Annotated in this window: 48 protein-coding genes and 1 tRNA gene (2 of these 49 running past the window's edge); 17 read left to right on the forward strand and 32 right to left on the reverse strand. The window is 63.7% G+C overall.

Annotated elements, in window-relative coordinates; all coding sequences use genetic code 11:
* Nucleotides 1–547 carry the 3' portion of a bifunctional UDP-4-keto-pentose/UDP-xylose synthase gene (locus GYH29_RS21150; protein WP_052051892.1) on the forward strand. Its footprint begins 497 nt before the window's first position, so 547 of the gene's 1,044 nt are visible here — the last part of the coding sequence; the start codon falls outside the window, past its left edge; the stop codon is at nucleotides 545–547.
* Between the two features lie 163 nt (nucleotides 548–710).
* Nucleotides 711–1,610: a 4-deoxy-4-formamido-L-arabinose-phosphoundecaprenol deformylase gene (locus GYH29_RS21155; protein WP_019103780.1), complete on the forward strand. Its 900-nt coding sequence runs from the start codon at nucleotides 711–713 to the stop codon at nucleotides 1,608–1,610.
* A gap of 232 nt (nucleotides 1,611–1,842) precedes the next feature.
* Here the strand turns inward: GYH29_RS21155 and GYH29_RS21160 are convergent, their stop codons facing one another.
* From GYH29_RS21160 to GYH29_RS21180, 5 genes are all read right to left on the reverse strand, one after another.
* Nucleotides 1,843–4,221: an ATP-binding protein gene (locus GYH29_RS21160; protein WP_161524351.1), complete on the reverse strand. Its 2,379-nt coding sequence runs from the start codon at nucleotides 4,219–4,221 to the stop codon at nucleotides 1,843–1,845.
* Nucleotides 4,222–4,223: 2 nt separating this feature from the next.
* On the reverse strand, nucleotides 4,224–4,880 hold the full coding sequence (locus tag GYH29_RS21165; protein ID WP_081950253.1) for a response regulator transcription factor: 657 nt from the start codon (nucleotides 4,878–4,880) through the stop codon (nucleotides 4,224–4,226).
* A 94-nt stretch (nucleotides 4,881–4,974) separates the two neighbouring features.
* Nucleotides 4,975–6,228 carry an EAL domain-containing response regulator gene (locus GYH29_RS21170; protein WP_107731466.1) on the reverse strand — a complete coding sequence of 418 codons (1,254 nt, stop codon included), beginning with the start codon at nucleotides 6,226–6,228 and terminating at the stop codon, nucleotides 4,975–4,977.
* A gap of 857 nt (nucleotides 6,229–7,085) precedes the next feature.
* Nucleotides 7,086–8,096 carry a nucleoid-associated protein gene (locus tag GYH29_RS21175; RefSeq protein WP_232060432.1) on the reverse strand — a complete coding sequence of 337 codons (1,011 nt, stop codon included), beginning with the start codon at nucleotides 8,094–8,096 and terminating at the stop codon, nucleotides 7,086–7,088.
* Between the two features lie 76 nt (nucleotides 8,097–8,172).
* Entirely contained in the window at nucleotides 8,173–9,066 is an 894-nt protein-coding gene (locus GYH29_RS21180; protein WP_019103150.1) for a LysR substrate-binding domain-containing protein, read from the reverse strand.
* A gap of 130 nt (nucleotides 9,067–9,196) precedes the next feature.
* Here GYH29_RS21180 and GYH29_RS21185 point away from each other — a divergent pair, with 130 nt between their 5' ends.
* Both GYH29_RS21185 and fghA read left to right on the forward strand, forming a co-directional pair.
* Nucleotides 9,197–10,321: an S-(hydroxymethyl)glutathione dehydrogenase/class III alcohol dehydrogenase gene (locus GYH29_RS21185; RefSeq protein ID WP_043589709.1), complete on the forward strand. Its 1,125-nt coding sequence runs from the start codon at nucleotides 9,197–9,199 to the stop codon at nucleotides 10,319–10,321.
* A gap of 19 nt (nucleotides 10,322–10,340) precedes the next feature.
* Complete coding sequence (gene fghA, locus GYH29_RS21190; RefSeq protein ID WP_174243673.1) at nucleotides 10,341–11,174, forward strand: S-formylglutathione hydrolase; 834 nt, start codon at nucleotides 10,341–10,343, stop codon at nucleotides 11,172–11,174.
* Between the two features lie 50 nt (nucleotides 11,175–11,224).
* Here the strand turns inward: fghA and GYH29_RS21195 are convergent.
* Nucleotides 11,225–11,309 (reverse strand) — tRNA-Tyr (locus tag GYH29_RS21195).
* A 196-nt stretch (nucleotides 11,310–11,505) separates the two neighbouring features.
* On the opposite strand from GYH29_RS21195, the gene GYH29_RS21200 reads away from it, so the two are divergent.
* Together GYH29_RS21200 and GYH29_RS21205 are read left to right on the forward strand one after the other, a co-directional pair.
* Nucleotides 11,506–13,755: a M9 family metallopeptidase gene (locus GYH29_RS21200; RefSeq protein ID WP_161524353.1), complete on the forward strand. Its 2,250-nt coding sequence runs from the start codon at nucleotides 11,506–11,508 to the stop codon at nucleotides 13,753–13,755.
* A gap of 210 nt (nucleotides 13,756–13,965) precedes the next feature.
* Nucleotides 13,966–14,778, forward strand: coding sequence for an AraC family transcriptional regulator (locus tag GYH29_RS21205; RefSeq protein ID WP_232060433.1), 813 nt, complete (start codon nucleotides 13,966–13,968; stop codon nucleotides 14,776–14,778).
* Here the strand turns inward: GYH29_RS21205 and GYH29_RS21210 are convergent.
* The 3 genes from GYH29_RS21210 to GYH29_RS21220 form a co-directional block, all read right to left on the reverse strand.
* Nucleotides 14,672–15,547: a nitrilase-related carbon-nitrogen hydrolase gene (locus GYH29_RS21210; protein WP_161524354.1), complete on the reverse strand. Its 876-nt coding sequence runs from the start codon at nucleotides 15,545–15,547 to the stop codon at nucleotides 14,672–14,674. The genes GYH29_RS21205 and GYH29_RS21210 overlap by 107 nt on opposite strands.
* A 1-nt stretch (nucleotide 15,548) precedes the next feature.
* On the reverse strand, nucleotides 15,549–16,946 hold the full coding sequence (locus tag GYH29_RS21215; protein WP_161524355.1) for a purine-cytosine permease family protein: 1,398 nt from the start codon (nucleotides 16,944–16,946) through the stop codon (nucleotides 15,549–15,551).
* 88 nt (nucleotides 16,947–17,034) lie between these two features.
* Nucleotides 17,035–17,673 (reverse strand): TetR family transcriptional regulator, encoded by a 639-nt coding sequence (locus tag GYH29_RS21220; RefSeq protein ID WP_052051889.1) that lies wholly within the window; start codon nucleotides 17,671–17,673, stop codon nucleotides 17,035–17,037.
* 151 nt (nucleotides 17,674–17,824) lie between these two features.
* On the opposite strand from GYH29_RS21220, the gene GYH29_RS21225 reads away from it, so the two are divergent.
* On the forward strand, nucleotides 17,825–19,201 hold the full coding sequence (locus tag GYH29_RS21225; RefSeq protein ID WP_161524356.1) for an MATE family efflux transporter: 1,377 nt from the start codon (nucleotides 17,825–17,827) through the stop codon (nucleotides 19,199–19,201).
* Between the two features lie 263 nt (nucleotides 19,202–19,464).
* Entirely contained in the window at nucleotides 19,465–20,544 is a 1,080-nt protein-coding gene (locus GYH29_RS21230; RefSeq protein ID WP_019103142.1) for a calcium:proton antiporter, read from the forward strand.
* 223 nt (nucleotides 20,545–20,767) lie between these two features.
* On the opposite strand, the gene GYH29_RS21235 is transcribed toward GYH29_RS21230, so the two are convergent.
* The 3 genes from GYH29_RS21235 to GYH29_RS21245 form a co-directional block, all read right to left on the reverse strand.
* Nucleotides 20,768–21,220, reverse strand: coding sequence for a nuclear transport factor 2 family protein (locus GYH29_RS21235; protein WP_232060434.1), 453 nt, complete (start codon nucleotides 21,218–21,220; stop codon nucleotides 20,768–20,770).
* A 9-nt stretch (nucleotides 21,221–21,229) separates the two neighbouring features.
* A complete protein-coding gene (locus tag GYH29_RS21240) occupies nucleotides 21,230–21,934 on the reverse strand; it encodes a DsbA family protein (RefSeq protein WP_039755028.1) in 705 nt (234 codons plus the stop codon).
* Between the two features lie 182 nt (nucleotides 21,935–22,116).
* Nucleotides 22,117–22,998, reverse strand: coding sequence for an MBL fold metallo-hydrolase (locus tag GYH29_RS21245; RefSeq protein ID WP_043589989.1), 882 nt, complete (start codon nucleotides 22,996–22,998; stop codon nucleotides 22,117–22,119).
* Nucleotides 22,999–23,126: 128 nt separating this feature from the next.
* Between GYH29_RS21245 and GYH29_RS21250 the strand changes: the two genes are divergently transcribed.
* The 4 genes from GYH29_RS21250 (at nucleotide 23,127) to GYH29_RS21265 (ending at nucleotide 25,872) form a co-directional block, all read left to right on the forward strand.
* Entirely contained in the window at nucleotides 23,127–24,041 is a 915-nt protein-coding gene (locus GYH29_RS21250; protein ID WP_043589705.1) for a LysR family transcriptional regulator, read from the forward strand.
* A 284-nt stretch (nucleotides 24,042–24,325) separates the two neighbouring features.
* Complete coding sequence (locus tag GYH29_RS21255) at nucleotides 24,326–24,610, forward strand: CopG family ribbon-helix-helix protein (RefSeq protein WP_019102024.1); 285 nt, start codon at nucleotides 24,326–24,328, stop codon at nucleotides 24,608–24,610.
* A complete protein-coding gene (locus GYH29_RS21260) occupies nucleotides 24,607–24,879 on the forward strand; it encodes a type II toxin-antitoxin system RelE/ParE family toxin (protein WP_081575169.1) in 273 nt (90 codons plus the stop codon). The genes GYH29_RS21255 and GYH29_RS21260 overlap by 4 nt, the downstream gene beginning before the upstream one ends.
* Before the next feature lie 543 nt (nucleotides 24,880–25,422).
* Nucleotides 25,423–25,872, forward strand: a complete 450-nt coding sequence (locus GYH29_RS21265) for a hypothetical protein (protein WP_118268387.1) — start codon at nucleotides 25,423–25,425, stop codon at nucleotides 25,870–25,872.
* 118 nt (nucleotides 25,873–25,990) lie between these two features.
* Here the strand turns inward: GYH29_RS21265 and GYH29_RS21270 are convergent, their stop codons facing one another.
* Nucleotides 25,991–26,896 (reverse strand): LysR family transcriptional regulator, encoded by a 906-nt coding sequence (locus GYH29_RS21270; protein WP_019102520.1) that lies wholly within the window; start codon nucleotides 26,894–26,896, stop codon nucleotides 25,991–25,993.
* 103 nt (nucleotides 26,897–26,999) lie between these two features.
* Here GYH29_RS21270 and GYH29_RS21275 point away from each other — a divergent pair, with 103 nt between their 5' ends.
* The 3 genes from GYH29_RS21275 (at nucleotide 27,000) to GYH29_RS21285 (ending at nucleotide 31,647) form a co-directional block, all read left to right on the forward strand.
* Entirely contained in the window at nucleotides 27,000–28,013 is a 1,014-nt protein-coding gene (locus GYH29_RS21275; RefSeq protein WP_161524357.1) for a zinc-binding alcohol dehydrogenase family protein, read from the forward strand.
* Nucleotides 28,014–28,586: 573 nt separating this feature from the next.
* Nucleotides 28,587–29,279 (forward strand): response regulator transcription factor, encoded by a 693-nt coding sequence (locus tag GYH29_RS21280; RefSeq protein ID WP_019102518.1) that lies wholly within the window; start codon nucleotides 28,587–28,589, stop codon nucleotides 29,277–29,279.
* A gap of 4 nt (nucleotides 29,280–29,283) precedes the next feature.
* Complete coding sequence (locus tag GYH29_RS21285; RefSeq protein ID WP_161524358.1) at nucleotides 29,284–31,647, forward strand: ATP-binding protein; 2,364 nt, start codon at nucleotides 29,284–29,286, stop codon at nucleotides 31,645–31,647.
* Here the strand turns inward: GYH29_RS21285 and GYH29_RS21290 are convergent.
* The 19 genes from GYH29_RS21290 to invF form a co-directional block, all read right to left on the reverse strand.
* Nucleotides 31,599–31,895: an acyl carrier protein gene (locus GYH29_RS21290; protein ID WP_141113173.1), complete on the reverse strand. Its 297-nt coding sequence runs from the start codon at nucleotides 31,893–31,895 to the stop codon at nucleotides 31,599–31,601. The genes GYH29_RS21285 and GYH29_RS21290 overlap by 49 nt on opposite strands.
* Complete coding sequence (locus GYH29_RS21295; RefSeq protein ID WP_161524359.1) at nucleotides 31,892–34,582, reverse strand: hypothetical protein; 2,691 nt, start codon at nucleotides 34,580–34,582, stop codon at nucleotides 31,892–31,894. Before GYH29_RS21295 ends, GYH29_RS21290 begins: the two co-directional genes overlap by 4 nt.
* A gap of 233 nt (nucleotides 34,583–34,815) precedes the next feature.
* Nucleotides 34,816–36,000: a type III secretion system needle tip protein SctA gene (gene sctA / locus GYH29_RS21300; protein WP_019101326.1), complete on the reverse strand. Its 1,185-nt coding sequence runs from the start codon at nucleotides 35,998–36,000 to the stop codon at nucleotides 34,816–34,818.
* A 140-nt stretch (nucleotides 36,001–36,140) separates the two neighbouring features.
* Nucleotides 36,141–37,400 carry an IpaC/SipC family type III secretion system effector gene (locus tag GYH29_RS21305; protein ID WP_161524360.1) on the reverse strand — a complete coding sequence of 420 codons (1,260 nt, stop codon included), beginning with the start codon at nucleotides 37,398–37,400 and terminating at the stop codon, nucleotides 36,141–36,143.
* Between the two features lie 16 nt (nucleotides 37,401–37,416).
* The gene (gene sctE / locus GYH29_RS21310) at nucleotides 37,417–39,171 is read right to left on the reverse strand and encodes a type III secretion system translocon subunit SctE (protein ID WP_019103388.1); all 1,755 of its coding nucleotides are present in this window, start codon (nucleotides 39,169–39,171) and stop codon (nucleotides 37,417–37,419) included.
* A complete protein-coding gene (sicA, locus tag GYH29_RS21315) occupies nucleotides 39,168–39,671 on the reverse strand; it encodes a type III secretion system translocator chaperone SicA (protein WP_019103389.1) in 504 nt (167 codons plus the stop codon). Before sicA ends, sctE begins: the two co-directional genes overlap by 4 nt.
* Before the next feature lie 269 nt (nucleotides 39,672–39,940).
* Nucleotides 39,941–41,104 (reverse strand): EscU/YscU/HrcU family type III secretion system export apparatus switch protein, encoded by a 1,164-nt coding sequence (locus tag GYH29_RS21320; RefSeq protein WP_107731455.1) that lies wholly within the window; start codon nucleotides 41,102–41,104, stop codon nucleotides 39,941–39,943.
* A 1-nt stretch (nucleotide 41,105) separates the two neighbouring features.
* Nucleotides 41,106–41,882, reverse strand: coding sequence for a type III secretion system export apparatus subunit SctT (sctT, locus tag GYH29_RS21325; RefSeq protein ID WP_161524361.1), 777 nt, complete (start codon nucleotides 41,880–41,882; stop codon nucleotides 41,106–41,108).
* A gap of 5 nt (nucleotides 41,883–41,887) precedes the next feature.
* Nucleotides 41,888–42,148, reverse strand: coding sequence for an EscS/YscS/HrcS family type III secretion system export apparatus protein (locus GYH29_RS21330; protein WP_019104573.1), 261 nt, complete (start codon nucleotides 42,146–42,148; stop codon nucleotides 41,888–41,890).
* A gap of 190 nt (nucleotides 42,149–42,338) precedes the next feature.
* Nucleotides 42,339–42,998, reverse strand: coding sequence for an EscR/YscR/HrcR family type III secretion system export apparatus protein (locus GYH29_RS21335; RefSeq protein WP_043589695.1), 660 nt, complete (start codon nucleotides 42,996–42,998; stop codon nucleotides 42,339–42,341).
* Complete coding sequence (locus tag GYH29_RS21340) at nucleotides 42,988–43,881, reverse strand: YscQ/HrcQ family type III secretion apparatus protein (RefSeq protein ID WP_081548841.1); 894 nt, start codon at nucleotides 43,879–43,881, stop codon at nucleotides 42,988–42,990. Before GYH29_RS21340 ends, GYH29_RS21335 begins: the two co-directional genes overlap by 11 nt.
* Complete coding sequence (locus GYH29_RS21345) at nucleotides 43,881–44,933, reverse strand: SpaN/EivJ family type III secretion system needle length determinant (RefSeq protein ID WP_161524362.1); 1,053 nt, start codon at nucleotides 44,931–44,933, stop codon at nucleotides 43,881–43,883. The genes GYH29_RS21340 and GYH29_RS21345 overlap by 1 nt, the downstream gene beginning before the upstream one ends.
* Nucleotides 44,921–45,373, reverse strand: a complete 453-nt coding sequence (locus GYH29_RS21350; protein ID WP_019103510.1) for a hypothetical protein — start codon at nucleotides 45,371–45,373, stop codon at nucleotides 44,921–44,923. The genes GYH29_RS21345 and GYH29_RS21350 overlap by 13 nt, the downstream gene beginning before the upstream one ends.
* A complete protein-coding gene (gene sctN, locus GYH29_RS21355; RefSeq protein ID WP_043589687.1) occupies nucleotides 45,357–46,646 on the reverse strand; it encodes a type III secretion system ATPase SctN in 1,290 nt (429 codons plus the stop codon). The genes GYH29_RS21350 and sctN overlap by 17 nt, the downstream gene beginning before the upstream one ends.
* Complete coding sequence (spaK, locus tag GYH29_RS21360; RefSeq protein ID WP_043589685.1) at nucleotides 46,643–47,050, reverse strand: SPI-1 type III secretion system chaperone SpaK; 408 nt, start codon at nucleotides 47,048–47,050, stop codon at nucleotides 46,643–46,645. Before spaK ends, sctN begins: the two co-directional genes overlap by 4 nt.
* Before the next feature lie 15 nt (nucleotides 47,051–47,065).
* A complete protein-coding gene (locus GYH29_RS21365) occupies nucleotides 47,066–49,129 on the reverse strand; it encodes an EscV/YscV/HrcV family type III secretion system export apparatus protein (RefSeq protein WP_161524363.1) in 2,064 nt (687 codons plus the stop codon).
* Nucleotides 49,130–49,235: 106 nt separating this feature from the next.
* Nucleotides 49,236–50,369 carry a YopN/LcrE/InvE/MxiC type III secretion system gatekeeper gene (locus GYH29_RS21370; protein ID WP_019103024.1) on the reverse strand — a complete coding sequence of 378 codons (1,134 nt, stop codon included), beginning with the start codon at nucleotides 50,367–50,369 and terminating at the stop codon, nucleotides 49,236–49,238.
* Complete coding sequence (sctC, locus tag GYH29_RS21375; protein ID WP_161524364.1) at nucleotides 50,359–52,098, reverse strand: type III secretion system outer membrane ring subunit SctC; 1,740 nt, start codon at nucleotides 52,096–52,098, stop codon at nucleotides 50,359–50,361. The genes GYH29_RS21370 and sctC overlap by 11 nt, the downstream gene beginning before the upstream one ends.
* Nucleotides 52,095–52,874: an AraC family transcriptional regulator InvF gene (gene invF, locus GYH29_RS21380; protein ID WP_019100065.1), complete on the reverse strand. Its 780-nt coding sequence runs from the start codon at nucleotides 52,872–52,874 to the stop codon at nucleotides 52,095–52,097. The genes sctC and invF overlap by 4 nt, the downstream gene beginning before the upstream one ends.
* A gap of 403 nt (nucleotides 52,875–53,277) precedes the next feature.
* Between invF and GYH29_RS21385 the strand changes: the two genes are divergently transcribed.
* Together GYH29_RS21385 and GYH29_RS21390 are read left to right on the forward strand one after the other, a co-directional pair.
* Complete coding sequence (locus GYH29_RS21385) at nucleotides 53,278–55,728, forward strand: c-type cytochrome (protein WP_051002535.1); 2,451 nt, start codon at nucleotides 53,278–53,280, stop codon at nucleotides 55,726–55,728.
* Between the two features lie 10 nt (nucleotides 55,729–55,738).
* Nucleotides 55,739–57,349, forward strand: partial view of a GMC family oxidoreductase gene (locus GYH29_RS21390; RefSeq protein ID WP_161524365.1) — the 5' portion only. The gene runs 264 nt beyond the window's last position; the window shows 1,611 of its 1,875 coding nt (coding positions 1–1,611); the start codon lies at nucleotides 55,739–55,741; its stop codon lies off the right edge, out of view.

Raw genomic sequence — 57,349 nt, forward strand, 5'->3', positions numbered from 1 at the left:
AGAAGGCCTGAACTACACGCTGTTCCGTCCATTCAACTGGATCGGCGGCGGACTGGACAACATCAATACCCCGAAAGAAGGCTCCAGCCGCGTGATCACCCAGTTCCTGGGCCATATCGTGCGCGGCGAGACCATCAAGCTGGTGGACGGCGGCCATCAAAAACGCGCCTTCACCTATGTGGACGACGGCATCAGCGCTCTGATGAAGATCATCGAGAATAAAGACGGCAAGGCCTCCGGCCAGATCTACAACATCGGCAACCCAGCCAACAACTATTCCATCCGCGAACTGTCCGCGATGATGCTGGACCTGGCCCGCGTCTACCCGGAATACCAACTGAACGCCGACAAGGTGAAGATCGAGGAAACCACGTCCGGCGCTTACTATGGCAAGGGCTATCAGGACGTGCAAAACCGCGTGCCCAAGATCGCCAACACCATGACGGACCTGGACTGGAAGCCGAGCGTGACCATGGCCGACGCGCTGCGCGGCATTTACGACTACTACCGCGACCAAGTGGCCGCCAGCCGCGACCTGTCCGAGTAAGAATCTGTTAGCGATCTGCTGCGCGTCGGCTGGATGGATAGAGAAGGGCGTTGAAACCGGCTTCGAAATGCTCATGTACCACGCGGATATTCCGCTTTCCCAGCCGCAACGCCTTCTCTCGCCTTAGCTCGCGAGATCGTAAACAGGCTCTTAGAGATCCCCCATGAGAAAACTCGCTCTTAAAATCGACGTCGACACCTGGCGCGGCACCCGCGACGGCGTGCCGCGGCTGATGCACATGCTGCAGCAGCACCACGCCAAGGCCACCTTCTTGTTCAGCCTGGGCCCGGATCACACCGGCCGCGCGATCAAACGGGTATTCCGCCCCGGCTTCCTGTCCAAGGTGTCGCGCACCTCGGTGGTGGAACACTACGGCATCCGCACCCTGCTGTACGGCACGGTGCTGCCCGGTCCCGACATCGGCAAGCGCGAAGCCGAGCTGATGCGCGAAGTGCGCTCGCAAGGCTTCGAAGTCGGCATCCACACTTGGGATCACATCAAGTGGCAGGACTACGTCGCAAACAAGGACGCCGCCTGGACCCGCGCGGAAATGCGCAAGGCGGCCGAACGCTTTGAACAGATCTTCGGCGAACCGGCGCGCACCCACGGCGCCGCCGGCTGGCAGATCAACGATGCGGCGCTGGCCTATGAACGCGAGCTGGGCATGCTATACGCGTCCGACGGCCGCGGTACCCACCCGTTCCAGCCAGTGGACGCCGCCGGCCAGCCGCTGGGCGTGCCGCAATTGCCCACCACGCTGCCTACACTGGACGAGTTGATAGGCCTGGACGGACTTACCGCCGACAATGTTCATCACCATATTCTGGCGCTGACGGAAGAAGCCCCGGCCACCGGTCATGTCTACACGCTGCACGCCGAACTGGAAGGCCTGCGCCTGGGCTATACCTTCGAGCATCTGCTGGTGGGCTGGAAAGCCCAAGGCTACCAATTATGCAGCTGCATCGAGCTATTCAGCAGCCTGGACACGGCCGCGCTGCCTGCCGGCCGCGTAGTGATGGGAGAGATTCCCGGCCGCAGCGGCACGCTGGCGCTGCAAGCCTAAGAACCTGTTTACGATCTGCTGCGCTGCGGCGATACGGCGTTGAAACCCGCTTCGAAATGCTCATGTACCACTGGTACCTTCCGCTTCCTCAGCGGTTTTCGCCTTGTCTCGCTCTTGCTCGCGAGAGCGTAAACACGTTCTTAGCTCGCTAGATCGTAAACACATTCTAGGAACCAGTGCTCTATCTTTATAGGGCTGAAACGATAGCCCACTCAGCCGCCGCCCGGCTTCATTACCCGGCCGGCGGGGTCTGGCTTGCCAACCGATCCAGCATCGCGCGCAGCGCGTCCATGAGTTCGTTCAAACCCTCCGCATCGCCCCGCAACAGCGTCCCTTCCAGTTCGCGCGCCAACTCCGCCAGCTCCCGCTGCTCCATGGTCAAGGCCGCGCCGTAGATCCGGTGCAGATGCTGGCTGGCCGTGGACCAATGAGCGTGCTGAACGGCCCTCACCGCCTGGCGATAATCGCGCTCATTGTGTTCGATAAACATCTCCCATAGCCCGCTGCCCTGAAGCTGCGATCCGGCGGAGTCGGCAACAGGAACCGTTTCCGGCAGCCACATGAACAGCATGTGCTGCAGATCCCTGAGCCGCAAAGGCTTGACCAGCACCCCGTTCATGCCGCTGTCCATGCACTTTTCCCGGTGCTGATCGTCGCTGGCCGCGGAGATCGCCACGATGGGCAGGAGAACGCGCCCCTTTGCCTCCTCCCACGCGCGTATCCGCCGCGCCGCCTCGTAACCGCTGATGTCCGGCAGGCTGCAGTCCATCAGGATCAGCCGGATATCCTGGCTTTGCTGCAGAAGGAACAGGCTGTCCGTGCCTGTGCCGGCCACGATGGGGCGACAGCCCAGTTGACTCAGTTGCTCGCAAATCATCCGTTGATTGGCGGGATGGTCCTCCACCACCAGCACCCGCTGCCCTTGCCCCACAGCCTGAGGCGGGCCGGATGATTCCATCGCCGTCTCCTCTTTGACCAGCGCCGGCCCCAGACGCACCGGCAACTTGATGGTAAGCGTGGTGCCGGTCGCGCCGTCGCTGTCCAGCGTGATGCGCCCCTTCATCAAGCCCACCAGGCGTTTGCATATGGTCAACCCCAACCCTGAACCGCCAAATTTGCGAGTGACGACCGAGTCCGCTTGCACGAAGGCGTCGAAAATGGTTTTCTGCGCCGCCAGCGGCACGCCAATGCCGGTATCGATCACCTGGCACACCAGCACGCCGCGTTTTCCACCCGAGCGGCCACACTGCAAGCTCGCCCGCAGCGTGACCGAACCTTTGTCGGTAAACTTGATCGCGTTGGAGATCAGGTTGTGCAACACCCGCTGCAGGTGTGAAGGATCCAGCCGGAGCGCGCGCTCCGGCAGCTCGCAGACATAGCGCAGCTCCAGCCCTTTCATTCGCGCCGCCAGCGTATACAGTTTCACCAGTTCTTCCAGAATAGAGCCGACATTGACGAAGGACGGCTCCAGGCTTTCCTGACCGGCGTCCAGCCTTGAAGCGTTGAGAATATTGTTGAGCAGCTGCAGCAGGCTGTTGGCCGCCAGATTGGACTGCAACACCAGCTCGCGCTGCTTTTCGCCCATGGGCATGGCCTGCAACATTTCGCCGGCGGCGATGATAGCGTTCATTGGCGTTCTGATTTCATGGCTGACCACCGCCAAGAACTCGCTCTTGGCCGCTTCGCCCATTCGCGCCTTGCGAAGCAGCTGCGTGGTGGAGCGCATCGCCAGCAGCAAGACAAAGAACAGCAGCACCAGCACGGTGCCCTCTCCAGCATAGTTTCTGAACACGTTGTATACCGACGGCCGGGCCGCCACCTGCTCTTCCCAAGCCAGACGGGCGGCGTCGACGTCGTCGGCCGACATCTGTTCCAGGCTGCGCCGCAGAATCGCATAGAGCAGGGGCTGGCTTTTGCTGACCCCCATCCTGTAGATCGCGTAATACCCTGGAAGCGCGCCGGAGCTAGTCAAATCGGGAAAACGATAATTCAGCAGAAAGCGGGCATAGCTTTCCGGCACAAGGCCGACATCCGCGCGCCGGTCCTGGATCGCCGTCAAGGCCTGAGTCGGCGTTTCCACCACAAGCAGGTCCAGATTGGCCTGGTCCCCCAACAGCCAGGAACGGGAGTTGTCATTGAAGATGAACGCAAGCCTCCGCCCATGCAGATTGTTGTAGTCGTATACCACCGGGTGGTCGCGACGCGTGATCGCCATCAAGGGCTGCGAGGAGTACGGTTGGGTGAAGTAGTAATCCTTGTTAAGGTTCAATTCGCCTATCGCGTCCTGATTGATGCTGGCCAGCATCATCGCCCGTCCGCCCCTGCTGGCCTCGATCAGACTCTGCGCCGAATTCACTTGCACGATATTGAAACGCAAGCCGCTCTTCTTGCCTACGTACTGCAAAAAGAAAGCTTCAACCCCCTTGTACTGGATATTGCTGTTCTTGCGATTGAGCGCCGGTTTTGACCTGAGTACGTACACATCCACCACCGGATGCAGGCTTACCCACTCCGCCTCTTCCTGGCTCAACTGGATCTTGCTGCCCTGATCCGCGCAAGCGGACAGGAGGGCGCACAGGACGATCAGGCAGCTCAAATATCGAAGTCGCACCGCTACTCCAATTTGGAGTTCAATAAAAACAGTTCCCTGTCCGTATTGATCCCCAATTTTTGGAAAGCCGCCTTTTTCTGGGTGCTGACCGTCTTGATGCTGCGTGAGAACTTCTCCGCAATCTGGCTGGTGCTCATGCCGTCCAGGCAACAGCGCACCACCTCTCGCTCCCGCGGCGACAGACGCGAATACGGATCCAACACCTTGCCCTCCTCCAGCTTGATGTCGCCCGACAGCAAAAGATTCATCTCGCTCATCATTTTGACGGTCAGATACACCCGTCCTGCATAAACGCTGTGAATCGCTCCCGCCAATGCGTCCACCGGCTGCGACTTGCTGAAAAAGCCGCGGGCGCCCGCGCGCAGCATCAGGTTGACCGTTCCCACCAAGTCCACCGACGACAGCACTAGGACCTTGCACTCCGGATAACGGACATTGATGGACTGAATCAGGTTCAGCCCGTCTACTTCATTGCTGCCCAAGGAAAAATCCATCAGCAGGACATCCGGCAACTGCTTGCGGAAAACCGCCAGCAACTGGGTGCTCTGCGCGAAACTTCCGACGATCTCGAACTCCTGGTATTGCTTGAGGCTGGCTTCCAACCCCACCCTGACCACGTCATGGTCATCCAGAATCATCAGCGATATTCTTTTTCTCATGCCGTTCTCATTTAAAATTGACCAATCCGCTTACCGTCGCTTCCAGCGAGAATGCATCCGCCCCCTTTCCCGCCCGGCCTCCCCGCCGCCGCGCCTAACTGTCCAGGCTTCTCTCATCGCACTCCACCGGCGCCCGCCGCGCCAGTTCGATATAGCGAGACGGCGCCATCGGACGGTACAGACCAAAGCCCTGGCCGGTCTCGCAGCCCATTTCCCGCAAAGCTTTGACGTGGCGAGCGCTCTCCACCCCTTCGGCGATCACCTGCAAATTCAACTCTTTGCCCAACAGAATGGAAGAGCGGACGATTTCGTAATGTCGCGAGCTCTCCAGCATCGAAGCGACGAACAATTGATCAAGTTTCAGCGAGGAGAAAGGCATGGCGGACAACATCTTCAACGATGAAATACCGATACCGTAGTCGTCGCAGGCAATATCGAAGCCGTTGGCGCGCAACTGATTCAACGCCACCATCAAATCGAGCCCGATTTCCGGCTCAATGTTTTCCGTCAGCTCGATCACCAGCAACGACCGGGCCAGCTTGGTCTTGTCCCAACGCATGGTGATCTCGCGCACAAGGTTGGGCGACGCCAGGGTGGCCGCCGACGCGTTGATGGAAATCGGCAAGCGCACGCCCTCCTCGTTCAATGCTTGCTGGGTGGCGATCACGCCGCTTAGCACATGGAAGAACAGCAGCAAATCCAGGCCCAACTTGCTTACCACAGGCAGAAACACCGATGGGCGGATATTCCCCCGCGTCGGATGCATGCAACGCGCCAGCGCCTCCGCGCCGACCACAGCCCCATCGCGCAGCCGCACCTGCGGCTGTAGATCGATCGAGATATTGCCTTTGGAGCACAGGGCTTCAATGACCTCCTGCTCGCTGAACGGCCGAGTTCCCAAACGCCCCGGCACGCCGTTGACCCGGGCGGCCTCGGCCATCGCCTCCCGCGCCAACTCGACCTGGCGCAGAAACTGCGAGCATTCGCCGTCATCCATGGCGGGATGCGTCACCCAGACATAGTTGAAACCGGCTTCGCGCGCCAGCCGGACATGCGACTCCTGCAGAAGTTTTCCCGCCGCGCTCTGCCACAGCAGCATCGGCGTGTCCGCCAACTCGCCGCGGCGCACGCCGGCATGCACTTTGGCGATCAGTTCGGCGCCGCCGCCGTCCGGCATTTGGATATCGCATACCAGCAAATCCACCGGCTCGCGCAGCAATTGTTGTTCCGCCTCGCGAATATGGCCGCAACGACGAATATTGTGGATGCCGGCCCGAAACAACATGCGCTGAAAACGGTCATTTTCCCGCGACGATCCGGACACCACCATAACATTAAGATTTTCCATGGATTTCCTACCGTTTGGAATACTGACAGCTTAATATCCGCCACGCTCGCCTTGATGCGCCATTATTTTTAAAATCCCAAAACGCATACTATTAACAAGCTTAATTATGGCTCTACCTTATCTAATTAACTCATGACAATGTGGCAGGCACATTGCCGGCAGCGTCCCACCAAGTCAATGAATCTCAAAGAATCATTCAAGGTTCCCCCCCACCGTCAAATCCTCACGCCATAATGGATTTAACATGGCCATGCAAGGTCCGCCCTTATAAAACAATTTGTTCCAGCCACGCCTCACCGCACGCATCACGACCGCGCATACATAGCCGTCGGGCCCACGTCGGCTATTCTCGTGAAGAACAAAACGAAATAATGCTGCTTTATTTAGGCTTTAAAACTCGATGATAAAAAAATAATGCACAATCAAATATAGGATTTATCTTAAAACCAAATTCGTTATGCATAATTGTTTTTTAAATACATTGTTAATATACAAATTAAAAAATATTTGAAAATATAAATAACAACGACAACATTATTGGCGGTGATCAATAGATAATAAGAAGATCATACGGCCTAAACCATCAGACATGGCGGTGCAGAGAATAGTGACGAGAAGGGAGAGTAAGATAAACAAAACCCCGAAAACCGCTGGGGCCAAGGCGCGCCGTCGTGGGCGGCACAGATCGAACGACAAGGAGAGTCAGGGCTTTGTCAGCGATTCCAAGAACCTGTTTACGATCTCGCAAGCTAGGACGAGACAAGGCGATAACGCCTCCCTGCTTCATGCGGAAACACGACAAAAGATCTCGCGCCGGTCACCCAACCGGCGCGGCAAGACACAAACGCGGGTGGCGATCAGCCCCGTTTGTTGAGACGCAGGGTCAGGGTCAGTTCGCCTTCGCCATCATTTTGCGACTGGATGTTCTTCAAGGTAATGCCGCTGGGCAGCAGCACGCTGATGCCGTGGCCGACGCCGTACTTGGACAAGGTTTTTTCCAACTGCCGCGCCATCCCCTTGGCCGGCAATTTAGCCTCCTCGTCCAGCGCGAAACCATAGGACTCCGCGGCGGAGCCCATGGCCTGATCCACCTGTTCGCGCGGGACGAACTTTTCGGCGGCGCTGGCCAGTTGCCTGGCCGACACGTCTTCCTCGCTGCTCACCAGGTTGAGGAACTCATCCTTGAAGCGCGCCTGTTGCAGCGGGTCTTCTATCTCCTCCGACAACTGCTCCACCACGCTGGCCATCATCTTGCTGCTGGACGCCTTGTCCGGCACCCGCATGGCTTTCAGGAAATCGTCCAGCCAGAACTTGGCCTCGCGGCTAAGCCGGTCCACCGCGTACACCGTGGGGCCATGCTCCAAAATCAACGCGCCCTTGTCGATCAAGCGCGGGTTGATGCCGGACGCATGGCTGATGTCGAATACGTCGCCGGACTCCACCACGGTGAGGAAATCATCGCGGATCTCGGATTTGAACACCCCTAGCGCGCGCAGCTCGCGGTCGCCGTCGTTGAGGCCGGAAAACAAGATCACCAGCAGGTCGCCGGCATTGATGTTGGGATGCTGCGAACGCGCGTACAGATGCTTGGCGATGCGCTGGGACACCGCCAGGAAGTCCAGCTCTCCGCGGAAAAACTGGCGGGTATAGTGGTAAATCTCGTTCAGATTAAGATCGGACTCGTGGAAAAACTGATGCTGGCGCTTGTCCGACACGATGTTCTTCAAATAGCCGCCCAACAACAAGGAGGACACTTCCTCGTCCACGGAGCTGGTCCGTTCGGACAAGCGCGCGCCCTCGCCGCGCGCGGCGTTGCCCACCCGGTGCACCACCAACCGCTCCACCCTGCATTCGCCAATCGCCAACATTTCCGCGCTCCCGCCTAAAATCGAATGCGCGATTATTGCCACTGCGCCCTGGCTTGGCAACCGCGAAAACAGCCTGCTATTCCGGCAAGGCCAGCGGATCGTCGGTCAGGGAGTCCGCCAGGAAGTCCATCAGCAGCCGGACCTTGGGCGACAGTTGGCGGTTGTGCGGCGTCAAGGCCCAGATACCCTCTTCCGGCTCGCGGTAATCGGCCAGCACCTCAATCAGCTCTCCGCTGCACAAAAAGCGGGCGACGTAGTAATCCGGCAATTGCGCCAGCCCCAAGCCCAAGCGCGCCGCGTGCGCCAAGGCGTGGCCGCTGTTGCAACGCAAGCTGCCCTTGATCCTCACCTGCCGCCTGCGGCCGCCTTCCAGCAGATGCCAGTGCTCGCCTCCCAAAGACAGGCAGTTGTGGCGCTCCAGGTCCGCCGGCTCCAGGGGCGTGCCGCAGCGCTCCAGATAGGCCGGCGCGGCGCAGACATGATGGCGGCGCGAGGCCAGCCGTCGCGCCATCAGCGTGGAATCGCTCAGATGGCCGATGCGGATCGCCAGATCGTAGCCGTCCTGCACCAGATCCAGCACTTGGTTGGACAGGTTCAGGCTGGCCTCCAGCTGCGGGTGGCGCTGTAGAAACCGAGTCAGCAGCGGCGCGATATGGCTTTCGCCATAAGCCAGCGGCGCGGTGAGTTTGAGCTTGCCCTGCGGCTGCGCCTGATGACGCGAAATCGCCTGCTCCGCCTCCGCCAGCGAATCCAACAGCTGCCGACAGTGGCGCAGATACAACGCTCCGATCTCGGTCAGCGCCTGATGGCGGGTGGTTCGATACAGCAATTTGGCGCCCAGCCGCTGCTCCAGCTGCGTGACCTGACGGCTGACCTGAGCGACGGAAATCCCCAACGCCTGCGCCGCCTTGGTGAAACTGCCCTGTTCCGCCACGCTGACGAATTCGCAAATGCCTTCCCAACCCAACATTATTCCACCTCGGAAAAAATCATTTACCAATTGCCACGATTATCTATTCAAACACGAGAAATACAATTGAAACTTTGCCGCCGACGGCCAAAAACCGCCGACGGCGTCGATCCAACACCAAGGAGGGCTCATGAGCCAGGACATCATCAAGTGCAAGGCCGCCGTGGCCTGGGCCGCCGGTCAGCCGCTGAGCATTGAAGAAGTGGAAGTGCAGCCGCCCCGCGCCGGCGAGGTGCGGGTGAAAATGGTGGCCACCGGCGTGTGCCACACTGACGCCTTCACCCTGTCCGGCGAAGACCCGGAAGGCGTGTTTCCCTGCATCCTGGGCCATGAAGGCGGCGGCATCGTAGAATCCGTCGGCCCTGGCGTCAGCAGCGTGGCGGTGGGCGACCACGTGATCCCGCTGTACACCCCGGAATGCCGCGAGTGCAAATTCTGTCTGTCCGGCAAGACCAATCTGTGCCAGAAGATCCGCGCCACCCAGGGCAAGGGCCTGATGCCGGACGGCAGCACCCGCTTCTCCAAGGACGGCAAGCCCATCTACCACTATATGGGCACCTCCACCTTCGCCGAATACACGGTGTTGCCGGAAATCTCGCTGGCCAAGGTCAACCCGGCCGCGCCGCTGGAAGAAGTGTGCCTGCTGGGCTGCGGTGTCACCACCGGCATGGGCGCGGTGATCAACACCGCCAAGGTCAAGGCCGGCGACAGCGTGGCCATCTTCGGCCTGGGCGGCATCGGCCTGTCCGCCATCATCGGCGCGCGCATGGCCGGCGCCGGCCGCATCATCGGCATCGACATCAATGAGAGCAAGTTCGAACTGGCGAAGAAGCTGGGCGCCAGCGATTGCGTCAACCCCAATGATTTCGACAAGCCCATCCAAGACGTGATCGTGGAGATGACCGACGGCGGCGTCGATTTTTCCTTCGAGTGCATAGGCAACGTCAAGGTGATGCGCGCGGCGCTGGAATGCTGCCACAAGGGCTGGGGCGAATCGGTGATCATCGGCGTGGCCGGGGCCGGGCAGGAAATCTCCACTCGCCCGTTCCAGCTGGTCACCGGCCGAGTATGGCGCGGCTCCGCTTTTGGCGGCGTGCGCGGCCGCAGCGAGTTGCCGGACTATGTGGAACGTTATCTGAAGGGCGAATTCCGCCTTGACGACTTCATCACCCACACCATGCCGCTGGAGCGCGTCAACGAAGCCTTCGACCTGATGCACGAGGGCAAGAGCATTCGTTCCGTGATCCACTACTGAGCCGGAGACGCTCGTGAACCTGGAAAACATCAGCGCCAACAAATCGTTTGGCGGCTGGCACCGGCAGTATCTGCACGATTCGGAGACGCTGGGCTGTCGGATGCGCTTCGCCGTCTACCTGCCGCCGCAAGCCGGGGCCAACCGGCGCGTGCCGGTACTGTACTGGCTGTCCGGCCTGACCTGCACCGATGAGAACTTCATGCAAAAAGCCGGCGCTCAACGCGTCGCCGCGGAACTGGGACTGGCCATCGTCGCGCCGGACACCAGCCCGCGCGGCGCGGAAGCGGCGGACGACGAGGCTTTCGACCTGGGCCAGGGCGCCGGCTTCTATCTGAACGCCACCCAGGCGCCGTGGAACCGTCATTACCGGATGTACGACTACGTCAGCCGGGAACTGCCGGCGCTGATCGAAGCCAACTTCCCCGTCACCGAGCAACGCGCCGTGGCCGGCCACTCGATGGGCGGTCACGGCGCGCTGATCTGCGCGCTGAAGCGGCCGCAGGACTATGTCTCGGCATCGGCGTTCAGCCCGATCTGCCATCCGGTCAACGCGCCTTGGGGCCAGAAGGCCTTCGCCGCCTACTTGGGCGAAGACCGCGCCGCCTGGGAGGACTGGGATGCCAGCCTATTGCTCAAACACGCACAGCAGCAGCTACCACTGCGCGTGGACATTGGCCTAGCCGACAGCTTTCTGGACGTGCAATTGCAACCGGAGACGCTGGAACGGGCGGCGCGGGACTGCGGCTACCCGCTGGAGCTGCACCGCCACGCCGAGTACGACCACAGCTATTACTTCGTCGCCAGCCTGATTGAGGAACAGCTGCGTTTCCACGCGCGCCACCTTGGTCTATGAGACCTCGGAACGCAAAAAAGCCAGGCAGAGCCTGGCTTTTTTGTTGAATCTGGTGGAGGGAGAAGGATTCGAACCTTCGAAGGCAGAGCCGTCAGATTTACAGTCTGATCCCTTTGACCGCTCGGGAACCCCTCCAGAGAGATGCGCATGATATAGCTACTCGATCGCCGCGTCAATCGCCGACGCGCGGCCCCCCTCCGCCGACGCGCCCGTGCCAACCGCGGATTTGGCAAATCTGTGCGCGCGGACGCTCAAGCGCGCCAAGAAAGCCCGCTGCGCCATTGGCATGATCTCGCCATCAGGGACACGCCCTGACACACGGAGACAAGCCATGCAGATCATTCCTCTCGCCGCGCTGAGCCTAAGCCTGGCCGCCGCCTTGCTGGCACAGCCGGCGTTGGCCGCACCCAAGCTGCAAAAAGCCCCTCATCAGGCTCAGGCCCGACCGAAACAAGCACCGCCGCCACGGCAATGGCAACAGCGTCCGCCAAACGACGCGCAATCCCGCTACCGCTTGCCGGACGACCGCACCGTGATCGGCAAACCCAAAAGCAAGCTGATCCGCCGCGCCGCAGTTGTGCAATGCCCAGACGTGAAAGCCATGGCAGGCTACAGCGGCTCGGCGCTGGCCAACTACCTGGCCGGCCTGCCCGACTACACCTGCACCTACGGCCTGTTCTCGCTGGACAGCAAACTGGCCGCCACGCTCTACAGCGCGGCCAACCTCAACGCCGTCGCCGGACGCTTCGCCCAAGAAGCCGCGGCGTACAACGCAGGCTCGATGACTCTGGTCAACCTCACCCTCTACTTACGCGCCGGCTATTACCTGGCCAGCGGCGGCGCCCTGCCGGCGCTGGACCCCAATCTGCTTTCCGTGCTGCGCCCCGGCATCAAGCAACTGGCCGACGGCAGCGCGCTGTTCTCCGCCAACGCCCAGGCCTCCACGACCGCCGGCGAGGTGATGAAGCTGATCACCAATATGGCGGACGAGGCCTATTACCTGCCCAGCATGCGCGCCATCGTGCAGCGCTACACCAATAGCGCCAGCCAGCCCAACGCCGCCCAGGCCCTGCGCGAAACCACCGCCAACCAGGGCTTCACCGGCGCGCTGACCGTGTTCTTCTACGCCCACGGCCGCGCCAACGCCGCGCCGCTGTTGCAGAACGACGGCAGCTACTCGGCGGCGCTGACCCGCTTCGCCCTGGCCAACAAGAGCGCCCTGCTCGGCACCGAAAGCGCCTTCCAGCTGGGCGACGCCACCCGCGAAGGGCTGCGCTTCATGCAATACCCGGCGCTGAAGCCCTCTATCAAACCCCAGGTCCAGGCCATTCTTTCCGGCAGCAGCATGACCGGCAACGACAACGAGCTTTGGCTGGCCGCCGCCGAGGCGGTCAAGTATTACGACGCCGCCAGCTGCGCCGATTACGGCACCTGCGACTTCGAAACCCGGCTCGCCGACGCCATCCTGGTCAATCGCTACACCTGCAGCGCCAGCATCCGCATCCGCGCCCAGGAAATGAGCGCCGAACAGCTGCAGTCTTCCTGCGCGCTGCTGCAAAAAGAGGAATCTTACTTCCACCAGATGCTGCAGACCCGCAAACAGCCGGTAGCCAACGATAACAATACCTCGCTGGAAGTAGTGGTGTTCGATGATTACAACAACTACGCCAAGTACGCCTCCATCATCTACGGCATCAGCACCGACAACGGCGGCATGTATCTGGAAGGCGACCCGGCCGCGGCCGGCAACCAGGCGCGCTTCATCGCTCACGAAGCCTCCTGGCTGCGCCCAACCTTCAAGGTCTGGAACCTGGAACACGAATACATCCACTACCTGGACGGCCGCTTCGACATGTATGGCGATTTCAGCGCCAGCACCCGCCTGCCCACGGTATGGTGGATAGAAGGGCTGGCCGAATACCTGTCGCTGGGCAACGGCAACCAGCCGGCCATTGACGCCGCCCGCAGCGGCACTTACACGCTGAGTCAGATCTTCGGCAACACCTACGACATGACGGACTACGTCACCCGCGCCTACCGCTGGGGCTATATGGCCACCCGCTTCATGATGGAGCGCCACCGCGGCGATGTGGACGGCTTCCTCACCCGCTTCCGCAGCGGCGATTACAACGGCTATCGCAACCAGATCCAGCAGATAGGCGCCCGTTACGACGCGGAATTCGCCAGTTGGGCGCAAAGCGCCACCACCGCAGGCCAACCGCCGATGCCGTCGGACACCGGTCTGCCGCCGTGCAAGGAAGCCTCTCCCAGCTACCTGGGCAAGAACTGCTCAATCAGCAGCCTCTCAGCCTCCGCTTCCGGCGCGGCCTACGCCACCATCATGCTGCCGGCCGGCGCGCGCAACCTCAAACTGTGGACCAGCGGCGGCAGCGGGGACGTCGATCTCTACATAGCGCTGGACCGCTACCCCACCCCCGGCAATTACGACTACGCATCCGCCGGGTCAGGCAACGAGGAAAGCGTGGCCATCGCCGCCCCGCAGACCGGACGCTGGTACTACCTGACGCTGCAAGCGCGGCAACCGTTCGCCAATGTCAGCGTCAGCGCCAGCTACGATTAGCAAGCGGTTAAAAGCCTCGCGCTAGCAACGTCAACCCAAGCCGCCGCGGCCCGTCCGCGGCGGACTTGCAAAACGGGTTGAATTAATGCACTTTGTTTTCAAAAAATGATTAATGAATGACATGAAGATTAGATAGCCCGGTCCGCCGTCGGCGGCCGGCTGTTTCTTTGGAGCGCAACACACCGTAAACCGCTTATAAGGCCTCCCGCCATGCCCATGCCGCCGCAACGCCCCTACATCGTCAGCGACCTGAACGCCATGCAGGCGATGGCCGTCTTGTTCGATCAGTTGCCCGATGTGGTGTTCGCGGTCAAAGATCTGGACAGCCGCTACCTGGCCTTGAGCGAGGGTTGCGTGGGACGTTGCGCGCTGCGCAACAAATGGCAGGCGGAAGGATTGACCGCGCACGAGTTGTTTCCCAACGCCATGGCCAACCGCTACCGCAGCCAGGATCTGCAGGTCTTCTTGGAGCGCCGGCCGGTGCGCAACCGGCTGGACCTCACCGTCTACCATGATCGTGCGCCCGGCTGGTGTCTGACCAACAAACAATCGCTGCACGATCCTGACGGACGCTTGATCGGACTGGTCTGCATTTCCAAGGACCTGACCGAGCTCACCCGCGAGAAGCTGCTGGACGAACGCTTCGCCGCCTGCGTCGACCATATCCAGACCCATTACGACCGACCCTTGCACCTGGAGGAATTGTGCGATCTGTCCGGTCTCAGCGTCGGCCAGATGGACCGGCGCATGAAGCGGGTGTTTCAGGCCAGCGTAGGCGAGTTCATCCGCCTCACACGAATGGAAGCCGCCTGTCACGCCATCCAGCACAGCGGCCGGCCGCTGGCCGACATCGCCGCAAGCTGCGGCTTTTCCGATCAAAGCGCGCTAACCCGGCTGTGCCGGCAGATGTTCGGCCTCAGCCCGCGCCAATTGCGCCTGCGGACACCGCCCGGCGGTCCTCATCTTGCGGTGCCCGGTACAATCCGGGCCGCCGGTCATCAAGCACATGATTGCGCTGACTGATGAACTTGTCCCGGCTGGCCGCCAGGTCCAGCTCCGCCAGCAATAACTGGTCCGACTTCAACCCCGTCTCGGCCAGCGCCTGCGGATAGCCGTTAGCGTCGACGATCAGCGAAGCGCCGCTCCAGTCCACGCCACGCTCGCGGCCATGGCGGTCGCACACCGCGATCGGCAAGCGGTTGAACGCCGCATTGGCCTGAGCCTTGAAACGCTCGGCCTGGCGCTCTCCCGGCGGGTGCGGCAACACAGGCCAATTGACCGGCGCGCACAGCAGTTCGGCGCCGGCCAGGGCCGGCAAGCGCACCCACTCCGGTATTTCCAGGTCATAGCAGATCATCAGGGCCAGCCGGCCAAAGCGGGTATCCAGCACCGGCGGCGGCTGGTCGCCCAAATCGAAGATCAGCTTTTCGGCATCCCACAGATGAGCCTTGCGGTAGCAAGCCTGTTCGCCATCCGGCCCCAACAAGACCGCGCTGTTGTACAAACCGCCATCGGCGCCGGCTTCGCAAAAACCCGCCGCCACCACCATGCCCAACCGCCGCGCTAGCGCCGCCCAGGCTGACACGCTGCGGCCATCAACCGCCTCGGCCAAGCCCTGCGCCTCCTCGCGGCTGGCGAATACATAGCCGGTATTGGCCAGTTCCGGCAAGACCGCCACTTGCGCGCCTAGCGCCGCCGCCGACTCCAGCGCCCGCTCGGCGCGCGCCAGATTGCCATCGACATCGCCAAATACCGGTGCCACCTGGCAACAGGCTACTTTGATCTTGTTCATCTCACCGCTCCCATGCCGCTTGGGCCGCCTCTTGGCGGCTCAACACCCAATAAGCGCAGCCGGACACCAGCAGCCCCACCACCCATGACAAATCCACACCGCCCAAAGCCCTCGCCGCCGGCCCGGCATAGGCCCCCAGCACCACAAAGGGCAACATGGCCAGCAGACCGCCAAGATAGGACAACAGACCAGGGCGCGACCATTGCCCATAAACGCCGTCGGCTAGACAGATGTCGCGGATCGCATAGCGCCCGCGTCGCACCCAATAGAAATCCACCAGATTGACCGCGCTCCAGGGTACCAGCAGATAAAGCATCAACGACACAAAGACATTGAAGCTGGCCAGGTAATCCGCCGACAAGCCCAGCGCCGACAACCACACCACCACGGCGGAAACCGTTATTCCGCTCACGCGGAAAATCAGCCCACGCGGCACAGGCCGCATCGCGTCCAATGCGCTAAGCCCGGTCAGCATGGCGCCGTAGAAGTTCACCGCCATGATGCCCACCAAGGCTGGCGCGGCAATCAGCACGGCTAAAGCGCCAACACCCGGAGCCAGCGCCTCGCCCAATTGTCGCAGGCCCTGGATGGCGTCCGGCTGCCCCAGTTCCCCCGCCAGCACCGCGCCCAACGACATCAGCCACAAAGCCGAGCCGGCTGCGCCCAGCCAAGTCCAAGCGATCAGCCGCGCGGCCGGCGTCTCCTCCGGCAAATAACGCGAATAATCCGACACGTACACCGAGTAGCTGAGCTGATAGCCCGCCGCCGCCGACATCTGCGCCAGCCAGGCCGGCCAGGCGAAAACGCCCATCGCCACGCCGCCGCCGGCGGCCAGCCTGACGCACAAGGCAATGCTCAGCGCACTGAATATCAGAATCAGCAGGCAGGTCAGCCAGCGCTGCACCACATGCAGCAGATCGTGACCTACGATGGACACAATGCCCGCCGCGGCGATCAAGACCGCATAGCTCGCCGGCCGCGGCGCTTCAAACACCACGGCGATGGCATCGGTTGCCAGGATCACGTCGAACACATTAAAACCGATATAAACAAAGAACGCCGCCATGAACGGCAGTATGGCGCCGCGGCGGCCAAACTGGGCACGCGACTGAATCATCTGCGGCAAACCCAGGCGTGGCCCCTGATTGGCGTGGCAGGCCATCAACATGGTGCCCAAACCAACGCCCAGCGCAATGGCAAGAATCGACCAACCGACGCCCAGGCCCAGCAGTGGCCCGGCGAAGCCGACCATCATGGTGGTCAGCACGAAATTGCCGGCAAACCAGAACGGCGCCTGCTGCCAGGCTTTGCCGCGCCGCTCCTCCGCCGGGACATAATCGATGGAGCGCGTTTCCAACCAGCGCTGCGCGCGCCTTTCCCGCTTGTGATCTTGTTGCATGGTCTCCTCCTGTGTTCCCCGGTCCGGCCGGGGTGAGGAGCCAGTCTAGATGGCCGCGCAGCGGCAACCCATACCTAATGCCCAATGTTCATATTGATGCGGATGAATGCGAGCCTCCGGCCCGCCAGGCCGGCACCGTCGCCAGGCTCAGCCAGGCCCCGCGCAGAATACGCTCACAAGCCGCGAACGGCGCCTTGCCGCCGTCCATCATCCCGTACATGCCCTCGAACAAGCGCACCAGGAACTCGGCGGCGATGCCCACCTCGATGTCCCGCGGCAGCTCTTCCAGGGCGATGGCGCGTCTCAACTGGCGGCGCACATAATGCATGGTGGCGCGGTCCATCAGCTCGCGGCGGCGCAGGATGCCCCGGTTTTCCTCATTGCGCTCGCACTTGTGATATAGAAACTCCGTCACCCGCTGCGCCGGGCCGGGCTCGTGGAACTGGCGCAGATAATACATGCCCACCGCCACCAGGGTTTCGCCCGCCGACGCCTGCTCCGCCGGGAAACGCAGCGCGTCCAGTTCAAACACGCGGTCCACCATGGCCCGGCACACTTCCATCTTGTTGTCGTAATGACCGTAGACCGCGCCGCGCGACACGCCGGCCGCGTCGGCGATCTGCGCCATGGTGGCATTGGCGACGCCTTGCAGCAGAAACACCCGCTCCGCTCCGTCCAGGATGGCATCCCGGGTCTTTTGCGATTCTTCCTTGGTTTTCCTGGCCATATCCGCCTCTGAACTTTTCCCCAGATGCTACCTCAAAGAATTAATTAATCAACCTTGATTGATTAATTGAATGGACAACACCCGGCCCGCCCAGGCAAGGCGCGCCGCCCTGTCGTCCCTCGATCTTTTGAAACTCTCCTTAGGCACTACCATGTCACACACAACAACAAACCACCGCGACCTGGACACGTTGCCGGTGTCCAAACTGTTCTGGCAATACACCATTCCCTCCCTCGCCGGCATGCTGGCCACCGGCCTTTACGTGGTCATCGACGGCATCTTCGTCGGCCACTTCGTCGGCAGCCACGGCTTGGCGGCCATCGCGCTGGCCTATCCGCTGGTGATGATGCAAGTGGGCCTGGGCGCCATGCTGAGCATGGGCGCGGCCACCCGCATCGCCATCTTGCAAGGCGGCGGCGACTACGAACGCGCGCGCGCCACCCTAGTGGCGGCGCTGGCGCTGCTGGCCCTCATCAGCCTGGCCATCCCGCTGCTGGGCCTCACGTATCTGGACACCCTGCTGCAATGGCTGCAAGCCGACAAGCAGCCTATCGTGATGGCGGAAGCGCGCAACTATCTGCAATGGATGCTGGGCGGCGCGCTGTTCACCATGGGCCAAATGGTGGCCACCTATCTGCTTCGCAACGACGGCCGCCCGCGGCTGGCCACGCTGTTGATGGTGATAGGCTCGCTGCTCAACGTGGTCTTTAACTACCTGTTCGTCGGCGTGCTCAAACTGGGCCTGGCCGGCTCGGCCCAGGCCACCTTGCTGTCCGAATCCGTCGTGATGCTGGCCGGCCTAGGCTATTTTTTCACCCGCCACGCGCGGCTGCGCCTGCGGCTGGCGAACTGGCGGCTGGATTGGCGCTGTTGCGGCCCCGTCCTGGCCCTGGGCCTGTCCAGCCTGTTGATGGAGTTCAACCTGGCCTTGCTGATGTTCGCCCACAACTTCCAGCTGCTGCGCTGGGGCACGGATCTCAGCGTGGCGGCCTACGCCACCGCCGGCTACAGCGAAGCGCTGTTCACCCTAGTGGTGCACGGGCTGGCGGTGGGCCTTCAGCCCTTGCTCAGCCACTCCACCGGCGCCGGCCGCCCGGAACGCACCCGCGAAGCGCTGCGCTACGGATTGCGCGTCACCATGCTGCTGGGTCTGACGGCGTTGGCGGCGGTGCAGCTCTTCCCCACGCTGATCGTGCGGATGTACAACAGCGAAGACCTGGCGTTGATCGCCGCCGGCAGCCACGCGTTGCGCCTGCACTTGCTGGCCATGCCTTTCGACGGTCTGGTGATCATCGGCATCATCGCCCTGCAAGCGATGGCGCTGACGCGGGCGGCCTTGCTGCTGACCATAGGCAAAACCATACTGCTGCTGCCCGCCTTGTGGTTGTTGCCGCTGTGGCTGAAGCTGGACGGCGTCTGGCTGGCGATGCCGCTGGTCAACCTGCTGCTGGGCACGGCGGCCGCGCTGGCCTTGTGGGGGGCCTTCCAGCGCCTGAAACGTCAAGAGGACCTGGCAACCGCAGCCTGATCGCCACCGTTCTCAACCAATGGCCGGACTTCCGGCCATTTTTTTTAGGCATTGGCGAACCGGTTCCAATTGCCATTGTCTATTCCCTTCCCGCGCAAGCGCCGCGCCTCCTTGCTCTCGCGCCCCGGCCGGCTCCCGGCCGCCCTCGCGCCCCGTTTTGCTTTGGGGTCGCGGGAACGCGGGCCGATTCGTATAGTGATAGCACCCGTCTGTTGGCGCCCGCGCCGCGGCTTGACTCCAACCCGTCAATAACAAGGAAAACAATGTCTCTGAAAACCATTCCCCACTGGACCGTCGCCGCCCCGCTTGTCGCCTGGGCCGCAATCGTGGCCGCGCCCACCTTTGCCGCCTCCTCGCTGTTCATCGCCCTGCTGGCGGTGCTGTTGGCCGGCACCGTCTTCGCCGCCGTCCACCACGCTGAAGTGGTGGCGCACAAGGTGGGCGAGCCTTACGGCACGTTGATCCTGGCGCTGGCGGTCACAGTGATCGAAGTCGCCCTGATTGTCTCCTTCATGCTGGCCGGCGGAGAAAGCAAGCTGGCGCTGGCGCGCGACACCATCTTTTCCGCCATCATGATCACCTGCAACGGCATCGTCGGCATCTGCCTGCTGCTGGGCGGCCTGCGCCATCGCGAACAGAACTTCCAGCTCAGCGGCGCCAAGGTGGCGCTGACGGTGCTGGCCGCCATTTCGGTGCTGGCGCTGGTCTTGCCCAACTACGGCACCAGCGAGCCCGGCCCGCTGCTGTCCTCCTCGCAACTGGCGTTCACCGGCGTGGTGTCCCTGGTGCTGTACGGCGCCTTCGTCTTTGTGCAAACCATACGCCACCGCGACTACTTCTTGCTGGAAGGCAGCCATAGCGAGGACGAACACGCGCCGCCGCCGTCCGTCAAAGTCACGATGATCAGCCTGGCCCTGCTGCTGGTTTGCCTGGTGGGCGTGGTCAGCCTGGCCAAGCTGCTGTCGCCGTCTATCGAAGGCTTCGTGGAAGCGGCCGGCGCGCCTGCCGCCGTGGTGGGCATCATCATCGCCGCGCTGGTGCTGCTGCCGGAAGGCCTGGCCGCCGCCAACGCCGCGCGCGCGGACCGGGTGCAGACCAGCCTCAACCTGGCGCTGGGTTCGGCACTGGCCTCCATCGGCCTGACCATCCCCACCGTGGCGCTGATCTTCGTGGTGATGGGCGAACCGCTGATCCTGGGCCTGGAAAACAAGGAAACCATCTTCCTGGTGCTGACCCTGCTGGTCAGTTCGATGTCGCTGGCCGTGGGCCGCACCACCATTTTGCAGGGCATCGTCCACCTGGTGATCTTCGCGTCCTTCGTGTTCTTCGCCATCAGCCCCTGAGCGCCTGCTCTACGCAAAAAAACCGCCAACCGTTGCCGGCTGGCGGTTTTTCATTGGCAGACCTGGTTCTCAGAACCGGTTCATGATCTCGCGAGCTAAGGCGAGACAAGGCGAAAACGGCTGAGAAAGCGGAATGTACAAGTGGTACATGAGCATTTCGAAGCGGTTTTCAACGCCCTTTTCTATCCATCCTGCCGACGCGCAACAGATCGTAAACAGGTTCTCAGGCCCGCATCGCTTCCAGCACCTTGGCGCTGTCCACAATCTGCACGAACTTGACGATCTTGCCGTCGCGCAGCGTGTAAATGTGGGCGAAAGAGGCGACAAAGCCCTTGCCGGTGGCGCGGTAGACGCCATGGTAGAAGCCTTGGGCGATCACGTGTTCGCCTGCGTCGTAAAAGCTGTCCACCGCCGCGCGGTAGCCTTCCCACTCGCGGCCCAGCCGCTCGTGCACGTTCTTGACGATGGACTCCGCGCCCACATAGGTGCCGGCGTAGGGGAAGCCGGCGGCTTCTGTCCACTCCGCGTCCGGCGCCAACGCGGCCAAGAGATTGCGGCCGTTGGCCTCGGAATCGCCTTCGTAAGTGGCGCGGACGATGTCCACATTGCTCAGGTGGCCCTGGCCCGGGGTGTGATTAGCGTTCATGTTGTTCCATCCAAAAATCGGTTTGCTCATGCCCTTCCTTCATTGCGGCAACACACAGCTGTCCGGGCCGCAGGCCAACGCCTGCGTCGCAGCCGGGGCCGCGCTGGACGCGGCCTGGCTCAGGCGGGCGCGCCAGGCGTCCGGCCGGCCCAGGTAAGCGCCCAGGTCCAGCACCGTCAAGCTGCCGTTTTCCTCCAACGCCAACGTGGGAAAACCCTGGCCGCCCGCTTGGGCCAACAACCGGCGGCTTTCTTGGAAGTGGGCGTCGGTGGCCGCGCCCTCCAAACGATGGTAAGCCGCGGCGAAAGCGTCCGCGTCCAGGCCGATGTCGGCGGCCAGCTCGGCCAGCACCGGAAATTCCGCGATGCGGCGGCCTTCCACGAAGTGGGCGCGCTGGATGCGATGCAATAGTTCCAAGCCGCTGCCGGCCGTTTCCTCCGCCGCCAGAACCGCGGTGGTGGGCGGCGCGGAATCCATCACCGCGCCGTGATCCTTGAGCAGGCCGTCGAAATAAGCTTCGCCGAAAGGCTGGCCGGAGACTTCCGCGATGCGGCGGTCGTGCGGCAATACGAATTGGCGCCACTCCGGGCTGACCTGGCGACGATTGGCGCCCACCATCATGCCGCCGCCGTGCAGCGCCACCGTCAAGCCCGGCACGCCGCGCGCGGCTTCCAGCAAGGGCGCGGCGCCGTAGCACCAGCCGCAGAGCGGATCAAAAATAGTGTGCAAAATAATGCCGGACATGGCGGTTTCCTTTCTTGCGCCGCCCGCGGCGCGGGCGGCCATACATTCAAATCATCAAGCGTAGAAAGCATAAAGGGCGGCAAACCCGTCCTGAGACACGGCGCGCCGACGCCGACCGTACATGAAGTACAGCAAGTCGGCGCCGTGCAGCATCAGGACTTTCGCTGGCGGCCCTCAGAGCCTTATTGCGGCCACTTCATCTCGCCCTTAAGCACCTTGGCGCTCAGCTCCAGATCCGCCACGCCTTCCAGCTTCGGATAGCGCTGCTTCATCGCCGTCACCAGTTCGGCCGAGTTCTTGGCCTTGGGCAGTTCCGCTTCCAGCGTTTTCAGGTAGTCGCTGGTGAACTTCACCGAAGCCAGGGTGTGCGGCGCATTGTTCAGGAAATGGCCCGGCACCACGACCTTGGGCTTCAACGCCTGCAGGTTCTTCAGCGACTTCTGCCAGTCCGCGCGGTCTTTCGGAGTTTGGGTGTCAGCGGTCCAGACATGCATATTGCCGTAGGTCAGCACGCCGCCCATTGCGGTCTTGATCGACGGCGCCCAGATATAGGTGCGGTCCGGAGTCGGGCCTTTCAGACCCATTACCTGCAGTTTCTGGCCGTCCACTTTCAGGGTGTCGCCCTGGATGGGCTCCGGCACGATCACGGTCTTGGGCGCGTTGTCCTTCAGGATCGGGCCCCAGTAAGCCATCTTGCCGTCCTTGGTGGCCTTGATCGACTCGATGGTGGACGCGGTGGCCAGCACCTTGACGTCCGGGAAGGCGGCCTTGATCACGTCCAGGCCGAAGTAGAAGTCCGGGTCCGGATGGGAGATAAACACCGTGGTCAGCTTCTTGCCGCTGGCCTTGACCTTGGCTACCAGGGCCTCGGCGTCGTTGCGCTGGAACTGAGCGTCGATCAGCACAGCCTCGCTCTTGCCGGTGACCAGTTCCGAGGACACCGGGAACAGGCTCTTGGCGCCGGGGTTGTAGACATCGACTTTCAAAGCGTCGGCTTGGGCGAAGGCGGCGGACATCAACAGGGCGCCTGCTACAAAGCTGCCGGAAATGCGGTGTTGGATCATGATGGTTTCCATTTGGTGAATTTGAGATCGGTCGGCTTGGTAGCAAGCCTGATGTGAATCATAGATTGCTATTTTCGAATCAAAAACCGGATAATAAGCAATGGTTAGTTGCATAAATCGAGCGAATCATGGATAGGATCACCGCCGCGCAAGTGTTTGTGACCATTACCGAACGCGGCAGCCTGGTGGCCGCGGCGGAGACTCTGGACATGTCGCGGGCGATGATCACCCGCTATCTGGCGGAGATGGAGGAATGGGCCGGCACTCGGCTCCTGCACCGCACCACGCGGCGGCTGAGCCTGACCCCGGCCGGCGAGGAGACGCTGGCGCGTTGCCGGCAGATGTTGGAAATCGCCGGTCAGATGCCGGCGGCCAACAGCGCGGACCCAGGCCAGCCGCAAGGGCTGCTGCGCATCAGTTGCGCGCAGTCGCTGGCGCAGGACGCACTGGCGGCGGCGGTGACCGAGTTTCTGCGCCGCTTTCCGCAAACCGCCATTGATTTGCAGATCAGCAACCGCGCGGTCAATCTGGTGGAAGAAAGAATTGATCTGGCCATCCGCATCACCAACGCGCTGGACCCCAGTCTGATCGCCCGGCCGCTGGCCAGTTGCGCGTCGGTGATCTGCGCCTCTCCCGCCTACCTGGCCGCCCACGGCGCGCCCAAACGGCTGGAGGATTTGTCTCTGCACAACTGTCTGACTTACTCGTACTTTGGCAAGAGTCTGTGGCGTTTTCAGCGTCACGGAGAGCAGTTGGCGGTGCCGGTCAGCGGCAATCTGAGCGCCAATGAGTCCATGGTGTTGTTGTCCGCCACAGCGGCCGGCGCGGGTATCGCCTTGCAGCCCTTGTATTCCGCCGCGCCGCTAATCGCCAGCGGTCAGTTGGTGGCTTTGTTGCCGGAGTATCAGCCGCAGGAGTTGGGCATTTACGGTATTTACGCTTCGCGCCGGCAGATGCCGGCGACTTTGCGGGCGATGCTGGATTTTCTGGTGGAGCGGTTCGCCAGCGATCCGGCTTGGCAGGCGCGCACGGCCGGCGGCTGAGCTTGCTCGCGGGACAACGGGTCAGCCGTTAAACTGGTTTCGGCATTCCATTGACATGCAGACGGGAGGGTGCCTCCATTCAACCGTTCAGCGCGGCGGGCAGATACTGTCACCCAAAGGTGCGCCAGTGCTGGCTTGCAGAGCGATTGGACAAAGCTTGTCTTTTTTTCTCACGAATGAGAGTGACAATGCCAGTGGCGTTGATCGTCCAGTTTGCTATGTAGCACTCTGATGCGTATGATTTTATTACTTGTTAAGTGCTTTGTAACACATAGGAGAACGCCATGAGCGAGTCGACTTTTACTTTCCGTGTCGATGAGTCTCTGAAGCAGGAGTTTGCCAAGGTGGCCAAATTGCAGGATCGCACGGGCGCCCAGCTACTCCGTGACTTTATGCGCGAAGTGGTGCGAAAGAATGAGGAGGCCGCTGAGTATGATCAGTGGTTCCGTAGCCAGGTCCAACAGGGGCTGGACCAAGCGAATGCGGGTGAACTGCTTCCTGGCGATCAGGTAGAGGCGCATTTTGCTGCCAAGAGGGCGGAGTTGCGCCGGAGAATGGCTGAACGATGAAGCTGGCTTGGACGCCTGATGCGGTGGCGGATCGCGAAGCCATTTTTGAATACATTGCAGCAGATAACCCAGCAGCGGCTCTTGCTCTTGATGAGCTTTTTGAGCAGCAGGCCTCCCGGCTGCTTCTGCATCCTGAGTTGGGCCGGGCAGGACGTGTTGCCGGCACTAGAGAGTGGGTTCTTCATCGCAACTATGTCTGCGTTTACGATTTAGTAACTGATCAACTCCGGGTGCTTCGGGTTTTACATGTTGCCCGACAACGGCCTTAATCAAACCCGGCGATTCCGTTTAGCATTGCGCCAAATCGAGCTTATCGATGGCAATTCTCGCGTAGGCGTTGAGCACTGCGGTAGTCGCGCATCATTGCCACTTCTTCGTCGTTGATGCGTTCGTTAAAAGTGGAGAGGATATTTGGCCAAACAACTATCCTTTCCCTGCCTTATTCCCTCGCGACGCTGCGCTTGCCTCGCTCGGTCAGCGCGGAAAGCGGCACCTAAATCATCATCCGCGCAGCGGATTCAAAACTGACCACCCCACCTTGACCCCAACCGCCCCCTCGGCAACAATCCCCCCGTTGCCGCCAAAACTAGCGGCACACGGGATTGGCGTCCCGTAAGTTGACAGAGGGCTCACACTTCCCGGTGCGAGTCTGGTTTTACCATGGGCGTGCGACTTGGCAGGCTCGTGGTGGGAGAGTGCCCTGCACTCAACCGGATCTGTCAACTCGGTTACGCCAATCCTGCCACGCGCCTGCCTAATACCTCAGCCTCCCCGGCAGGTGGTTTATCTTGTGTCACAGCAGGAGAAACACCATGCATCACGCTCAAAACTTCCCCCGTCGTCGCCGCTACAAACTGCACTCGCTGGAACAGCAGGAAGCCTTGCTCCCCTTCGTCCGCCTCTGCCCCGGCCGCACCTATCGGCATTACTGGCAAATGCCCACGCCCCGTAAGGATTACCCCGCCGACAGCGCCTACGGCCGCGAATGCGCGGCCCATTTGCTGCAATGGATGAAGGACAACCGTGAATATGTCGGCAAGGGCCTGCTCAGCCGCGTAGCCCGCGACATCGATTTTGACGACCGCGATGGTCGCGGCCAGTGGATGGGTTTCTTCAACTATCTGGAAATCATGATGCTGCTGGGCGCTGATCGGGTCCGGGTCTATCGCCATGTTGATAGCCAACATCAGCTCTATCTGGCGCTGGGACAACGGCTCAGCCTGGAAGCGCGTTTCCGTCGCATCCGCCTGAGAAACCGCTGACCTAAGCTGGTGGGTATCGCTACGCTCCACCCACCCTACGGCGGATGGTTTGTCGGGGTAGTTGTAGGGTGGGTGGAGCCGCAGGCGATACCCACCCACCCCCACCGAAAACCAACGCTCAAGGCGCAGCCAGGTAATCCTGTAAGCAAGCCTGCAAATGCTCGCGCAGCGCCGCCACCGCCGGCGACAACATCAGACGATGCGGGACCACCAGACACAGCGGCGCGGCTTCGGTCTGCCAGTCTTCCAGCAAAGGCAGCAGACGGCCGGCGCGCAAGTCGTCCAGCGCGTCCAGCCGCGATTTATAGGCAATCCCCAAACCCTCCAGCGCCCAGCGCCGCACCACTTCGCCGTCGTCGCTCTGTCTGCGGCCGTCCACCGTCACCAGCTCCCGCTGTTGGCCCTGGCTGAAACTCCAACGCTCGTGCAGCGCAGCGCCCAGCACCAACCGCAGGCATTGATGGCGGCGCAGTTCCTGCGGCGACTGCGGCCGGCCGTGGCGCGCCAAATAGTCCGGCGACGCGCACAACACCCGGCGGTTGTCCGGCGCCAGCGGCAGGGCCACCAGGCTGGAGTCTTCCGGCACGCCGTAGCGCAGGGCCACGTCCACCGGTTGCCGGTACAGATCCGCCACCCTGTCGCTGATCCGCAATTGCAGGCGCAGGCCGGCGTGCCGCTCAAGGAAGGCGTCCAACCAGCCGCGCAGCCGGCTGCGCCCCAGGTCCGACGGCATGGACAGCGACAGCTCCCCGCTCAGCGCCTGCCGCTGCAAGGCCAGCGCCTGGCCGCCGGCTTCCACCGCTTCCAGCGCCGCGCGCGCATGGGCCAGATAGCGCTCTCCGGCCAGGGTCAGCCGCAGGCTGCGGGTGGAACGCGCCAGCAATTGCGCGCCCACGGTTTTTTCCAACCGCTTCAGCGCCGCGCTGGCTACCGCCGGGCTCAGGTCCAGCTGGCGCGCGGCGGCGGACAAGCTGCCGTTGTCCGCGGCGCGGACGAATACCTGCAAATCTTCGAAACGGACCATGATTATCAAAAACCCTTTGAAACTGAATCGAATTTTAGCCGGCTTTTCGCCAGGAAAAACAGGAATAACATCAGATCCATCAACCCTAATGGAGAACGCCAATATGAAAGCCGTCGCCTATTACCAGAACCTGCCGATCGAGCATCCGGAATCTCTGCGGGACGTGCAGCTCCCTGAACCCGTCATCGGCGAGCATGATCTACTGGTGGAGGTTAAAGCCGTCTCGGTCAATCCGGTGGACGCCAAGGTCCGCGCCGGCGCGGCGCCGGAGGCTGGCCAAGCCAAGGTGCTGGGCTGGGATGCCGCCGGCGTGGTGCGCGCGGTGGGCGGCAAGGTCAGCCTGTTCCAACCCGGCGACAAGGTATGGTACGCCGGCGCGCTGCACCGCCCCGGCGCCAATAGCGAGCTGCACGCGGTGGATGAGCGCATCGTCGGCCGCATGCCGCACAGCCTGGATTTCGAGCAGGCCGCCGCCTTGCCGCTGACCGCCATCACCGCCTGGGAGTTGTTGTTCGACCGGCTGCAAGTGCTGGACAACCGCTCGCCCAGCGGCCGGAGCTTGCTGGTGGTGGGCGCGGCCGGCGGCGTCGGCTCCATCCTGGTGCAGCTGGCGCGCCGGCTGACCGGGCTGACCGTGATCGGCACCGCCTCGCGGCCGGAAACCCAGGCTTGGGTCAAGGAACTAGGCGCTCATCATGTGATCGACCACCGCTTCCCGCTGAGCGAGGAGCTCAAGCGCATCGGCTACCCCAGCGTCGATTACGTGGCCAGCCTGAACCAGACCGACGCCCACTTCAAGGAGATCGCCGCCGCCATCGCGCCGCAGGGCAAGCTGGCGCTGATCGACGATCCGGCGACCCTGGACGTGCGCGAGCTGAAGCGCAAGAGCGTGTCGCTGCATTGGGAGTTCATGTACACCCGCTCGCTGTTCGCCACCGACGACCAGATTCAACAACATCTGCTCTTGAACCGGCTGGCCGAGCTGGTGGACGCCGGCCTGATCCGCAGCACAGTGGCCGAGCGCTTCGGCCGCATCGACGCCGCCAACCTGAAGCGCGCCCACGCCTTGCTGGAGAGCAACCGGGCCAAGGGCAAGATCGTGCTCTCGGGTTTCTAAGCGTCTGTTCATAATCTGCTGCGCTTCGTGAGGCGTGACACGGTGAGTGCCGCTTTGAAATGCTCATGTACCACTTGTGCATTCCGCTTTCTCAGCGGTTTTCGCCTTGTCTCGCCTTAGCTCGCGAGATCGTCAACGCGTTCTAATCAGCGCGTCCCCCTACTCCGGCGGCGGTCCTCGCCGCCGACTCCATGCCGGCGCGCTAATCGTCGCCGACAGGCATCGAAATCGCTTCACAAGGCGCAGCCGGCGCGGAATAATGGCCTGCTGGCTGTCTTTAACAATCCGGGGAACGAGATCACGAATGCGCACGCTTTCGCCTCCGGCCCCGCCGCAGGCAACGCCGGCCGCGCCGCAGCGCCTGGCCCGTCCCGCCATTCCATTCTCCGTTCCCTCAACCGGCCAGACCGGCGGCGCAAGCGTTCCAAGCCGCCAAACCTTTGCGTAATGGCCTATACCAAGCCTGATGCCGGAGCGAAACCGGAGCCGCCGCCCGCGCAACAGAGTACACAGGTTCAGAGACATAACCATGGCGCAAGGCGCAGCCGCGCCGCCATCTGTTGGGATACTCATATGCCTGATGCCAAATCATTGCGGAGCCAGCCGATACAGATCACCTTGCTGGATGATCACCTGATGGTGCTGAACAGCCTGGCCGGCCGCCTAGCCGATGAAACCGACCTGAACGTGGCTGGACAATTCACCAGCAGCGCGCCGCTGATCCAGCATCTGAAGCAGCACGACGGCGTCGACGTCGTGGTTACCGACTACGCGCTCAGCCCCGGCGACATCGACGGCTTCAGCCTGATCCGCGGCCTGCGCCGGCGCTTCGCCCGAGTGCGCATTCTGGTGATGTCGGCCTACTACACCCCGGCCACGGTGGCGCTGGCGCTGCGCTGCGGCGCGCACGGTTTCATCGGCAAGGAACAGAGCCTGGACGAGCTAGTGGCGGCCATTCGCCTGCTGGCCGACGGCCACGGCTATCTGAGCCCGGATATGAGCGCCGCGCTGGACGAGAGCTGCGCCAGCCTGCCGCCGCCGCAGAAAGCCATGCTGCGCAGCCTGCTGGATCACCCTGAGTTGTCCCCTCGCGAACGCGAGGTGCTGCGCTGCTGCCTGGACGGCATGACGGTCAGCGACATCGCCGTCAAGTTCTCCCGCAGCATCAAAACCATCAGCAACCAGAAGCAATCGGCGCTGAAAAAGCTGGGCCTGCGCAGCGACAACGAGCTGTTCAAACTGCAAAGCCGGCTGGCCAGCCACTAAAACCATGCATGCGCGCCTCTTGCTGTTCTCCTGTCTGCTGCTGGCGTTCTGCTTCCCGGCTGGCTTCTGCCGCGCCGGCCTCAATCCGACGGAACGCGCCTGGCTGGCCAAGCACCCGGTGGTGCGTTATGCGATAGACCCGCACGGCTGGCCTATCGAATACATGGAGGACGGCGAGCACCGCGGCCTGACCCAGGCGTATCTGAGCCGCATATCCGAGATCAGCGGCCTGCGCTTTGAGCTGGTGCCGGTGGCCAACCGCCAGCAAGCGGTGGACATGATGCTCAGCGGCCGCATCGATCTGCTCACCGCGCTGTCCTCCGGCCTGATTCCGCCGGAGGTGGGCCGGCGCATCCGCTTCAGCGACCCCTACTTTTCCGGCAGCACCGTGCTGGTCACCCAGCCGGACAAGCCCATCGTGTTCAGCACCTCCAAGCTGTCCGACAAGACCATCGCGGTGGAAAGCGGCGACCCTTACGAATACTTCCTGCGCGAGAATTTTCCCGCCGTGGACATCGTGGCCACGCCCACGCCGCTGGCGGCGCTGGACGCGGTGGCGGACGGCAAGGCCTACGCCGCGGTGGGGCTGGACGCGGTGATGCAGTCCGTGATCCGCCGCCGCTATTACGGCTCGCTGCGCATTGCCGGCAGCGTCAGCGAAATGCCCAGACTGGTGTCGATGGCGGTGAACAAGGAGCAGCCGCAACTGCTGTCCATCATCAATGATTCGCTGGCGCAGCTGACCGCGGACGATACCCAGCAAATGCTGGAAGACTGGCTGCAAACCACCGATTACGGCGCGCCCTCCTGGCGCTCCATCGCACGCTACTACGCGCTGGAGCTGGCCGGCGTCAGCCTGGTATTGCTCTTGCTGCTGGCGTTCGCTCAGCGCGCCCACGCCGCGCGCCGCGCCGCCCAGCGCAGCGAGGCGGAGAAATCGACGTTTCTGGCGGTGATGAGCCATGAAATCCGCACGCCGATGAACGCGGTGCTGGCCTCGGTGGAACTGCTGCGCCAGTCCGAGCTGCCGCCGCGCGAACGCGAGCTGGCGGCGCTGGCCAACGCCTCGGCGGTGAATTTGCTGGAGCTATTGGACAATGTGCTGGACGTGTCCAAGCTCAACGCCCGGCGGCTGCGCCTGGAGCCGCTGGCCACCGACGCGGCGGCGCTGGCCAGCGGCGTGGCGGCGATCTATCGCGCCTGCGCGGAAAAGAAAGGGCTGGAACTACAGCAGGAAATGTTGGGTTTGTGCAGCCGCCTGCTAGTGGTGGACCCGGTGCGCCTGCGCCAGATTCTGAGCAATCTGCTCAGCAACGCGGTCAAGTTCACGCGTCAGGGCAAGGTGAGCCTGCGGCTGGAACTGCAGGAAATAGAAAAGGAACGGGCGCTGCTGTGCATCCAGGTCAGCGACACCGGCATCGGCATCGCGCCGGAACAGCAGGCCCGCTTGTTTCAAGAATACGCGCAGGCGGACAATACCCAGCAGCGCTACGGAGGCACCGGGCTGGGCTTGCTGATTTGCCGGCAACTGGTTGAGTTGATGTCCGGCCGCATCGCGTTGGACAGCCAGCCGGAGCGCGGCACCACGGTCACGCTGTGGCTGCCGGTGCGCCATGCGCCGGCCGAAGCCGCCGCGGAGGCAGAACCGGACGCCGTCAGCGCGCCGGCGGCGCTCAAGGAAGCCTGCGACCCCATCCTGGTGGTGGAGGACCAGCCGGCCAATCGCTTCATCATCGCCCAGCAGCTGCTGCAACTGGGCTACCGCGCGGTGACGGCGGACAACGGCGCCGCCGCGCTGGCCTTGCTGGATCAGGGACAGCGCTTTGCGATGGCGCTGCTGGACTGCAACCTGCCCGGCATCAGCGGCTATCAACTGGCGCTGCGGCTGCGCCGCCACCCGGCGCTGCAGTGGCAGCCCTATCTGCCCATCATCGCCATCTCGGCCACTACCGGCATAGAACACCAGCAGCGGTGCCTGGACAGCGGCATAGACAGCTGCCTGACCAAGCCGCTGCGGCTGGCCCAGCTGGAACAGATCATGACGCTGTGGCTGGATCACCGTCCCGGTCCGGCGCCCGCCGCGCCGGCCCCGCCCGACGGCGAGCTGACGCAGTTGCTAAGCCACAGCTGCGACGCCGACGCCGCCGCGCTGCGCCAAGCCTTGCAGGCGCGGGACTGGCCGCAAGCGGAACATTACGCTCACCGCTTGCACGGCGTGGCCCTCAGCGCCGGCCTGCCGCGCTTGCCCGCCCTGGCGGCGGAAATGCAAACCGCGCTGCGCCTGCCGCAGCCGGACTCCGCCCGGCTGCGGGATCTGCTTCAGGCGCTGGAGGCCGCGTTGCCGCAAGCAGAGCCTAGTGGCGACTGAGCGACGCGGCGCGCCAGCTGCCGCTCCACCACCTGGCAGACATGGGCCACGGTCTTGATGTCGACGATGTCGTCGACGCCGATCTCGATGCCGAACGCGTCGTTCAACAGCAACACCATGTCCAGCAGCTCCATCGAGTCCGCGTACAACTCGTCCACCAGCAAGGCCTGAGGCTGCAGCTTGGACTCCTCCACCGACAGGCAACAGGCCATTACCGCCACCACTTGTTGCTCAAGTTTGGGGCTCACTGCGCCGCTCCCTTCACACCGCTGGCATCAAAATACTTGCCATCCACGGTAGTGATAACACGGGACGGCGCTTTGGCACTAACGCCCAGCCCCTCCAACAAAGCCCCCACCAAGGGATAAGGCCCCCCAGCAACAGACGGACACAGATTTGTCTGGTCTCGTAACCGCTGGGCGAACTCCGCCAATACCAGGCGCTGCGGATGCGTGCTCAACGCTTGCCTCAAAGTCTCCGGCAGAGCGGCCTGTTGCTTCAAAGCGCCTTCCGACAAGGTATCAACCAGTAGGCTTCCCCAGCTCTTTTTCGTCTCAATCGGAGTGTCGTCCACAGGCTTCAAGGCTGCGCGCAATCCATCCATCAAGGCCTGGCTGGCGGACAGCTGATCCAAGGCCTTGTTCTGACGCAGCTCGGCCACTTTGACACCTAGCTTGCTCATGGTCACTGGCTGGAAACGCATCGAGGTCAGCTCGGCCGGCACGCTATCCGCGGGCTTCGAGGCCCCGCTCAGTCCATCCATCAAGGATGTGTTGACGGACAATTGCTCCAAGCCCTTGTTCTTCCTCAGCTCGGCCACTTTGACCGTCGATTCGTTCATAATCACCGGCGAGAAATACTCCGTGGTCGGCTCCGCCGCTTCCAGATCAGGTCTTGCGAACTGAAGCCGCTCCACTTCTTGGGCCGCTGGCGCGGCGGTGGCACCGTTCAGCATCCCTTGCAGGAAGGCTTGCCTGCGCAGATCCATCGCCTTGGGTTCTGCGCGCGCCGCTTCCGCGCCGCCATCGGCCAGAACCGGCGGCGTATCCGTCCGCGTCGGCGCCGTCAACGGCTGGCTGTATTGCGCGGCGGCGTTGGCCACCGGCTGGCTGAAGGCTTGCAGGACATTGGGCTGCTCTCTTAGCTCTCTTAGCAAAGCACCTTCCACGCGCGGGCTGTTGCCGCCCGCCAGCGTTTGGCCCGTGGCCGGCGCCTGGACGGACGCCCAGTTCAGCAAGCGCCGGATCACGCAGTCCTTGTCGCCCTCGAACTTGCCGATGCTGGTCAAGCGCGCTGTTTTCAGGATCTGGCCGCGCAGCTGCGCCTGCTGCGGGTGCTGTTCCAGTCCCTGCCGCAAATGCTGCCATGCTGTTTCCGACATCGCCGCACCATAAAGTTTTTCGTCCTCGCTTGAGCCGGGCTTGGGCAAAAAGGCATCTCGCGCCTGCACCAGGGGGCCGCGATCCAGTTCGCTGCGGCTGTCCAGCAGCATGGCGGTGCGGATGTCCTGCGCCAACGCGCCGGCCGCCTTGTTGGCATCGGACTGGTAAATGACGGACTTCAACACCACCTCGGGGAAACTGCTGCGCCAAAGCTTGAAAGACAGCGGGGAAGCTGCGGTGGTGTCGTCAGCCTGCGTGGACGCATCCGCGGGGATCACCACGCGCTCGGCATCCGTCGAGCTGACGGTGATGCGCGAGGTGTCCAGATCCGTCACCGGCGTTTGCACTTCGGTCGTACGCGACGTTCCATCGCGACCGCCGGTTGCCTCCGTTTGCGTCTCCATGGAGCGGAACGAACGCCCTGCGCCATCGCCAGAGGCGGCCGCGCGGCGGGTCTGCCCATCGCCGCTCTCCGACCCGCGCTGAGCGCCTTGCTGCTGATGCATCTTCAGATTCAAACGTTGCACCAGCCTGCTCGGATCTCGCCGTCCTCGGGCGGGCCGCTGGCTGCGGCTGCTGTTGCCACTATCGGAGGTATTGCCGCTATCCGTGATATTCACGCTGTTATCGATGGTGATGCCACCGACATTGATGGTGATATTGGGCCCGCCCGCCGGCGCGGCGGAAGGATCGGGTTTGGGAGCCTCCGGCCCCTTGGGCTCGTCGGGAAGATCCGGCGTCGCTCGCGGCGGCGCTTCCTGCCCCAACCCCTCCAGCAGGCTGCGCAGCAGCTGCGGCAGGATGGCGACGGTGTCGAGGTCGCGCGCCAGCGTGCCCACGCTGACGCCGCGCTGCTCTATCAACTCCCCGCGCCGCTGCCGCAGTTCTTCAAAAGCCTTCATCGCCGCGCTGTCCACCAGTTCGGTTAGGCGCTGACAGGTGCTCTCGTCCAGCTGACGTCCCAAGTGGGACTCGACGCGAGACAGGATGAAAGGCACCACCTCGCGACGCATGAAGTCATTGCCCAGCTGCAACAGGCCGCCCGGGCATTGCTTCTCCAGCATGGCGGCCAGCTTGTGCTCCAGCTTGCTGCGCTGCTGATATTGCTTGTCGGTTTTAGGCGTCCATGGGCCAAAAGCGGATTTTTCGCCCAGGCCGTCCTTCAAGATCTTGTCGGTATACTGCTGCGCCAGCCCGTCCAGCGCTTGGCGCGCCTGTTCGCTCAGGCCCTCCTGCCGGCTCAACTGGCTGTAGACCTTGGCGAATTCGGCGATTTCCAGCTTGGCGTAGCGGTTGGGCGACTCCTGATACAGCTCGCCCAGACGCTGAGACTGCGACGAGGCGGCGAACAAGGCCGCCACGCTATCGCGGCTGTAGTCCGCCTTGTAGCTGGCCAGATCGGCCAGCGAGTGGCGACGCGGCGGTGCGGCGGCGCTGCTGCGCGCCTCGCTCAACCGCCGCGCCAAGGCGCTGGCCGGCCGCGCCGGTCCATTCAACAGCGCGGACAGGTCCGGGCAGGAATGGGCGCGTGATAATCCGGAAAGTCCCGGCATGTTGCTCTCCTAAAAGCCTGTTCACGATCTTGCGAGCAAGAGCGAGACAAGGCGAAAACGAGCGAAAAAGCGGAATGTACGAAGGGTACATGAGCATTTTGAGCTGGTTTTTAACGCCGTATCGCCGCAGCGCAGCAGTGCGCGAACAGGTTCTAAAATGTTGATGGCGGTTGACGACAACCTGAGGTCCGAGCAGCGTCGGCGCGCTCGGCCCCAGGCGTCAGGCCGCCTGCTTAACCTTGCAGGAAGGACTTGGCGGTTTCCGTGCAGCTGCTGATGGTGCTGCTGAGCACCTTGACCAGGTTGTCGAACAGCGAGTTGGCATTGCTGTATTTCTGGGTCAGCGTTTGCAGGGTGTTCTTCAGGTTTTCTTCCTGCGCCTTGAAGCCGGACTGCCAGGACTGGAACTTGGCGTTGTCCATTTCCACCTTCTTGCCTTTCTCCGGCACGCCGCCCGCCAACCCTTCCAGCGCGGTCATCATTTTCTGCACCGGACCGGTGTCGATGACCACCACGTACCTGCCTGAACCCTTGGGTTGTTCCTTCGCACATTCCTTGGGCAAGCCCAATTCCGCGGCCCATTTTTCCGCTTCTTCCTTGGCCTTTTCTGGCGTATCGGCAGTGCTGACAAACAACTCCGTGTTCTCGTATTTCTCCTTCAATGTCTTCAGCGCGGCATACAGATCACCCACATTCAAAGTGACTTTGTCGCCCTTGTCGTTGGATGAGATCCAACCGGCCATCTGGGACAGGATGTCGCTGAACTCTTGGTAGAACTCGATGTATTTGCCCACCACGTTCTCATATACGCCCAAGTAGCCGTCCTTGATGTTGCCGATGGACTCGCTGATCATTTCCCACAGTTCGCGGTCGGAGATCATGTCCTTGGCCGCGCCCGGCGCCGGGGCCGACATCCGCGCGGCAAACTCCTGCGCCGCGGGCGGTGCGTCGGCGAACACGTCGGCGATATCCGCTTGCAGCTTCGACTTTTGCTCGATGGACATCACATAGCCGCTATCTCCCACGCTCTTCAGCGCGCCAACGAACTGTTGGGTTGCCAAGGTCTGCATGTCGCGGGCCTCGTCCAAGGCCCGCGTCAGCGCGCCGCGCTGGAATGCCACGCGCTCGGCCGGCGGCAGCTCGCCGCCGGCAATCGCCGCTTGCCGGCGCTGGGCCGCCAGATTGCTTTCATACGCGGCCAGTCCTTCGATGACGCGCCGGACGGTTTCGTTGGCCTGGCGCAACGCGTCGGCCTTGTTCTGAGCGGTATTGAGCGCGGACAGCTCCGGTCCTTGCGCTGCGGCGGCGCGGGTTTCAACGGCGACGCCGGCGACATCGGAGCGCGGCGCGGCGGCCGGGGTTTCCGTCGTTTGCGGCCGCGTCAGCGGCAAGGAGGATATGGTTTGAATGCCGTTCATGGGGATTCCCCTGCATGGCCAGCGCCGAGGCAGGCACCCAGGCGCTGGCGGGATGAATGGTATGGAAGGCCGGCCCGACCAGGATGGCCGGGCCGGCGGACGGAGCCTTAGATGGTCCCGTCCGGTTCCGGGCTAGCAAATCAGGCGCGAATGTTGCCGGCCACCGCCCCCATGGCCGCGTTCTTGGATTGGCTGATGCTGTCCAAGGTGCGCAGCAGTTCCTGGATGACGCTGTCGGATTTGCGGCTGCTCTCGCGGGTTTCCTCGGAGGCCGTATTGGCCACGCGGCTGGAAGCCTGGCTGATCTGCTGCTCGGACTGCTCCAGCGTGGCGGCGTAGCGGCCGGAACCGCCGGCGATATTGCTGGCCGCGGACGAGCTTTCCATGATCGCCTTGCCGGTGGTTTGCTTGGCCTGAGCCTTGAGCTTGGTGTCGTCCATCGTTTGCTGCTCGATCTGGCTCTTCACCGGCAAGTCCTCGCTGGCGCTGCTCAAGGCGGATTCATGCGGCTTGCTCAGGTTCTGGTTGCTGGACTTCAAACCGATCTTGTCGCCGGCCATGCCGTCCGCCACGCTGCCGGCGGCGTTGGACTGCATACCCGGCTCGCCCGCGCCCAGCTTGGCCGCGCCAGGCTGCTGCTGCTTCAGGCCCACATGCTTCAGGCTGTCGGGTTCCGCGCCCAACTTGACCGAGTTCTGACGGTTCAGCGTGGTCTGGATGTTGCGGCTCTCGTCGCCGGCCTTGGCCAGCTTGGGCGCGTTGTTCTTCAACGCGCCTCGCTCGGCGTTGATGCCGCTCAGACTCTTCTTGGCGCCAACGCCGGTAATGGCCATCTGGCCCACGCTCTGGACAACACTGCTGGACAGATTGGCCACGCCCTCGCGCACCATGGAGGCGGCAGTGGCCTTGGTGGCATCGAAACCCACCAGCGACAGCTTGCTGCTCAAGGTGTTGTCGGCGGTGCGCAGCGCCGACATCAGCACAATGGCGGCCACCATCAAGGCCGCGCCGTTGGGCGCCATGCCGCTGATGTCGAAGGGCTTGCCCTGTTCAGCCTGCTCCTTGACCTTGTCGTCCACCAGCTTGCTGACGCCGGACTCCACCTTCTGATACACCGCACCCAGGTCCTGAACAAAAGCCGGGTCCTGGGCTTTTTCGCTCAAATAGCTCTTCAGCGCGTCGGTCACTTGCTTGCTCACCTCGGCGGACGGCGGGCGCAGTTGCGGGCCGCTCATCACTTCGGCCAGCGCCTTGCCGTCGCGGCCGGCGCTGTTCAGGATGGGCAGGATGTCCTTGATGTCCACCAAGGACTTGGCGACGGAGGATTTTTCAGCCGCGCCGGCTTCGGTCGCTGTGGAATACAGGGCATGGGTGGAAACGGTATTGATAGTATTCGGCATAAGATTTTTTCCTAACTCAAGCGTGACTCTGACGCAGCACGAAACGGCCGGCTTCCGCGTTCTGCTGCAACGCGGAAGACATCATCGTGGTCAGGTCTTGGGTGACTTTCTGGGTGCTGGCGAAGACTTCCACCGCCTGCTTCAGCCATTGTTCGATCTGCTCCATCGCGGCGCGCGCCAGGGTGAAGTCGGCCAGCATGTCGCTGGCGTTCTTCATGAACACGCCCTGCGCCACATTGCCGCCGGCCTGGGTGGCGGCTTGCGCCACTTCCCCGCCCACCACCACGCGGTTGAGGGTGTTGGCCATCAGTTGCTTGGCCGCGGCGTCCTTGGGCAGGCCCAGGCTGTTGGCCAGGCGCTGGAAGCCCTGGGTCAACACCTTGCTGCCGTTCTTGGCCATTTCCTTGAGCAGGGTGGGCACCATCTTTCGCATCGAATCGCCCATCATCTTGCTCAGAGCGCCGCCCAGCTTGCTAGCGACGCCCTTGCCCACCATGGAAATCGCCACCACCGCGAAGACCATGGCAACCGCGGCGTAAATCATGCCGGCGATGGAGCCGATGGTATCCGCAAGGCTTTTATCCACGCCGAATGCCTTTAGCGTTTCACTGACGATCTTGCCCACCAGGTCCATTAGCGGTTTCAACATCGCCATGACGGCGTCCATGATCGGCTTCATGGCCTTTTCCATGAAGGATTCGCCGGTAGTGGCCTTGACCACCTCGTCCGCCACCATCAGCGCGAGGCCCACCGCGGCCAGCGCCAGGCTGGCGCCGCCGGTAAATACTGCGGCCACGACGCTGACCACCGTCAGCACCGCGCCTAGAATCTTGCCAATGCACCCCATGGTGCGATTGAGTTCTTCCGCCTTGCGCACTTCTTCCTGGTACTCGGCGGACTTCTTGTCCATTTCCTTCTGGCGGCCTTCCTGCATGGCCTGGAACAATGCCAGATCGTTTTTCAGGCTTTCTTCGCTGTTCTTGCCCACCATCTCGACGAACATCGCCATCAGCATGGTCAGTTTGGCCACGCCGGTCAGGTGGTCTTCCGCGCCTTGCTGCACCGCGCCGCCCTTGGTATTGAGCCCCTGAGCCTGGGTCAACAGCGAGTCGGCCTTGGCGGTCTTGTCCTTGGCCAGATTGTGCGCGTCGGTAGCGGCCTGTTCCGCCTTGTCGGCCTTGAGCTTGGCGGCCTGCGCCTCGTTGGCGGCTTGATCACGCGCCGCCAGAGCCTGCTGATAGCCGGCGTCTTCCGGCGTCAAGCCATCCAGCTTGGCCTGGGCCTGGGCCAGTTTCTGCTTGGCCGCTTCCAACGTTTCTTTGGCCGTTTTCAAATCGCCCAGCGCCGTCTGGTAGGCTTCGGTGGCTTGTTCCGCCTCGCCTATCGCCTGCTGCAATTCGTCCGACAGCTTCTGGCCCATCGCCGCTTGCGCGTCCATCATCGCGCGCCAGGTGGCGATACGGCTTTCCAGCTGCGATAGCGAAACGTTGCCCAGCAAGGACATCAACTGTCCCAGCAGCAGCGTCAGCTTGCCCGCGCCGTCCAGCTCTTCCTTGGCCTTGGCCGTGGGCTGGGTCAGCGGCGGCGTGTTCAAGTCGCTGCGCGGCTTGGCGGCGCCTGCGTCGTCGCTGACGCGCATCGTGAACAGCGCTTGCGCAGACTTCTGCGCGGCGTCGACGAATTTCTCGCTCGCCTGGGTGTTGCCCGAAAGCGCTTTCGCCAGCTCGGCACTGCCAAGATTGAAGCTTTGACCGATAGTGTTACCGCTCATGCTTGCTCCTTTTCCTGCTGACGGGATTGCTCGGCCTCCGTCTCCTGCAAACTGTCCAGATACACTTGGGCCTTGGCGCGCAGCGACTCGTCGTCGCTTTGTTCGCACACCAGCTCGAAACACTGCCTGGCCTTGGCCGCCTTGCGCATGAACAACTGGCACTGTCCGGTGAAGAACACCGGCCGGTAGTCGTTCTTGCTCAGGGCGAAAGCCACCGCGTACAGATCGGCGGCCTTCTGGAACTGTTTCTTGAGCTGGCACACTGCGGCCAGCCCCATAATGTAGTCGGGGTTGTAGAAGTCGTAGATGCATAGGAAGCGGAAGAAGGTTTCCGCTTCGTCGAGCCTTCCCTTGTTGTAAAAATCGTAAGCGTGGGCGTACAGACCTTCCATCATGTCCGGCGGAATGCCGTGCACGTCTTTCAGGGTGGCGCCTGCGCTTACCGCTTCCCAGACCATCTCTGCCAGGCGGTCGTCGCTGACACTGTCTTCAGGGTTCATCAAACATCTCCTAGTCGCTGTCACCAACCCGGCAGAGCTGGCTAGAGACGACGGTTGTCTTGGGTGTGAAATGACCGTCGTCGCTGTCATTTAACAGCGACCGACGGGGGGAAACATTCAGGAATCGCTCATGACGGGGGCGCATCGGATATCCGGGCTTGTTCAATACGGTCCTGCCGGCTTTGGGACCGCAGCGGCCAGGGAAGAGGCTGGCTTAGCCAGGCGAGGGCCTGCTCACGGTCCCGCGTGTTTTGAGGACGTGAATGCGCTCAGCCCTCCTGACCATCCCGCTTATCCACAGAAGCGGGCGTGCCGGCGGATTTATCCACAACAGAGCCGGCGGCGCTCGCGCCCTTCCCCTGCTCCGCCTGCGGCGGCGGCTCCGGTGCTGGCTCAGACGCCTCCGCTCCGGCGTTTTCCACCTGCTCCAGCCACATCAGCAAGCGCAGCACTTCCTCCACCTCGTCCAGGCTCACCAGGGAATAGCGGCGATGGCTGGCGAAAATGCGCCGCGCCAGCGGAATGTCGCGCACCACCGGCACGCCCACCTTCTCCGCGTAGGCCCGCACCGCCAGCGCGCGCTGATTGGTCTCCATCACCGAGATGAAGGGAATGGGCAGCAGCTCCGGCTTGAAATAGATGCCGACGGCGATATGGGTGGGGTTGGCCACGATCAAGCGCGAGTTTTCGATGTCGGACTTCACCTGCTCGGACAGGATTTCCATATGCGCCTCGCGGCGGCGAGACTTGATCTCCGGATTGCCCTCCTGCTCCTTCATCTCGCGCTTGACCTCCTGCTTGTCCATCTTCATGTCTTTCATGAACAGGAAGTACTCGGCGATCGCATCCAGCACCAGCACCGCGACGATGCAGCCCAGGCAGGTCAGCACCAGCGCCAGCAGCAGTTCGCGCCAGATCGCCGCCATGCCCATCGGGTCGCCGTTGAGCTGGGCGAACAGCAGCGCCTTGTGCTTGTGCCACAGCACCAGCACCGCCACCACGAAGCTGGCCAGGTAGAGCAAGGCCTTCACCGCCTCCTTCACCGTGCGCAGGCTGAACAGCTTCTTGAAGCCGTTGACCGGGTTCAAGGCTTCCAGATTGAGCTTCAAGGCCTCGCTGGCCAGCACGAAGCCGCTTTGCAGCAGCGAGGGCAGCGCGGAGGCGACGATGCACAGCAGGAAGATGGGCAGCAGCAGCTTGATGCCCAGCCAGACCACCGCCTGGGCGTAGCCCTGCATGTCCTGCTGGAAGCCGCCGGCGATCACCTGGCGGAAGGCACCCATCAATTCCACCAAAGATCCAAAGGACACCAGATAGGCGACGCCGCACAGGGTCAGGCAGGCCACCACCAAGTCGCGGCTCTTGAAGGACTGGCCTTTCTTGGCCGCGTCCTGCAGGCGTTTGCGCGTCGGTTGTTCAGTCTTGTTCGACATCTCAACGCACCGGCGCGCTCAGCCAGCCGGGCAATGCCTGCGGCGGGAAGGCCAGCCGCATCACCGTGTCCGGCAAAATCGGGCCGAAATACATCAGCATGATCAGCAGCGCCGCCGCGCTCTTCACCGTCAGCGACACCGCGAAGGCGTTCATCTGCGGCGCGAAGCGCGACAGCAGGCCCAGCACCACCTCGGACAGCAGCAAGGCCGCCACCACCGGGCTGGCCAGCACCACCGCCTTGCTGATCACCTGATTGAGCAGGCTCAGCGTCGGCTGCAGCGCCGGCGTGCAAACGCCCAGCGGGTCGCACAGCTGATAGCTCTGACGGAACAAGTCCAGCATCAGGCTCATGCCGCCGCCTTGCAGATAAACCGCGGCGGCGAACAGATTGAACATATTGGCCAATTCCGAAGTGTCCACCCCGTTGGCCGGGTCTATGCTGCTGCTCAAGGTGGCGCCGCGCTGGTTGTCTATGATGCTGCCCAGTGCGTGGAACACCCAGAACGGCCAGGCCAGCAGGCAGCCCAGCAGCAGGCCCACCGCGGCCTCGCGCGCGATCATCGCGAGGAAGGGCAGCGCCTGAAAGGCCGGCAGCGCCTCCACCGAATGCGGCCACAGCCCCAGCGCCACCAGCATGGTGGCCGAGGTGCGCACCACGCCGCTGAGCACATTGCTGTTCAGGAAAGGCAGGATGAAAAACACCGGCGCCACGCGGGCGAAACCGAGCGCGGCCGAGGCCACCCAGCCGTGGATTTCGAAGAACAGGCCGAACTGCATCCGCCTCAGCCCCTGGCCAGCGCCATGCGCATCACCTCCCGGCCAAAGCCGAGCAGGGTTTCGCCGTACCAGCCGGACAGCAGGAACAGACACAGGCTGACGCCGAACAACTTGATGCCGAAGGGCAGCGTCTGTTCCTGCAACTGGGTCACGGTCTGGAACAGGCCCACCAGCAGGCCGATGGCGGTGGCGACGATGATGGGCCAGGCCGACATCAGCAGCACCAGGTACAGCGCCTTGTTGCCGGCGAACACCAGATCATTCATAGCAAAACTCCAAAATTGAGGCGGGCGGCATGGACAGCGCGGCACTCCGCCCGCGCCATTAAAGCCATTCAGCTCTCCAAGACTCGGGAAGCAAAACCGAGCGCAGCGGCCAAGGCAAGGCGCGCCGACGCAGACAGTGCATCTAGCACGGCAAGGAGGCGCAACGCAGCATTGGCGGTTTTGCCGCCCATTACGTCGCCAGGTCCAGGTACTGCAACACCAAGCCCTTCGACAACAAAGTCCAGCCATCCAGCGCCACGAACAGCACCAACTTGATCGGCACCGAAATCGTCACCGGGCTCATCATCATCATCCCCAGCGCCAGCAAGATGCTGGAGATCACCAAATCCACCACCACGAAGGGCAGGTAGAGATAAAAGCCGATCTTGAACGCGCTCTTGATCTCGCTGAGCGCGTAGGCCGGCAGCAAGGCGAAAATGGACGGCTGTTCGTCCTCGGCCGCATTGCCGGTTTCGCGTTCGGTGCGCTGTGCCTGGGCTTTTTCAAAGAAGCTCACCAGTTCCGGATCGGAATACTTCTGCAAATAGCCGCGATAGCCGTCCAGGCCGTTCTCGACGAAGTTGCTCACCGACTCCACGCTGTTGAAGCTGACCTGCTCTTCCTGGTAATGGCTGTAGGCCTGCTGCGCGATCGGCAGCATCACGAACATCGACAGCATCAGCGCGATGCCGTTGAGCGTCATATTGGACGGCACCTGCTGCAAACCCAATGCGTTGCGCACCATCACAAACACGATGGAGAACTTGATGAAGCAAGTGCCGGAAGCGATCAGAAAAGGCAGCAGCGTGGCGAAAGCCAGCAGCGCGATCAGCGAAATATCATTCGACATCGGCGGCTCCGCCCAGCCACTCCGTCACTTCCACCCCCAGATGACCGGCCAGCTGCACCAGCTCCCCGCGTCCCAGCAGCGCGCCGTTGGCGCGCACTTCCACCCGCCGCTCAACATCGGCCGGCAGGTTCAACAGCCGGCCACGACACAAGTCCTGCAACTCCGTCAGCGTCACCCGTCCGCGATGCAGCACGAACTCCAGTTCCACCGGCAGCTGCCCCATGTCTTGCGCCGGCGCTTCCTGCTCCGTCGCCTGTTGCGATTCATCCCACTCCATGACGATTCCTTCCTCGTACGATTGATAAGTGCCCAGCGCGCGGTCGTGGCAGCGCACCGCCGCCGTCGGCTCGCGGATCAGCAGCACGTCTCCGCGCGCCACTCCTCGCAGCAGACCCAGGCTGAGGCGGCTGTCGCCGATGACGAAGCGCAGCGGCCAACTCAGCAACGGCGCCGGGTCCAGCGCGTCTCCCGCCTCGAATTCCGGCGCGCGCTCCAGCCACAGCGGCCCCTCCGCGCACATCACCCGCAGCAGCGCTTGACGCGGCAAAGCGTCGCCCGGCCCCGCTTCGCCCAGGCTCAAGCGCTGATAGGCCAGCTCCGGCATCGGCGGCGTCAACGGCCGTTCCGCCGCCGCCAGCCATTGCGCCGCCTGCGCCTCCACGCCGGCGGACAGCGCCAACCGCGCCAGTTCCGGCGCGGCGCTCTCCAACCAGGCGCGCGGTTGCAGCCAGCCCCGCCAGCGCTGTTCCGCGTCGGCCACCGACAACCACAGGCCGTCGCGCGGCGGCGTTTCCAGCGTCGCGTCCCAACCCTGGCGCCGCCAAGCCGCGGCGGCGCGCTGCAAAGCGCGCTCTCGCGCGTCGATTTGTCTGAGCGCCAGCATCAGGCGTCCTCCTCCTCATCCCGCTGCGGCTGCTGCCGGCCCTGCTCGCGGCCGTCGTCGCGGGCCATCTGCCATTGCTGCGGGTTGCCGGACTGCCATTGCTCGCCCAAACGCTGTTGCACCAGGCTGTCCGACGGCTGCAGGCTGAGCACGCCGCCGGGCTGGCTTTGCACGTTCACCGTGTGCTCGCCGCCCCAGCGCTGGAAGCGGTAGGTCAGGCCCGGCTGGGCCGGTTCCGGCGCGCTGGTCGCGGACAAAGTCGTTTGGGCCTGAGCCTGGGCCGGGTCCTGGCGCGGCCGCGCCGGCGGCGCGGTGTCGCGCGGCGGCGTCGCCGGCGCGGACGCTTGGGCCTGCTGCGGCGCAACCGCCGCTGCGGCGGCCGGCGCGGTCTCGTTCTTGCGCGCCTCGCCGCCTTCGCGCGCGACGGCCGGCGTCGACGCGGAAGCCGGCGCGGCGGTGTCCACTTTCGCCCTTCCATGCGGTGTCGATGTGGCAAGCGGCATCGCGATAGACGCTTCGGCGCTCGCGGCGGCCCCTGGAAGCGCAGTCTCGCCCTTGCCCGGCGTGTGCTCGGCTTTGTGCTGCGCGGCAGACATCGACGATACCGGCTTGAGCCTGGCCTCGGCCGCCGGCGCCAGGCTGGCCGCGTGCTTAGCCGCCAGCGCGGCTGCGGCGGCATGCAGACCCTGCGGTCCGACGACGGTCTTGCCGCGTGCGGCGGCTGCCGAACGTTCTCCGTCGCCCAAAGGCGTCTGCCCCCGCTTGCCCGGCGCCGACAAAGCGGCTTCCGCCGCATGGCGGCCGCCGGCGTTCAACCGCGCCGCGTTCCAGTGCGGCGGCAGCGGCGGCTGCCACAGCGCTCCTGCCGGCAGACGGAAGCGGTCTTGCTCGCGTTCGCCGGCCACGTCCTCGCCGTCGCGGTCCGGATCGGCGGCGTCTCTCCGCTGTCTTTGGGCTTCGCGGGCAAAGGCCTCGGCGGCGCCGTCCGCGTCGGCCGCGGTTGCCGGCCGGGTATCCGCGCTCGGCGCGGGAATGGGCGTCATCGCTTCCATATCGTCCTCTCTTCCTGCTCGGCCTCGTCCAGCCGCAAACGCCGCATGCGTTCCTGACGGCGCTGCAACTTGGCCCAGCGTTGATACTTGTCTTCCTTGCGCAGCCATTGCCGGCGCAAGACCTGTTGTTCCTCGCGCCGGCCGGCCAGGCCTTGGCGCTGTTCTTCCAGCTGTCCGCTTTGCAGGTCCAGGTTTTGCAACTGGCGTCGCAGCACCGCCTGCTTGCGCTGCAGCGCGAACAGCTGGCCGCGGCTCATCGCCCCGGCCGGCCGTTGCGCCAGCAGCAATTGGCGCAGGCCCTGGCCCTGCGAGGCCAAGGCCTCTTGCTCCGCCGCCAGCGCGCCGTCCTGGCGCGCCAACTGAGCCAGCTCGGCCTCGCAACGCGATTGCGCCGCCTGACAACGGCGCAGCAGCGCGCCCAGCTTAGGCAACAAGCTCATGCAAGCTGCGCAGGGTGTCGGCGAACCCCGCGCCCTCGTCCACCGGCTGGCGCAGCCAGCGGCGCAGCGCGTCGCGCGCGTTCATCGCGCGGTCGTTGTCCGCGTTCTCGCCCGGGCGGTATTCGCCCAGGTCGATAAAGACTTGCAGCTCCTCCAGCCGCGCCATCAAGGCGCGCAGCGCCGAGGCCGCCTGTAGATGGCCGCCGTCGCACACCTGGCCGGCCACGCGGCTGGCGCTCTTGAGCACATCGATGGCCGGGTAATGGCCCTGGCCGGCCAGCTTGCGGCTCAAATAGATGTGGCCGTCCAGAATGGAGCGGATCTCGTCCGCCATCGGGTCCGGCTCGTCGTCGCTTTCCAGCAGCACGGTGTAGAAGGCGGTAATGCTGCCGCCGCGGGTGGCGCCGGGGCGCTCCAGCAGCCGCGGCAGGCTGTCGAACACCGAGGCAGGGTAGCCGCGACGCGCCGGCGGTTCTCCGGCGGCCAGCGCCACGTCGCGCAGCGCGCGGGCGTAGCGGGTCATGGAGTCGACGAAGAGCACCACTTTCTTGCCCTGATCGCGGAAGTATTCGGCCACCGTGGTGGCCAGCAGCGCCGCGTTGCAGCGGTCCACCGAGGAGAAGTCCGAGGTGGCGAACACCAGCGCGCAGCGCTCGCGCTTGGGCGAGGCGCGCAGCGATTCGGCGAACTCGGTCACTTCGCGGCCGCGCTCGCCGATCAGGCCGATGACGAAGACGTCGGCGTCGCTCTGCTCGATCAGCATGTGCATCAACATGGTCTTGCCGCAGCCGGCGGAGGCGAAGATGCCGACGCGCTGGCCCACGCCGCAGGTCAGCAGGCCGTCGATGGCGCGCACGCCGGTGGCCAGCGGCTCGCGTATGCCCACGCGCCGAGAGTACGGCGGCGGGTCGGCGTCGATGCCGCGCTCCTCGCCGCCCACTCCGGCCTCCGGCGCGAAGCGCTCGACGATGCGGCCGGTGGGGTCCAGCACCGCGCCCAGCGCGGACTCGCCAATCCAGGCGGCCAAGGCGCGGCCGGTGGGCTGCAACACTGCCTCGCGCGACAGGCCGCGCGCGTTGCCGATCAGGCTGAGCACCGCGCGCGGGCCTTGAAAGCCCACCACCTGGGCGCGGGCCACCACGTCGCGGTCCTGCCAGCTGCGGCGGATGTCGCACAGTTCGCCTATCGCCACCTCGGGCAGCGCGGCTTCCAGAATGGGGCCGGACAGGCGTTGCGGATACGCCAGCCGGCGCAGCAGGCGCGGCGCTTTCATCGCAGCAGCGACTCGCTGAAGCGCTCCAGCGCGTCGAAGAAGCCGTTCAGCGCCTCGGAGAAGCGCTTGCCGTCGGCCAGATAATCCGGGTGCGCCATCGCCTTCAGTTCCAGATAGCCCTCATTGGCGGCCAGTTGCAGTTGGCCGCCGCGGGCGAAATGGCAGCCCTGCATCAGGTCCTGCAAGAGCTGGGCGGCGCGCTGGGCCAGCACCGCCTCGTTGTGCTCGCCCAACCGCGACCACAACCACACCTCGCCATCCTGAGCGCTGACGTGAATGCTGGGCAGATCGTGCAAGTCCAGCGCGATGGTGGAATGGCTGTCCAGTTCGCCCAGCAGGGCGGGATCGCAGCCGCTTTCTTCCAAGGCGGAGCGGACCAATTGGGCGATATCCATGGCGAACATAGGCGGAATCCTTTTTTAAATGGTTTTGATCACGTTCACCGACACGCTGTCGGCGATTTCGCCGAAGGACACCACTTCCAAGTCGCGGAAGCGGGTTTCGACCAGTTTCTTGATAAAGCGCCGCACGTCCACCGAGGCCAGCAGCACCAGATCCTTGTGCGCGATGCCCATGCCGTCCAGGCCGAGCGCGAACAAGTCCATCAGTTCGTCCGAAGCCGCCGGCTCCAGGTTGAGGAAGGCGCCGGCCGAGGTCTGGCGTATGCCCTTGCGCACCATGTCCTCCACCTCGGCGGACATCATCACCGCGCGCAGTTCGCCGCCGCTGGCGAACTTGTGGCAGATGTAGCGCGCCAGCGCGCCGCGCACGTGCTCCACCAGATTGATCACGTCCTTCTCGCGCGGCGCCCACAGCGCCAGCGCCTCCATGATCAGCTTCATATTGCGCACCGAGATGCGTTCGGCCAGCAGCCGCTGCAGCACTTCGGCGATGCGCTGCACCGTGGCGTGGCGCAGCACTTCCTTGAGCAGGTCCGGATATTTGGCTTCCAGCTGGTCCAGCATGTGCTTGGTTTCCTGGACGCCGAAGTATTCGTTGACGTGACGCGCCAGCAGCGCGGCCAGGCAGTGGTAGAGCTCGTCCAGCGCCGGGCGCAGCTGGTAGCCCAGCTTGGCCAGCTTGTCGCCGTCGGCCGGGCGCACCCAGGCGCACTGGCTGGCGCCCTGGGCGCTGAACACCGGCTGCACCCCAAGCGCGGCGGCCTCGTCCGAGTAATTGACCACGCGCACCAGATCGAAATGCAGTTCGAACTCGTCGGCGCGGATTTCATTGATCAGCACCGCCGCCCGGTTGTCCGGCAGGCCTTCGCCGTCGCGCAGCAACATATCCGGCAGCCGTACGCCGTAGTCGATGAAAAACTGGCTGCGCAGCCGCTCGGCCAGCTGAGCCTGTTCCAGCGCGGCGCGGCGCGCCTTGGGCACCAGCAGGATCAGCGGCACGGTCTCCGCCGCCACCTTGTCCAGGTTGCCGATCAGACCCAGGGTGCTGTCCTTGCCGCCCGCCGGCGTTGCGCCGGCGGCCACGTTAGCGGGGGTCTGGGCCGCGCCCGGCGCGCCTTTGCGTGCCATGCGGCGCTTGTAATAGAACAGGCCGCCCAAGGCCGCGGCCAGGATCAGGAACACAATCAGCGGGAAGCCGGGCAGCATGCCCACCGCCAACGCCAGCACCGCAGTCACCACCAGCACGAACGGGTTGCCCAGCAACTGGCTCATGATGTTGCGGCCCATATTGTCGCTGTCGCCGTTGACGCGGGTGACGATGAAGCCGGCGCTGATGGCGATCAGCAGCGCGGGAATCTGCGCCACCAGGCCGTCGCCAATGGTGAGCATGGTGTAGGTGGACAGCGCGGTGGACAGGTCCATGCCGTGCTGGGTCATGCCCACGGCGATGCCGCCGATGAAGTTGACGAAGATGATGATGATGCCGGCGATCGCGTCGCCCTTGATGAACTTCATCGCGCCGTCGAAGGAGCCGTAAAGCTGGCTTTCGCGTTCCAGCACGCTGCGGCGTTCGCGCGCGCCGTCGGCGTCCACGATGCCGGCCTTGAGGTCGGCGTCGATGCTCATCTGTTTGCCGGGCATGCCGTCCAGAGAGAAGCGCGCCGCCACCTCGGCCACCCGTTCCGAACCCTTGGTGATCACGATGAACTGCACCACGGTGACGATGGAAAACACCACGAAGCCCACCGCCAGGCTGTCGCCGATGACGAACTGGCCAAAGGTGTTGATGATCTCGCCCGCGTCGGCCTCGATCAGGATCAGGCGGCTGGTGCTGATGGACAGCGCCAGCCGGAACAGCGTGGTGATCAGCAGCACCGAGGGAAAGGTGGAAAAACTGAGGATGCGGTCGATGTAGAACGAGCCCATGAACACCAGCACGGCGATCACGATGTTGAGGCCGATCAGGAAGTCCACCAAATAGGTGGGCAAGGGGATGATCAGCATCGCGATGATCATCACCATCAACAGCAGGATCAGCAATTCCGGCCGCGAGCGCGCGCCGTTGAGCAGGGAGTTAAACACCGTTAGTCATCCAAGCGATTCGATATTGGCGACGGGCCGCGGCCCGCCGGAAAAAACAGCCAGGCAAGACGGGACGCGTCCCCCCGCCTTGCCTGGCGGCTCTCGTTTACTCCGCGCCTCCGCCCTCGGCCTCGCGCCGGCGCTCGGCCAACTCGTGGCGGTAAGCGATGGCGGCCAAACGGCGGAATTCCTCCTGCAAGGCGTCCAGCCAGCGTTCGTCGACGAACAACTGCGGCGGCAGCGCCTTGCAGGCCTGGTACAGCGCCTGCAGCAAGGTGGAATGCTCGCTGTGGCGGCTGAGCAAGGCGGTGTCGCCCACCGTCTCCGCCAGCAAGCCGTCCAGTTGCTGCGGCTGTTGCAGCAGCGACAGCAGAAACAACAACCAGTCCGCCTCGCTGGGGTTGAAGGCGCACACCTGCGGATTGCTCAACATGCGGCCGACGAAGAGCGCGTCGGCGGAGCGCAGCAGCTTGAGCTGGCTCAGCCGGCCCAGCAGGTTGCCGAACTCCAGCCGCGAACAACTGGCGTCCAGTGAATCAATGTCGGCCAGCAGCGCGCCTTCGATGAAGTCCAACACCACCGCTCTGCGCTGGTAGCCGTAGCTGCCCACCCAATCGGCGTAAATCTCCGCTTCCGCCGCCTCGCTCTCCAGAAACTGGCGGTAACTGGCGCGCAGCAGGCCGGGGCTCAGCGACAGCGCCTTGCCGAACAGCCTCGCCTTCAGCGCGCAATTGATGCCGGCCTTCAAAGGCTTGGCCTCGGCCTGGTCCTCCACCTGCTTGAGCAGGGCCTGAAGGCGCTTGCGCACCACCTCGTCCAACTGACGGCGGCGCAGCAGTTCGCGCAGCACCAGCACCAGATCGCTGTCGTCCGGAAACAAGGAACGCGCCTGGCGCAGCAACTCCTCGGCGCTGATCCCGTGGGACTTGGCCACGTTCACGATCTGCTGCGCCTTGGGCTGGGCTTCCTCGTCCAGCACCCGTTCGAAGCTGTCGGCCAGATGGCCCAGTTTCTTGTCGTAATCGCGGCGGTTGCGGAACTGGGTCAGCGCCGCCGACATTTCATCGGTGGATTGGACGAAGCGCTGCACCTCGGCCGCCGGGCTGGCGTCCTCCACCTGCTGCGCGTCCGCCTGTCGGGCCTCGCCCTGACGCTGGGCGTCGCGCTGAGCGTCCAGCTTGGCCTGGTGCTTGGGCGAACGGACGCCGAAGACCGGCGGCGGACGGCCGCTAATGTCCACGCGTAGCGCCCTTGGCCGCGCCGTCGGCGCGCTGCTCGCGGTCCAGATAATTGCGCACCCATTGCTGCAACGGGTCGCTGTCGATGCCGCCCTGCTTGGCCACCTCCGCCGACAGATCGCTGGCGTCCGGCGTCAGCGGGTCGTCGATCTCGCGCGGCTGAATCAGGAACACGCGCACGGTATTGCTCTGGTTCTGGCTGCGGTAGCGGAACAGGCCGCCCACCAAGGGCAGGCTGCCCAAGAACGGCACTTTGTTGTTCTGTTCGATATTGGCGTCGCGGGTGTAGCCGCCTATCAGCAGGCTCTTGCCCTGCGGCACGCGCGCCACGGTGCTGATGCGGGTGCGTCCCACCTCGGGCAGGGCGTCCTGCGGGTCCTTGTCGTAATCCGGCGTCTTGGCCTCGCGGCCGTCCTCGATGTTCAGCGACATTTCGATCTGGCCGTCGGCGGAGAAGCGCGGCAACACGCTGACCAGGGTGCCGTAGGTCACGTGTTGCAGGCTGGCATTGCGCTCGCCCACCAGCTTGGCGTAGAAGGTGCGGCTGTTGTCGAAGATAGCCGGCACGTTTTCCTGGGTCAGCACCACCGGGCGCGACACCACATTGGCCTTGTTCTTCTGCGACAGCGCCATCACGGAGGCGATGAAACGGGTGCCGTCCAGGGTGCTGAGGGAGGAGGTCTGGTTCAGCGTCACGCCCAGTTTGTTGCCCACGGTGGCGCTGCCGCTCCAGTTGACCCCCAACTGATCCAGATCGCCCTTGTCCAGGTCTATGATCCACAGCGACAGCTCCACGTGGCGCTTGGCCACGTCCAGCGCCAGCGCCAGGTTCTCGATGAAGCGCACCTGTTCGGCCGTACCCTTGATCAGCAGGCTGTTGGTGTCCGGATAGGCGATCACCTTGATGTCGCCGGCCGCCGCGTCCTGCTTCAGCGCGTCCGGCAGGCTGAGGCCGGCCTGATAGGCCGGCGCCTTGGTCTCTCCGCCGGCGGGAAAGTCCGGCATCGCCGGGATGTCGCTGCCCCGCGCCGGCGGCCGAGCCGGATTGACGCCGGCGGTCTGCAAGGGCTTGTCTTCGCCCTGCAGCAGCTTTTCGATCACCGTGGCCATGCCGGGGATGACGATTTTCTGGTCGCGCAATTCATAGCTGCGGTCGCTGACGAAGGTGTTGTTGAGCCGCACCACGCCAATCTTTTGCCGGCCTAGTTCGATGCCGTCGCTCTGCTTATCCATGAAGCCGGCGGCGTTGACCACAAGGTCCACGAAGACCGGCGGCCCGGATACGTAGAAGGTTCCGCTACGGTTGTCGCCGCGTAGCGGATAGCGTTTGTCGTAGAGGCCCGACTTGCGCAGGAAGTCGTTGAAGGCGGAGAGCGACACATTGCGCAGCGACACCACCGCATTGCGGGTTTCACTGGCGTCGTAGACATAGATGGCCTGGCCATCGTGATACCAGATCAGGCCCAACTGCTGGGTCATCTTATCCAGCAGCGCCTGCGGGTTGGCCAGGTCGAAATCGCCGCTGATCTGCTTGCGCGCCGCCTGCTTGCTGACGATCACCGGCTTTTTCAGCCGCGAGGAAATCGCGTCGAAGAAAGAACGCAGGCCCTCCTTCTTGGCAACGTAACCGGCGGAGTCGGCGGCGCGCGCCGGTTCCGGCGCGGCGGCGGCCGGCACGGACGCGAGCAGCGCCGCGGCCAGCAGCGCGGCGGATAAAAAGCTTCGATTCATTTGGTGGCCAGTTGAATGATGTTGGACAGACCGCGAGGCGAAACGCCGATCAGTCCCTTGATTTCATTGGAAAAATGCGACGACGAGGCGTAGCCGTGCTTGAGCGCCACCTGGGTCAGGTTTTCCCGTCCCTCCGCCACGTCCAGCAGCGAACGGGCCATGCGCCAGTCTCGCAGCTCGGTCTTGGCCGCGTTGCCCAGCGCATGGCGGCACAAGCGGCGGAAGTGGGAGTAAGACACGCCGTAGCGCTCGCCCAGCGCCTGCAACTTGTCGCCGCAGACGGACTGGGCCAGCAGGAAGCGCACCAGCCAATAGCTCTCGCTGCGGCGCAGCAGCGCCAGCAAGGCGGCGAAGGCCGGGGACGGCGTCAACACCTGCAGCAAGAACCAGTACTCGCAGCGCTTGCGGTCCTGCCAGGCCATCAGATCGACCAGCGGCAATTGCGCGCAGCGCGCCTCGCTTGCAGGCGCGTCCGCGTCTCGCGCCTCGTCGGCCTTGGCTTCGTCGACGAAGGCCAGCAGCTTGCTGAACGCCTCCAGCCGGACAGGCTGAAACGGCAACGCGCCGGCAACCACGCTCACTTCCACGCGGTCCAGCAACAGCAAGCCCTGCCAATCCGCCGCCAAGGTCAGCGTTTCCACGCCCTCTTCCCAGCTCAGTTCCAGCCGCGCCTCTTCCCGGCGCGGCGGCAGCAGCCAGACGTCCTGGGCCGGCGCGCAGCGCTTGGCGGCGGCCTCCAAAGTCTCCAGCGGGAGCAACACATCGTTATCGGTCATCGGTCAAACGCCCTGCCGGGCTCGTGCTTGGACCGGGAAAGTGTCCCCCAGCGCCGCGGGCGAATCCTGATGCAAATCTGATGGGAACCCGAGTTTTCGCTCCAGCGCCCGCCAGACATAAAGAACAGGCCCGCCGCTGCGGCGCCCGCGCGACAAAAGCCGCCACGAGCACGCTCACGCCTCCCCCGCGGCTTTAATCAGCGTCGTGATTATCCTTTTCCCCGCCGCGGGCAACTTTCAACTATCGACCACGACCGTCGCTTTTCGCCATCAGTAAGAACGCTGAGCAAAGCTACGCAGCCGTCGGCGCTGCCGCCGCCGTGCTATAGGCAGAGATAGGCCCTGACATGCCAAATGAATTCCTAAAACCAAAAACGCCGCGATGCCCACTGGAGAAAATGCGATGGCTAGGATGAACCTCACCTTGCGCCGGGGAGCGGCGTTGCTATTGCTGTTGAGCCTGGCCGGCTGCCGGGACGATCAGCCCAAACCCGGCACCGTGCAGGACGAGGCCAAACTGGCTCAGCGCACGGTGGAATCCTTCCCTGCCGCCGACGAGGACTACTTCAAGGACATGGACGGCGCGGTGGCCTTGAACCCCGCCGAAGTGAAGGGGCGCAACACCTGGCTGGTGTGGACCGGGGGCAACGACAGGCTGTGGGACAAACTGTCCACCGTCAGCGTCGGCAATCTGGACTTGCTCAAGACCCTGTCCTCCCATCCCAGCCTCAAGTTCAGCCGCGACAACCGCTGGAACTACCTGGGCCTGGTCAACGAACCCTGTTTCGACAAGGCAGGCGGCCCGGACGATAAACGCTTCGGCCTGTGGCTGGACCAGCGCCGCGCCGATTGCCCTAAAGACCCGTTCGAGAACGAACAAAAATACCCGGGCGTGGCCATAGGGGCGCGCGGCAAGAACCTGCCCGCCGGCTCCTTCTACGGCTACGCCACCGGCGTGGTGGGCCTGCGCCTGTTCCCCAACCCCGCCTTCGACGAAGCCGCGGCCAAGAAGTGGGACGCCAAGCGCTATTACGAAGACCCGGCGTATTACAACGACAAGGACCTGATCCGCCCCTACCGCGTGGGCATGTCCTGTGCGTTCTGCCACGTCGGCCCCAATCCGGTGAAACCGCCGGCGGACCCGGAACATCCGAAGTGGGAAAACCTCAGCTCCAACGTCGGCGCCCAGTATTTCTGGGTGGACCGCATCTTCTCCTGGCAGGCGGACCCCAGCAGCTTCCCCTTCCAGCTGTTCCACACCTCGCGCCCCGGCGCGCTGGACACCTCGCTGATCTCCACCGACTCCATCAACAACCCGCGCACCATGAACGCGGTGTACGGCTTGGGGCCGCGGCTGGACATCGCCAAACGCTGGGGCAAGGAAACCCTGGCCGGCGGCGGACTCAACAACAAACAGTTCAACGACTTCGTCAAAGACGGCCCGTTGACTCAGTTCTTCCAGCCGCCCAAAACCGTGTGGACGCCGCGAGTGTTGAAGGACGGCTCGGACTCGGTGGGCGCGCTGGGCGCGTTGAACCGCGTCTATCTGAATATCGGCCTGTTCAGCGAAGAATGGCTGCTCCACTTCAACCCCTTGGTGGGCGGCAAGACCATCACCCCGATCCAGATCGCCGACGCGCGCAAGAACTCGGTGTACTGGCAGTCCACCGAACAGCAGACAGTGAACATGGCGCTGTTCTTCCTGAAAAGCACGGACCCGCATAAGCTGAAGGACGCCCCCGGCGGCGAGCAATACCTGAGCCGCGACGCCGCCCAACTCAGCCGCGGCAAAACCGTGTTCGCGGAAAACTGCGCGCGCTGCCACTCCAGCAAGCTGCCGCCCAAGGTGCCGCCGCTGGACCCCACCGCCGGCTGCGCCGGCCCGGGCTACCTGGCCTGCTTCAACAAATACTGGGACTGGACCAAGACCGAGGACTTCAAATCACAAATGCGCCAGATCGTCCAGGCCGACGACTTCCTGAAAGACAACTACCTGTCCACCGAGCTGCGGGTGCCGGTGACCCTGCTGCAGACCAACGCATGCAGCCCGCTGGCCACCAACGCGCTCAAGGGCAATATCTGGGACAACTTCTCGTCCAAAACCTATAAGGACCTGCCCTCGGTCGGCGAGATCACCGTGCACAACCCCTTCACCGGCGCGCCCTCGCAGTACAAGATGCCGGCCGGCGGCCGCGGCTTCACCCGCCCGGCCTCGCTCATCAGCGTCTGGTCCACCGCGCCCTTCCTGCTCAACAACAGCCTGGGCAAATTCAACCCCAGCCCGTCGGTGGCCGCGCGCATGGAGTCCTTCAACGACTCCATCCAGAAACTGCTGTGGCCTGAAAAACGCGAGAAGGACAAGGTGCTGGGCGACAAAGTGCCCGGCCTGATCGACCGCACCACCGCCCGCAGCTATCTGCGCGTGCCCACCGGCTACCTGCCGGACGCGCTGCAAGAACTGCAAGGCCCGCTGCAACGCTATCTGCCCTGGCTGTTCGGCAAGGACGGCGTGGAGCTGGGGCCGATCCCGGCCGGCACCCCGGTCAACCTGATCTCCAATCTGCAGGTGACACTGGACAACCCCTCGCTGGGCGAACGGCTCAAGCACGACAAGAAACTGCTGGAACTGCTGCTGAAGATCAAGCACGACCTCAAGGCCTTGCCGCCGGGCGCCAGCGACGAAGAAGCGCGCAAGGTGTTCGCCAACCTGGCGCAGCCGATGCTGGAACTGAGCACCTGCCCGGACTTCGTGGTCAACCGCGGCCATTACTTCGGCACCGGCTACCAGACCCAGGAGCCCGGCCTCAGCGACAGCGACAAATACGCGCTGATCGAATTCCTGAAAACCTTCTAAAGCGCGCGCCATGGACGAATACGAATACATCGTGGTGGGTTCCGGCGCCGGCGGCGGCACCCTGGCGGCCCGGCTGGCCGAAGCCGGACATCGGGTCTTGCTGCTGGAGGCCGGCGGCGACCCGCGCGCGCTCAAGGGCGGCGACGCCTGGCAGCCCCAGGCCGAACGGCTGCCCGACGATTACGACGTGCCGGTGTTCCACGCGCTGGCCTCGGAAAACGAGGCGATGAAGCTGGACTACTTCGTCCGCCACTACGCCAACGACGCCCAGCAAAAGCGCGACCCCAAATACCGCGCGGAATGGAACGGCCAAAAAGTGGACGGCGTGCTCTACCCGCGCGCCGGCGCGCTGGGCGGCTGCACCGCCCACAACGCCATGATCACCGTCTACCCGCACAACGCGGACTGGGACGGCATCGCCCAGCTCACCGGCGACGACAGCTGGCGCGCGGACCACATGCGCGGCTATTTCGAACGGCTGGAAAACTGCCACCACCGCCCGCTGTACCGCTGGCTGGGCCTGCTCGGCGTCAACCCCACCCGCCACGGCTGGCGCGGCTGGCTGCAAACCGAGAAGGCGATTCCGGAATCCGCGCTGGGCGACGCCGGCCTGGTGGACACCTTGTTGGTGTCGGTGGACAAGGCCTTCGACGAAGTGGACGTGCCGCACCGCAGCTGGCGCTGGCTGCTGCAAGGCCAGGCCGACCCCAACGACTGGCGGCTGGTGCGCGACAACGCCGTCGGCGTCTGCTACCCGCCGCTGGCCACCCGCAACCATCAGCGCAACGGCAGCCGCGAACGGGTGCTGGACGCGGCGGCGCGCCACCCGGACCGGCTGCGCGTGGAACTGGACGCGCTGGCCACCCGGGTGCTGTTCGACGAGAACCTGCGCGCGGTGGGCGTGGAATACCTGAAAGGCGCCGGCCTCTACCGCGCCAGCGGCCGGGTCAGCAACGCCCCCGGCGAACGCCGCGAGGCGCGCTGCAGCCGCGAAGTGATCCTGGCCGGCGGCGCCTTCAACAGCCCGCAACTACTGATGCTGTCCGGTATCGGCCCGGCAGCCCATTTGCAGGAGCACGGCATCGCGCCGCGGGTGGACCTGCCCGGCGTCGGCCAGAACCTGCAGGACCGCTACGAAGTGGGCGTGGTCAACCGGATGAACTTCAAGCATTGGGAAGTGCTGAAAGGCGCGGAGTTCGCGCCCGGCGACCCGCAGTACAAGCAGTGGGCGGAAGGACGCAAGGGCGTTTACACCACCAACGGCGCGGTGCTGGCGGTGATCCGCCGCTCGGCGCAAGAGCGCCCGCTGCCCGACCTGTTCTGCTTCGCGCTGCTGGGCCTGTTCAAGGGTTATTTCCCCGGCTACTCGCGGCTGTTTCCGGAACACCTGAACTACCTGACCTGGGCCATTCTCAAGGCGCACACCAATAACCGCGCCGGCACGGTGACGCTGCGTTCCGCCGACCCGCGCGACCCGCCGGACATCAACTTCCATTACTTCGAGGAAGGCAGCGCCGGCGGCGATCAGGACCTGGACTCGGTGGTGGAAGGCATCAAGTTCGTGCGCACCCTGACAGCGGACCTGAAAAAGCAGAACCTGATCGCGGAAGAAGAACTGCCC

The sequence above is a fragment of the Chromobacterium haemolyticum genome, from assembly GCF_009936155.1.
In the GTDB taxonomy this organism is placed as follows: domain Bacteria; phylum Pseudomonadota; class Gammaproteobacteria; order Burkholderiales; family Chromobacteriaceae; genus Chromobacterium; species Chromobacterium haemolyticum.

Excerpts from the sequence above, each read along its gene's own strand:
- GYH29_RS21295 (WP_161524359.1), bottom strand. The coding sequence starts at position 34,582 with ATGCCGGGACTTTCCGGATTATCACGCGCCCATTCCTGCCCGGACCTG.
- GYH29_RS21165 (WP_081950253.1), bottom strand. The coding sequence starts at position 4,880 with ATGAGAAAAAGAATATCGCTGATGATTCTGGATGACCATGACGTGGTC.
- GYH29_RS21255 (WP_019102024.1), top strand. The coding sequence starts at position 24,326 with ATGAGCGAGTCGACTTTTACTTTCCGTGTCGATGAGTCTCTGAAGCAG.
- GYH29_RS21260 (WP_081575169.1), top strand. The coding sequence starts at position 24,607 with ATGAAGCTGGCTTGGACGCCTGATGCGGTGGCGGATCGCGAAGCCATT.
- GYH29_RS21280 (WP_019102518.1), top strand. The coding sequence starts at position 28,587 with ATGCCTGATGCCAAATCATTGCGGAGCCAGCCGATACAGATCACCTTG.
- GYH29_RS21235 (WP_232060434.1), bottom strand. The coding sequence starts at position 21,220 with ATGAGCAAACCGATTTTTGGATGGAACAACATGAACGCTAATCACACC.
- GYH29_RS21305 (WP_161524360.1), bottom strand. The coding sequence starts at position 37,400 with ATGCCGAATACTATCAATACCGTTTCCACCCATGCCCTGTATTCCACA.
- GYH29_RS21225 (WP_161524356.1), top strand. The coding sequence starts at position 17,825 with ATGTCACACACAACAACAAACCACCGCGACCTGGACACGTTGCCGGTG.
- GYH29_RS21185 (WP_043589709.1), top strand. The coding sequence starts at position 9,197 with ATGAGCCAGGACATCATCAAGTGCAAGGCCGCCGTGGCCTGGGCCGCC.
- GYH29_RS21220 (WP_052051889.1), bottom strand. The coding sequence starts at position 17,673 with ATGGCCAGGAAAACCAAGGAAGAATCGCAAAAGACCCGGGATGCCATC.
- GYH29_RS21330 (WP_019104573.1), bottom strand. The coding sequence starts at position 42,148 with ATGAATGATCTGGTGTTCGCCGGCAACAAGGCGCTGTACCTGGTGCTG.
- invF (WP_019100065.1), bottom strand. The coding sequence starts at position 52,874 with ATGACCGATAACGATGTGTTGCTCCCGCTGGAGACTTTGGAGGCCGCC.
- GYH29_RS21340 (WP_081548841.1), bottom strand. The coding sequence starts at position 43,881 with ATGCTGGCGCTCAGACAAATCGACGCGCGAGAGCGCGCTTTGCAGCGC.
- GYH29_RS21270 (WP_019102520.1), bottom strand. The coding sequence starts at position 26,896 with ATGGTCCGTTTCGAAGATTTGCAGGTATTCGTCCGCGCCGCGGACAAC.
- GYH29_RS21335 (WP_043589695.1), bottom strand. The coding sequence starts at position 42,998 with ATGTCGAATGATATTTCGCTGATCGCGCTGCTGGCTTTCGCCACGCTG.
- sctT (WP_161524361.1), bottom strand. The coding sequence starts at position 41,882 with ATGCAGTTCGGCCTGTTCTTCGAAATCCACGGCTGGGTGGCCTCGGCC.
- GYH29_RS21250 (WP_043589705.1), top strand. The coding sequence starts at position 23,127 with ATGGATAGGATCACCGCCGCGCAAGTGTTTGTGACCATTACCGAACGC.
- spaK (WP_043589685.1), bottom strand. The coding sequence starts at position 47,050 with ATGTTCGCCATGGATATCGCCCAATTGGTCCGCTCCGCCTTGGAAGAA.
- GYH29_RS21210 (WP_161524354.1), bottom strand. The coding sequence starts at position 15,547 with ATGAACAAGATCAAAGTAGCCTGTTGCCAGGTGGCACCGGTATTTGGC.
- GYH29_RS21285 (WP_161524358.1), top strand. The coding sequence starts at position 29,284 with ATGCATGCGCGCCTCTTGCTGTTCTCCTGTCTGCTGCTGGCGTTCTGC.
- GYH29_RS21385 (WP_051002535.1), top strand. The coding sequence starts at position 53,278 with ATGGCTAGGATGAACCTCACCTTGCGCCGGGGAGCGGCGTTGCTATTG.
- GYH29_RS21350 (WP_019103510.1), bottom strand. The coding sequence starts at position 45,373 with ATGAGCTTGTTGCCTAAGCTGGGCGCGCTGCTGCGCCGTTGTCAGGCG.
- sicA (WP_019103389.1), bottom strand. The coding sequence starts at position 39,671 with ATGAACCCTGAAGACAGTGTCAGCGACGACCGCCTGGCAGAGATGGTC.
- GYH29_RS21275 (WP_161524357.1), top strand. The coding sequence starts at position 27,000 with ATGAAAGCCGTCGCCTATTACCAGAACCTGCCGATCGAGCATCCGGAA.
- GYH29_RS21200 (WP_161524353.1), top strand. The coding sequence starts at position 11,506 with ATGCAGATCATTCCTCTCGCCGCGCTGAGCCTAAGCCTGGCCGCCGCC.
- GYH29_RS21175 (WP_232060432.1), bottom strand. The coding sequence starts at position 8,096 with ATGTTGGCGATTGGCGAATGCAGGGTGGAGCGGTTGGTGGTGCACCGG.
- GYH29_RS21180 (WP_019103150.1), bottom strand. The coding sequence starts at position 9,066 with ATGTTGGGTTGGGAAGGCATTTGCGAATTCGTCAGCGTGGCGGAACAG.
- GYH29_RS21245 (WP_043589989.1), bottom strand. The coding sequence starts at position 22,998 with ATGATCCAACACCGCATTTCCGGCAGCTTTGTAGCAGGCGCCCTGTTG.
- sctN (WP_043589687.1), bottom strand. The coding sequence starts at position 46,646 with ATGAAAGCGCCGCGCCTGCTGCGCCGGCTGGCGTATCCGCAACGCCTG.
- GYH29_RS21205 (WP_232060433.1), top strand. The coding sequence starts at position 13,966 with ATGCCCATGCCGCCGCAACGCCCCTACATCGTCAGCGACCTGAACGCC.
- GYH29_RS21345 (WP_161524362.1), bottom strand. The coding sequence starts at position 44,933 with ATGGAAGCGATGACGCCCATTCCCGCGCCGAGCGCGGATACCCGGCCG.
- GYH29_RS21215 (WP_161524355.1), bottom strand. The coding sequence starts at position 16,946 with ATGCAACAAGATCACAAGCGGGAAAGGCGCGCGCAGCGCTGGTTGGAA.
- GYH29_RS21320 (WP_107731455.1), bottom strand. The coding sequence starts at position 41,104 with ATGTCGAACAAGACTGAACAACCGACGCGCAAACGCCTGCAGGACGCG.
- sctE (WP_019103388.1), bottom strand. The coding sequence starts at position 39,171 with ATGAGCGGTAACACTATCGGTCAAAGCTTCAATCTTGGCAGTGCCGAG.
- sctC (WP_161524364.1), bottom strand. The coding sequence starts at position 52,098 with ATGAATCGAAGCTTTTTATCCGCCGCGCTGCTGGCCGCGGCGCTGCTC.
- GYH29_RS21265 (WP_118268387.1), top strand. The coding sequence starts at position 25,423 with ATGCATCACGCTCAAAACTTCCCCCGTCGTCGCCGCTACAAACTGCAC.
- GYH29_RS21230 (WP_019103142.1), top strand. The coding sequence starts at position 19,465 with ATGTCTCTGAAAACCATTCCCCACTGGACCGTCGCCGCCCCGCTTGTC.
- GYH29_RS21155 (WP_019103780.1), top strand. The coding sequence starts at position 711 with ATGAGAAAACTCGCTCTTAAAATCGACGTCGACACCTGGCGCGGCACC.
- GYH29_RS21240 (WP_039755028.1), bottom strand. The coding sequence starts at position 21,934 with ATGTCCGGCATTATTTTGCACACTATTTTTGATCCGCTCTGCGGCTGG.
- GYH29_RS21170 (WP_107731466.1), bottom strand. The coding sequence starts at position 6,228 with ATGGAAAATCTTAATGTTATGGTGGTGTCCGGATCGTCGCGGGAAAAT.
- sctA (WP_019101326.1), bottom strand. The coding sequence starts at position 36,000 with ATGAACGGCATTCAAACCATATCCTCCTTGCCGCTGACGCGGCCGCAA.